Source organism: Phytomonospora sp. NPDC050363, from assembly GCF_040655735.1.
Taxonomy (GTDB): Bacteria; Actinomycetota; Actinomycetes; order Mycobacteriales; family Micromonosporaceae; genus Phytomonospora.
Genome location: NZ_JBFAKK010000003.1, coordinates 115,081 through 171,638 on the forward strand (window position 1 = coordinate 115,081; position 56,558 = coordinate 171,638).

53 protein-coding genes, 2 tRNA genes and 1 riboswitch (1 of these 56 running past the window's edge) are annotated in these 56,558 nt (G+C 70.7%); of the genes, 32 read left to right on the top strand and 23 right to left on the bottom strand.

Annotation, left to right across the window (positions count from 1 at the left end):
• A protein-coding gene (locus AB0I28_RS08610) for a GNAT family N-acetyltransferase (RefSeq protein ID WP_357491051.1) crosses the window boundary here: on the top strand, nt 1-775 show its 3' portion. Its footprint begins 221 nt before the window's first position; 775 of the gene's 996 nt are visible here — the last part of the coding sequence; its start codon lies beyond the left edge, outside the window; its stop codon occupies nt 773-775.
• 2,035 nt (nt 776-2,810) lie between these two features.
• On the opposite strand, the gene AB0I28_RS08615 is transcribed toward AB0I28_RS08610, so the two are convergent.
• From AB0I28_RS08615 to AB0I28_RS08630, 4 genes are all read right to left on the bottom strand, one after another.
• Nucleotides 2,811-3,959 (bottom strand): trypsin-like serine protease, encoded by a 1,149-nt coding sequence (locus AB0I28_RS08615; RefSeq protein ID WP_357491053.1) that lies wholly within the window; start codon nt 3,957-3,959, stop codon nt 2,811-2,813.
• 161 nt (nt 3,960-4,120) lie between these two features.
• Complete coding sequence (locus AB0I28_RS08620; protein ID WP_357491055.1) at nt 4,121-4,936, bottom strand: ABC transporter ATP-binding protein; 816 nt, start codon at nt 4,934-4,936, stop codon at nt 4,121-4,123.
• A complete protein-coding gene (locus tag AB0I28_RS08625) occupies nt 4,933-5,988 on the bottom strand; it encodes an iron ABC transporter permease (RefSeq protein ID WP_357491057.1) in 1,056 nt (351 codons plus the stop codon). The genes AB0I28_RS08620 and AB0I28_RS08625 overlap by 4 nt, the downstream gene beginning before the upstream one ends.
• Nucleotides 5,985-6,947, bottom strand: a complete 963-nt coding sequence (locus tag AB0I28_RS08630; RefSeq protein WP_357491058.1) for an iron ABC transporter permease — start codon at nt 6,945-6,947, stop codon at nt 5,985-5,987. Before AB0I28_RS08630 ends, AB0I28_RS08625 begins: the two co-directional genes overlap by 4 nt.
• 172 nt (nt 6,948-7,119) lie before the next feature.
• On the opposite strand from AB0I28_RS08630, the gene AB0I28_RS08635 reads away from it, so the two are divergent.
• From AB0I28_RS08635 to AB0I28_RS08675, 9 genes are all read left to right on the top strand, one after another.
• Complete coding sequence (locus AB0I28_RS08635) at nt 7,120-8,070, top strand: iron-siderophore ABC transporter substrate-binding protein (RefSeq protein ID WP_357491060.1); 951 nt, start codon at nt 7,120-7,122, stop codon at nt 8,068-8,070.
• 29 nt (nt 8,071-8,099) lie between these two features.
• Nucleotides 8,100-8,384 carry a DUF2218 domain-containing protein gene (locus tag AB0I28_RS08640; protein ID WP_357491062.1) on the top strand — a complete coding sequence of 95 codons (285 nt, stop codon included), beginning with the start codon at nt 8,100-8,102 and terminating at the stop codon, nt 8,382-8,384.
• A 128-nt stretch (nt 8,385-8,512) separates the two neighbouring features.
• Nucleotides 8,513-10,177, top strand: a complete 1,665-nt coding sequence (locus tag AB0I28_RS08645; RefSeq protein ID WP_357491064.1) for an alkaline phosphatase D family protein — start codon at nt 8,513-8,515, stop codon at nt 10,175-10,177.
• A 366-nt stretch (nt 10,178-10,543) separates the two neighbouring features.
• The gene (locus AB0I28_RS08650) at nt 10,544-12,130 is read left to right on the top strand and encodes a M28 family peptidase (RefSeq protein ID WP_357491066.1); all 1,587 of its coding nucleotides are present in this window, start codon (nt 10,544-10,546) and stop codon (nt 12,128-12,130) included.
• A gap of 469 nt (nt 12,131-12,599) precedes the next feature.
• Complete coding sequence (locus AB0I28_RS08655) at nt 12,600-14,189, top strand: S8/S53 family peptidase (protein ID WP_357491068.1); 1,590 nt, start codon at nt 12,600-12,602, stop codon at nt 14,187-14,189.
• A gap of 10 nt (nt 14,190-14,199) precedes the next feature.
• A complete protein-coding gene (locus tag AB0I28_RS08660) occupies nt 14,200-14,817 on the top strand; it encodes a sigma-70 family RNA polymerase sigma factor (protein WP_357491070.1) in 618 nt (205 codons plus the stop codon).
• 16 nt (nt 14,818-14,833) lie between these two features.
• Complete coding sequence (locus tag AB0I28_RS08665) at nt 14,834-15,322, top strand: hypothetical protein (RefSeq protein WP_357491072.1); 489 nt, start codon at nt 14,834-14,836, stop codon at nt 15,320-15,322.
• A 67-nt stretch (nt 15,323-15,389) separates the two neighbouring features.
• Nucleotides 15,390-17,930 (top strand): CHAT domain-containing protein, encoded by a 2,541-nt coding sequence (locus AB0I28_RS08670; RefSeq protein ID WP_357491074.1) that lies wholly within the window; start codon nt 15,390-15,392, stop codon nt 17,928-17,930.
• 42 nt (nt 17,931-17,972) lie between these two features.
• Nucleotides 17,973-18,311 carry a hypothetical protein gene (locus AB0I28_RS08675; protein WP_357491076.1) on the top strand — a complete coding sequence of 113 codons (339 nt, stop codon included), beginning with the start codon at nt 17,973-17,975 and terminating at the stop codon, nt 18,309-18,311.
• A 46-nt stretch (nt 18,312-18,357) separates the two neighbouring features.
• Here the strand turns inward: AB0I28_RS08675 and AB0I28_RS08680 are convergent, their stop codons facing one another.
• Nucleotides 18,358-19,980 (bottom strand): peptide-N4-asparagine amidase, encoded by a 1,623-nt coding sequence (locus AB0I28_RS08680; RefSeq protein ID WP_357491078.1) that lies wholly within the window; start codon nt 19,978-19,980, stop codon nt 18,358-18,360.
• Between the two features lie 211 nt (nt 19,981-20,191).
• On the opposite strand from AB0I28_RS08680, the gene AB0I28_RS08685 reads away from it, so the two are divergent.
• Together AB0I28_RS08685 and AB0I28_RS08690 are read left to right on the top strand one after the other, a co-directional pair.
• A complete protein-coding gene (locus AB0I28_RS08685) occupies nt 20,192-21,511 on the top strand; it encodes a hypothetical protein (protein ID WP_357491080.1) in 1,320 nt (439 codons plus the stop codon).
• A 45-nt stretch (nt 21,512-21,556) separates the two neighbouring features.
• On the top strand, nt 21,557-22,489 hold the full coding sequence (locus AB0I28_RS08690) for an SDR family oxidoreductase (RefSeq protein WP_357491082.1): 933 nt from the start codon (nt 21,557-21,559) through the stop codon (nt 22,487-22,489).
• Nucleotides 22,490-22,522: 33 nt separating this feature from the next.
• Here AB0I28_RS08690 and AB0I28_RS08695 read toward each other — a convergent pair whose 3' ends face one another.
• Nucleotides 22,523-23,491, bottom strand: coding sequence for a YafY family protein (locus AB0I28_RS08695; protein WP_357491084.1), 969 nt, complete (start codon nt 23,489-23,491; stop codon nt 22,523-22,525).
• A gap of 105 nt (nt 23,492-23,596) precedes the next feature.
• Here AB0I28_RS08695 and AB0I28_RS08700 point away from each other — a divergent pair.
• From AB0I28_RS08700 to AB0I28_RS08710, 3 genes are all read left to right on the top strand, one after another.
• Nucleotides 23,597-23,672: transfer RNA gene (locus AB0I28_RS08700), tRNA-Lys, on the top strand.
• 148 nt (nt 23,673-23,820) lie between these two features.
• A complete protein-coding gene (locus AB0I28_RS08705; protein ID WP_357491086.1) occupies nt 23,821-25,134 on the top strand; it encodes an alpha/beta hydrolase-fold protein in 1,314 nt (437 codons plus the stop codon).
• A 53-nt stretch (nt 25,135-25,187) separates the two neighbouring features.
• Nucleotides 25,188-25,661, top strand: a complete 474-nt coding sequence (locus tag AB0I28_RS08710) for a nucleoside 2-deoxyribosyltransferase domain-containing protein (protein ID WP_357491088.1) — start codon at nt 25,188-25,190, stop codon at nt 25,659-25,661.
• A 136-nt stretch (nt 25,662-25,797) separates the two neighbouring features.
• Here the strand turns inward: AB0I28_RS08710 and AB0I28_RS08715 are convergent, their stop codons facing one another.
• The gene (locus AB0I28_RS08715; RefSeq protein WP_357491090.1) at nt 25,798-26,742 is read right to left on the bottom strand and encodes a sigma-70 family RNA polymerase sigma factor; all 945 of its coding nucleotides are present in this window, start codon (nt 26,740-26,742) and stop codon (nt 25,798-25,800) included.
• 317 nt (nt 26,743-27,059) lie between these two features.
• A complete protein-coding gene (locus tag AB0I28_RS08720) occupies nt 27,060-27,923 on the bottom strand; it encodes a MurR/RpiR family transcriptional regulator (RefSeq protein ID WP_357491092.1) in 864 nt (287 codons plus the stop codon).
• 125 nt (nt 27,924-28,048) lie between these two features.
• On the opposite strand from AB0I28_RS08720, the gene orn reads away from it, so the two are divergent.
• The 6 genes from orn (at nt 28,049) to AB0I28_RS08750 (ending at nt 31,828) form a co-directional block, all read left to right on the top strand.
• The gene (gene orn, locus AB0I28_RS08725; protein WP_357491094.1) at nt 28,049-28,648 is read left to right on the top strand and encodes an oligoribonuclease; all 600 of its coding nucleotides are present in this window, start codon (nt 28,049-28,051) and stop codon (nt 28,646-28,648) included.
• A gap of 72 nt (nt 28,649-28,720) precedes the next feature.
• Nucleotides 28,721-29,086 (top strand): DUF6458 family protein, encoded by a 366-nt coding sequence (locus tag AB0I28_RS08730; RefSeq protein ID WP_357491096.1) that lies wholly within the window; start codon nt 28,721-28,723, stop codon nt 29,084-29,086.
• A gap of 6 nt (nt 29,087-29,092) precedes the next feature.
• Nucleotides 29,093-29,320 (top strand): hypothetical protein, encoded by a 228-nt coding sequence (locus tag AB0I28_RS08735; RefSeq protein WP_357491098.1) that lies wholly within the window; start codon nt 29,093-29,095, stop codon nt 29,318-29,320.
• A gap of 313 nt (nt 29,321-29,633) precedes the next feature.
• Entirely contained in the window at nt 29,634-30,824 is a 1,191-nt protein-coding gene (locus AB0I28_RS08740) for a hypothetical protein (RefSeq protein ID WP_357491100.1), read from the top strand.
• A 44-nt stretch (nt 30,825-30,868) separates the two neighbouring features.
• Nucleotides 30,869-30,941, top strand: a tRNA-His gene (locus AB0I28_RS08745).
• 470 nt (nt 30,942-31,411) lie between these two features.
• Complete coding sequence (locus tag AB0I28_RS08750; RefSeq protein ID WP_357491102.1) at nt 31,412-31,828, top strand: hypothetical protein; 417 nt, start codon at nt 31,412-31,414, stop codon at nt 31,826-31,828.
• A 645-nt stretch (nt 31,829-32,473) separates the two neighbouring features.
• On the opposite strand, the gene AB0I28_RS08755 is transcribed toward AB0I28_RS08750, so the two are convergent.
• Nucleotides 32,474-33,241: a hypothetical protein gene (locus tag AB0I28_RS08755; RefSeq protein ID WP_357491104.1), complete on the bottom strand. Its 768-nt coding sequence runs from the start codon at nt 33,239-33,241 to the stop codon at nt 32,474-32,476.
• Between the two features lie 57 nt (nt 33,242-33,298).
• Here AB0I28_RS08755 and AB0I28_RS08760 point away from each other — a divergent pair, with 57 nt between their 5' ends.
• From AB0I28_RS08760 to AB0I28_RS08775, 4 genes are all read left to right on the top strand, one after another.
• Nucleotides 33,299-34,540, top strand: coding sequence for a hypothetical protein (locus AB0I28_RS08760; RefSeq protein WP_357491106.1), 1,242 nt, complete (start codon nt 33,299-33,301; stop codon nt 34,538-34,540).
• 190 nt (nt 34,541-34,730) lie between these two features.
• Nucleotides 34,731-36,137 (top strand): aldehyde dehydrogenase family protein, encoded by a 1,407-nt coding sequence (locus AB0I28_RS08765; protein WP_357491108.1) that lies wholly within the window; start codon nt 34,731-34,733, stop codon nt 36,135-36,137.
• A gap of 98 nt (nt 36,138-36,235) precedes the next feature.
• Nucleotides 36,236-36,580: a YciI family protein gene (locus AB0I28_RS08770; protein WP_357491110.1), complete on the top strand. Its 345-nt coding sequence runs from the start codon at nt 36,236-36,238 to the stop codon at nt 36,578-36,580.
• On the top strand, nt 36,577-37,806 hold the full coding sequence (locus AB0I28_RS08775; RefSeq protein WP_357491112.1) for an RNA polymerase sigma factor: 1,230 nt from the start codon (nt 36,577-36,579) through the stop codon (nt 37,804-37,806). Before AB0I28_RS08770 ends, AB0I28_RS08775 begins: the two co-directional genes overlap by 4 nt.
• Nucleotides 37,807-37,947: 141 nt before the next feature.
• Here AB0I28_RS08775 and AB0I28_RS08780 read toward each other — a convergent pair whose 3' ends face one another.
• Nucleotides 37,948-38,841: a C40 family peptidase gene (locus tag AB0I28_RS08780; protein WP_357491114.1), complete on the bottom strand. Its 894-nt coding sequence runs from the start codon at nt 38,839-38,841 to the stop codon at nt 37,948-37,950.
• A gap of 30 nt (nt 38,842-38,871) precedes the next feature.
• A riboswitch (cyclic di-AMP (ydaO/yuaA leader) is annotated at nt 38,872-39,011 on the bottom strand.
• Nucleotides 39,012-39,116: 105 nt separating this feature from the next.
• Between AB0I28_RS08780 and mscL the strand changes: the two genes are divergently transcribed.
• Nucleotides 39,117-39,542, top strand: a complete 426-nt coding sequence (gene mscL / locus AB0I28_RS08785) for a large conductance mechanosensitive channel protein MscL (RefSeq protein WP_357491116.1) — start codon at nt 39,117-39,119, stop codon at nt 39,540-39,542.
• Here mscL and AB0I28_RS08790 read toward each other — a convergent pair.
• The 3 genes from AB0I28_RS08790 to AB0I28_RS08800 form a co-directional block, all read right to left on the bottom strand.
• Nucleotides 39,505-40,353: a fused MFS/spermidine synthase gene (locus AB0I28_RS08790; protein WP_357491118.1), complete on the bottom strand. Its 849-nt coding sequence runs from the start codon at nt 40,351-40,353 to the stop codon at nt 39,505-39,507. The two genes, mscL and AB0I28_RS08790, sit on opposite strands and share 38 nt — an antisense overlap.
• 2 nt (nt 40,354-40,355) lie before the next feature.
• A complete protein-coding gene (locus AB0I28_RS08795; protein WP_357491120.1) occupies nt 40,356-42,464 on the bottom strand; it encodes an Hsp70 family protein in 2,109 nt (702 codons plus the stop codon).
• A gap of 120 nt (nt 42,465-42,584) precedes the next feature.
• Complete coding sequence (locus tag AB0I28_RS08800) at nt 42,585-43,253, bottom strand: MerR family transcriptional regulator (RefSeq protein ID WP_357491122.1); 669 nt, start codon at nt 43,251-43,253, stop codon at nt 42,585-42,587.
• Between the two features lie 48 nt (nt 43,254-43,301).
• On the opposite strand from AB0I28_RS08800, the gene AB0I28_RS08805 reads away from it, so the two are divergent.
• A complete protein-coding gene (locus AB0I28_RS08805) occupies nt 43,302-44,282 on the top strand; it encodes a hypothetical protein (protein ID WP_357491124.1) in 981 nt (326 codons plus the stop codon).
• 59 nt (nt 44,283-44,341) lie between these two features.
• Here the strand turns inward: AB0I28_RS08805 and AB0I28_RS08810 are convergent, their stop codons facing one another.
• Nucleotides 44,342-45,094, bottom strand: coding sequence for a DUF2470 domain-containing protein (locus AB0I28_RS08810; RefSeq protein WP_357491125.1), 753 nt, complete (start codon nt 45,092-45,094; stop codon nt 44,342-44,344).
• 53 nt (nt 45,095-45,147) lie between these two features.
• On the opposite strand from AB0I28_RS08810, the gene rpsD reads away from it, so the two are divergent.
• Nucleotides 45,148-45,756, top strand: a complete 609-nt coding sequence (gene rpsD, locus AB0I28_RS08815; RefSeq protein WP_357491128.1) for a 30S ribosomal protein S4 — start codon at nt 45,148-45,150, stop codon at nt 45,754-45,756.
• A gap of 46 nt (nt 45,757-45,802) precedes the next feature.
• On the opposite strand, the gene AB0I28_RS08820 is transcribed toward rpsD, so the two are convergent.
• The gene (locus AB0I28_RS08820) at nt 45,803-46,543 is read right to left on the bottom strand and encodes an SDR family oxidoreductase (RefSeq protein ID WP_357491129.1); all 741 of its coding nucleotides are present in this window, start codon (nt 46,541-46,543) and stop codon (nt 45,803-45,805) included.
• A 288-nt stretch (nt 46,544-46,831) separates the two neighbouring features.
• On the opposite strand from AB0I28_RS08820, the gene AB0I28_RS08825 reads away from it, so the two are divergent.
• On the top strand, nt 46,832-47,383 hold the full coding sequence (locus AB0I28_RS08825; protein ID WP_357491131.1) for a hypothetical protein: 552 nt from the start codon (nt 46,832-46,834) through the stop codon (nt 47,381-47,383).
• Between the two features lie 103 nt (nt 47,384-47,486).
• Here the strand turns inward: AB0I28_RS08825 and AB0I28_RS08830 are convergent, their stop codons facing one another.
• The 4 genes from AB0I28_RS08830 to AB0I28_RS08845 form a co-directional block, all read right to left on the bottom strand.
• Entirely contained in the window at nt 47,487-48,116 is a 630-nt protein-coding gene (locus tag AB0I28_RS08830; protein ID WP_357491133.1) for an MBL fold metallo-hydrolase, read from the bottom strand.
• Nucleotides 48,113-49,198, bottom strand: a complete 1,086-nt coding sequence (locus tag AB0I28_RS08835) for an S-(hydroxymethyl)mycothiol dehydrogenase (protein WP_357491134.1) — start codon at nt 49,196-49,198, stop codon at nt 48,113-48,115. The genes AB0I28_RS08830 and AB0I28_RS08835 overlap by 4 nt, the downstream gene beginning before the upstream one ends.
• A gap of 260 nt (nt 49,199-49,458) precedes the next feature.
• Nucleotides 49,459-49,692: a hypothetical protein gene (locus AB0I28_RS08840; protein WP_357491136.1), complete on the bottom strand. Its 234-nt coding sequence runs from the start codon at nt 49,690-49,692 to the stop codon at nt 49,459-49,461.
• Nucleotides 49,693-49,748: 56 nt separating this feature from the next.
• On the bottom strand, nt 49,749-50,099 hold the full coding sequence (locus tag AB0I28_RS08845) for a helix-turn-helix domain-containing protein (protein WP_357491138.1): 351 nt from the start codon (nt 50,097-50,099) through the stop codon (nt 49,749-49,751).
• Between the two features lie 83 nt (nt 50,100-50,182).
• Here AB0I28_RS08845 and AB0I28_RS08850 point away from each other — a divergent pair, with 83 nt between their 5' ends.
• Nucleotides 50,183-50,842 carry an NAD(P)H-binding protein gene (locus tag AB0I28_RS08850; protein ID WP_357491140.1) on the top strand — a complete coding sequence of 220 codons (660 nt, stop codon included), beginning with the start codon at nt 50,183-50,185 and terminating at the stop codon, nt 50,840-50,842.
• On the opposite strand, the gene AB0I28_RS08855 is transcribed toward AB0I28_RS08850, so the two are convergent.
• Nucleotides 50,829-51,773: an MBL fold metallo-hydrolase gene (locus AB0I28_RS08855; protein WP_357491142.1), complete on the bottom strand. Its 945-nt coding sequence runs from the start codon at nt 51,771-51,773 to the stop codon at nt 50,829-50,831. The two genes, AB0I28_RS08850 and AB0I28_RS08855, sit on opposite strands and share 14 nt — an antisense overlap.
• A gap of 84 nt (nt 51,774-51,857) precedes the next feature.
• Here AB0I28_RS08855 and AB0I28_RS08860 point away from each other — a divergent pair, with 84 nt between their 5' ends.
• Nucleotides 51,858-52,805 carry a LysR substrate-binding domain-containing protein gene (locus tag AB0I28_RS08860; RefSeq protein ID WP_357491143.1) on the top strand — a complete coding sequence of 316 codons (948 nt, stop codon included), beginning with the start codon at nt 51,858-51,860 and terminating at the stop codon, nt 52,803-52,805.
• Here AB0I28_RS08860 and AB0I28_RS08865 read toward each other — a convergent pair.
• The 3 genes from AB0I28_RS08865 to AB0I28_RS08875 form a co-directional block, all read right to left on the bottom strand.
• Nucleotides 52,799-53,701, bottom strand: a complete 903-nt coding sequence (locus tag AB0I28_RS08865; RefSeq protein ID WP_357491145.1) for a serine hydrolase — start codon at nt 53,699-53,701, stop codon at nt 52,799-52,801. The genes AB0I28_RS08860 and AB0I28_RS08865 overlap by 7 nt on opposite strands.
• A 791-nt stretch (nt 53,702-54,492) precedes the next feature.
• The gene (locus AB0I28_RS08870; protein ID WP_357491147.1) at nt 54,493-55,056 is read right to left on the bottom strand and encodes a YdeI/OmpD-associated family protein; all 564 of its coding nucleotides are present in this window, start codon (nt 55,054-55,056) and stop codon (nt 54,493-54,495) included.
• On the bottom strand, nt 55,053-55,478 hold the full coding sequence (locus tag AB0I28_RS08875) for a VOC family protein (protein WP_357491149.1): 426 nt from the start codon (nt 55,476-55,478) through the stop codon (nt 55,053-55,055). Before AB0I28_RS08875 ends, AB0I28_RS08870 begins: the two co-directional genes overlap by 4 nt.
• Before the next feature lie 86 nt (nt 55,479-55,564).
• On the opposite strand from AB0I28_RS08875, the gene AB0I28_RS08880 reads away from it, so the two are divergent.
• Nucleotides 55,565-56,548, top strand: coding sequence for a YafY family protein (locus tag AB0I28_RS08880; protein WP_357491151.1), 984 nt, complete (start codon nt 55,565-55,567; stop codon nt 56,546-56,548).
• The last annotated feature ends 10 nt before the right edge of the window (nt 56,549-56,558 follow it).

The following is a 56,558-nucleotide window of genomic DNA, read 5'->3' on the forward strand; positions in this document are numbered from 1 at the left end:
GCACGACAACCGGACGCTGGCCGACATCGAGGTCGCCGTGGTGCCCGCCCACCGTCGCCGGGGCATCGGTTCCGCCCTCTTCGAGCACGTCGCCGAGCGTGTCGCGGAGCTGGGCCGGACCAGCATTCTCGGTGTGGTCAACCAGCCCATAGGCGCCGACGAGGTGCCGGGTTACGCGTTCGCGAGCAAGTTCGGGCTGACGCGCCGCAACGTCGAGATGCGGCGGATCCTGCCGTTGCCGCTGCCCGAGGGGCTGCTGGACAGGCTGGAGGCGAAGGCGGCGGCGAAGGTCGGCGGGTATCGGTTGCACGCCTGGTCGGGCGCGTGTCCGGAGGAGTACGCCGAGCAGTACGCGAACCTGAAGTCGCTGCTGATGTCGGAGGCGCCGAACGGTGAGATGGATTATGAGCCGGAGGTGTGGGATGTGGCCCGCCTGCGTGCGGACGAGAAGAAGACGGAGGCGCAGGGGCGTGATCTGTTGACGGTCATCGCGGTCGCGCCTGGTGGGGAGATCGCGGGGCATACGCAGCTGGCGTTGACGCGGGAGGGGGAGAGCCGGGTGTATCAGTGGGACACGTTGGTGTTGCCGGAGCATCGGGGGCATCGTCTGGGGCTGGCGCTGAAGGTGGCGAACCTGCGGGCGCTGGTGGCGGGGTATCCGGGGCGGTCGGGTGTGGAGACGTGGAACGCGGTGCAGAACGGGCCGATGGTCTCGGTGAACCTGGAGCTGGGGTTCCGCGAGGTCGAGCGGTATGAGGAGTGGCAGCGGGGGTGAGCCGGTGGGGGTGGCGGGCGGGCGGCCGGGGACGGGGCCGGCCGCCGGGGCGGGCCGCTTTGCGCCGGGCGCCGGGTGCCAGCCAGTGCAGGCGCGATCCCGGGCCGGGGGACCCTGCCGCAGCGTCCCGCCCCGCCGCCACTGCCACCGGGTGTTCCGGCGTCACTCCACCCGGGCCACCACCGGCGGGTGTCACCGCACGCCGGGTCCGGAAGACTCAGGCGGGGTACTCGTCAGTTCGGGCGTCACCCCGGGCTGGGTCCGGAAGACTCAGGCGGGGTACCCGTCAGTTCAGGCGTCACCTCCGGCCGGGGCCGGCAGCTTCGCGCCGGGTACCCGCCAGTTCAGGCGTAACCAAAGCCCGGGGACCCGGCACCGGAGGAGGTGCCGCAGCCCGATCCCATGCCTGTCAGGAGGTTTCGTTAGCCTCCGACCAAGCAAGCACAGGAGTCAGGCGTCACCAGAGCCCGGGGACCCTGCCGCAGCGTCCCGCCCGGCCGTCACTGCCTCCGGGTGATCAGGCGTCACCCCACCCGGGCCACCACCGGCGGGTGTCACCGCACGCCGGGGCCGGCGGCTTTGCGCCGGGTACCCGGCAGACCACGCGGGGGACCCGTCAGTTCAGGCGTCACCCCGGCCGGGGACCCGGCACCGGAGGAGGTGCCGCAGCCCGATCCCATGCCTGTCAGGAGGTTTCGTCAGCCTCCGACCAAGCAAGCACAGAAGTCAGGCGTCACCCCAGCCCGGGGACCCTGCCGCAGCGTCCCGCCCCTCCGTCACTGCCACCGGGTGAGCAGGCCTCACCCCACCCGGTCCACCACCAGCAGGCGTAACCCCAGCCCGGGGACCCTGCCGCAGCGTCCCACCCTCCGCCACTGCCACCGGGCGTCCAGGCGTCACCCCACCCTGGTTCACCACCAGCAGGCGTTATCCCACCCTGGGGACTCTGCCGCAGTATGCCCCCGGCCGCAGTCACTCCCGCTCTGAGTTCTCGCCTCGCCCTCAGCTGCGCACACGGCCGGGGCTGCCAGTTCAGGCGTCACCCTTCCCGATCCATCCCGGCGGGCGTCACCTCAGGCCGGGGCCCTGCCTCAGCGTCCCGCCCGGCCGTCACTTTCCCGGGTGAACAGGTCTCACCCCACCCGGGCCACCCCGGCAGGCGTCATCCCGCTGGTACTCCTGCCGCAGCATCCCCTGGTCGCAGCCATTCCCGCTCTGAGCCCTCGCCCCGGCCACTGGCGCGCACACCGGCCGGGACCGCCAGCTCAGGCGGCACCCCAGCCCGGGCCTCCGCCCTTCAGGCGTCACCAACCGCCGGGCCGGCAGCTTCGCGCCGGGCACCCGTCAGCTCAGGCGTCACCCAGCCCGGGGACTTTGCCGCAGCCGGCTTGCTCACCAAGCCACTCTTGCCCTGCCCCGGCCCCGGCCCCGGCCCGCCCCGGTCCCAAGCCCAACCGCAACCCCCAACCGCAAGGTCAACCTCAGCCCTCAGCCCCCACCCCTCAGCCCTCAAGGTCAAGCCCCGGCCGGGGGCTTCGCCCCCCGCACCCCCACCGGAGCTCCGCCCCGGACCCCGCTGGGACTCCGTCCCAGACCCTGCTGGGAGGCTTCGCCCCCAGACCCCCACCAGGAACTCCGTCCCTGGACCCGGTCCTGCGCAGAAGGCTGCGGGCCGTTGACCTTCGGTCCTTGAGCGGCCGGCTTCGCCTCGGCCGCAAGTCGCTGACCGCCGGCCGCCGGCCGCCGGCCCGCCAGTCCTCCGGGCACCCGCCAGTTCCCGCCCACTGCAAGCCCTTCCACCCCCAGCCGCACCGGACCGCGTTTCCACCCCCTGCCCTCACCCGAAACCGCGGCTCCCCATCCCACCCCCTCCGAACCCTCGCCACACCCGCCCCCACCCAACACAACCGCCCCCGTCGGAGGCGGGGGCGGTTGCGTTGGGCGCGTTGGACGGTGTCCAACGCTTGTCCGGTGTGGGCTCTGCGTTCAGACCGTCGGTCTCTTCAGGTCTTCAGCGCCACTGGACCCTGGTCCTTTAGACCGTCAGCGTCCACGTGTTGATGTATCCCGTGTCGGCGGAGGCGGCGTCGCGGACCTGGAGTTTCCAGGTGCCGTTGGCGCCTTCGCCGGCGAGGTTGACGGTGTAGGTCTGGTTGATGTTGTCGGCGCTGCCGCCAGCCCTGTTGTGCAGGACGTAGGCGGTGCCGTCGGGGGCGATGAGGCTGACGACGAGGTCACCGATGTAGGTGTGCACGATGTTGACGGCGACCTTGGAGGTGCTGGACGGGGCGACGGTGCAGCCGGAGATGGCGACGGAGCTGGTGACCGTGGTGTTGTCCGGCACGGTGACGTCGGTGCCGTTGGTGGCGGACTTGCCGCAGCCGGGCTGGGGCGTGCCGACGAGGGAGTCGAGGCCGGCCTTGATGTTGGTGTACATGCCGGAGACCTGGCTGTAGACGCCGGGCTTACCGGGGCGGGCGCAGCCCTCGCCCCAGCTGACGATGCCGATCTGGACGGGGGTGCCGTTGACGTTCTTCGTCATCGGGCCGCCGGAGTCGCCCTGACAGGTGTCGACGCCGCCCTGCTGGAGGCCGGCGCAGATCTCTTCGGCGTCGATGAGGCCGGAGTAGCTGCCGCCGGCGGCCTTGCAGGTCGCGTCGCTGATGAAGGGGACCTGGGCCTTGAGGAGGTAGCGCTGCTGTCCGCCGCCTTCGGTGGCCGCGCCCCAGCCCATGATGTCGAAGGTGCCGTTGTCGTTGGCGCCGGTGGTCGCCAGGCCGAGCAGCGGGATGCCGGTGATGGGCGTGTTGAGCTTGATGAGCGCCCAGTCCTTGCCGTTGCCGTTGTAGCCGGGGGCCGAGTAGACGTAGGTCGACTGGCGGGTGACGCGGGCGGGGTCTTGGAGGTCCACGACACCGGCGGTCACGCCGATCGAGGTGTCGTTGCCGGTGCCGTCGACGCAGTGCGCGGCGGTCAGGACGACCTGGGGGTGGACGAGCGAGCCGCCGCATCCCATGGAAAGGCGGACCACCCAGGGGAATTCACCCTGCGCGGCCCGTGTGCCACCCACGACGTTGGTGCCGGGATCCGACGCCTGAGAGGGAGCGGAGGCGAAGCCAACCGCCAGCACACCGGTCAATGCGACCAGGGCGAGCCGCATTGCGGTCCGTAATGTCTTCCTCACGGAGAACTCCTTCGAGACACCGTTCGTGTCGCATCCATCGGTGGACGTGACCGTGACGGACTGCAAGGAACATAGCGGCAGTGAACAGGCTCGTCAATATCGAGAAACCTCAATGTCACCGTTGTTTTTGCGGGTATTCCCTTGTCTCACAGGAAGATTCGCTAAGCCCCTTTGTCGCATAGGGACGATGTCGGCGACGCGGAGTCGGCCCGCGCGACGACGACCGGAGCGCCGTCGCCGGGGGCGGCCAGGATGTCGGCCTCGACCCCGTAGAGGCTCTTGACCAGCCCGCTCGTGAGGACTTCGGCGGGGGCGCCCTCGGCGACCACGCGCCCGTCGCGCATCGCGATCAGCCGGTCGGCGTAGCGTGCCGCGGCGGCGAGATCGTGGACGACCATCAGCACCGTGCGGTTCCGTTTTCCGGCGATCTTCCGAATCAGTGAAAGAACCTCCACCTGGTGTCCGAGGTCGAGCGCGGAGGTCGGTTCGTCGAGGAGGACCACGGGGGTGTCCTGGGCGAGGATCATGGCCAGCCAGCAGCGTTGCCGCTGGCCGCCGGACAGGCGGTCGACGCGGCGGCCGGCGAGTTCGGCGACTCCGGTGGCGGCGAGAGCCTCGCGTGCGGCGGCCTCGTCCTGGCGCGACCACTGCCGGAAGAGTCCCTGGTGCGGGTGGCGGCCGTGCGAGACGAGTCCGGCGACGGTGATCGCCTCGGGTGCGACGGGGGACTGGGGCAGCAGCGCCAGATCCCTTGCCACGCGGCGGGGTGAGCGTGCCCAGACGTCGGCGCCGTCGACGGTGACCCGCCCGCCGCTCGGCTTGTGCAGGCGCGCGACGCAGCGCAGGAGGGTGGACTTGCCGCAGCCGTTCGGGCCGACGATCGCGGTCACCGTCCCCGGTGCGGCGACGAAGTCCACTTCGGACACGACCTCGCGCTTGCCGTAAGCCGCGCGCAGTCCTTCGACGGTCAGTTTCACCGGGCGCCCCCATTTCCATCGGCGGAACGTTCGGACAGTAGTACCCACAACAGAAAGGGCCCGCCGAGCAGGCTGGCCAGCACTCCGACCGGTACCTCGACCGGACCGAAGGCGCGGCCGAGGGTGTCGGCGCAGACGACCAGCAGCGCGCCGGTGAGCGCGGCGGTGACGACGGGAACCCGTGCGGCCCCGGCGAGGCGGCTCGCGACGATCGGCGCGGCCATCGCCACGAAGGCGACCGGGCCGCCGATCCCGACCGCCAGCCCGGCGAGGCCGACGGCGACGGCGAGCGCGTAGAGCCGCCAGCGGCCGGGGACGACGCCGAGGGTGGCGGCGGTGTCGTCGCCGAAGCGCAGCATGTTGAGTTTGCGAGATGCCAGCAGTGCCAGGGGAACGAGCACCGCGAGCCCGGCCAGCACGGGCAGGGCGACGTCGTAGCCGCGCGAGTTGAGATTTCCGATGGTCCAGCCCCATACGCCCCGGGCGACGTCGACCTGCTGCCGGGCGAGGATCAGCTCGGTGAACGCCTCGATGGTCACCGACAGCGCCAGGCCGACGACGAGGACCCGGTACCCCGCGGTGCCCATGCCTCCGGCGATGGCCACGACCAGGACCGCCGCGGCGATCGCGCCCAGCGGTCCGGCCCACCAGGCGCCGATCGAGGCGGTCGTGGAGCCCAGCACGGTGATGAGGACGCCGACGGTGGCGCCGTCGTTGACACCGACCAGGTCGGGTGTGGCGAGCCGGTTGCGCGCCAGCGTCTGGGTGAGGCAGCCGGCGAGCCCGAGGGCGGCTCCGGCGACCGCTCCGGCGATGACGCGGGGGAGCCGGAAGTCGAAGACCGTGCGGCGGGCGAAGGAGTTCTGTCCGCCGAAGAAGGCCTCGACGGCTCGCCAGCCGACGGTCCGGCCGTTGCCCACGGCGATCGAGGCGACCACGGCGAGCGCCAGCAGGACCACAATGGACAGCGCCACGACGGTGGCGCGTTTGGGGAGCAGCACCGAGCGCCCGCCGAGGCGCAGGGCGAGGGAGTCGGGCGGCAGCGTGCTCACGGCGCCGTCCGCAGGGTCATGGTGCGGTTGGAGCGGACCAGCCAGATCAGCACCGGGCCGCCGGCCACGGCGAGCAGGATGCTCACCGGCGCCTCGTAGGGCCGCACGACGAGGCGCGCGCCGAGGTCGGCGAGGATCATCACCAGGCCGCCCCCCACTGTGGACAGCCACAGCAGCACGGCCATCCGCGGACCGGCGACGGCGCGGGCGATGTAGGGCGCGAGCAGGCCGAGGAAGGCCACCGGACCGGCCAGGGCGACGGCGGCGCCGGTCAGCAGCGTCACGGCGACGGCCGCGCCGACCCGAACGCGGGTCGGGCGGTGGCCGAGTCCGGCGGCGACGTCGTCGCCGAGCGACAGCGCCGACATCGGCCGGACCAGCACGGCGGTGATGACCAGCGCGAGCGCCACGATCGGCAGCACCTGCAGGACCATGCGCGTCGTGACGCCCGACAGCGAACCCAGAACCCAGAAGCGGTAACGGTCGTAGCCCGCCGAGTCGCGGGTCAGCAGGAAGGCCGTGGCGCCCCGGAAGGTCGCCGAGAGGGCCGCGCCGGCCAGCACGAGCCGAAGAGGGGACGTGCCGCCGCGAAAGGCCGCGATGACCAGGACCAGCGTGCTCGCCGCCAGTGCGCCGAGCAGCGCGAGCGCGAGCAGCGCCGGGGCGCCGTCGGCCGACAGCAGGCTGATCCCGGCGACCACGGCGAGCGCGGCCCCGGCGTTCACGCCGAGCAGTCCGGTCTCGGCGAGCGGGTTTCCAGTCACTGATTGCAACAGCGCGCCGGCCAGTCCCAGCCCGCCGCCGACCACGAGCGCGGCGAGCGTCCTGGGCACGCGCAGGGTGTCGACGACCATGGCCACGTGTTCGTCGTTCACCCCGCCCAGCAGGTGTTTCAGGGCCGTGGCGGGCCCGACGTCACCGCCGCCGACCAGCAGGGAGGCGAGACATCCGGTGATCAACAGGAGTACGGGAAGTGCTGTGAGCACCCATATCCGAGCCTGTGGACGCGGTGGGTGACCACCTCGCGAGGGAAACATGAAGTGAGGCTAACCTAAGTTCGAGTCGAGAGTGCGGCCCGGCCGCACGACCCGACCACCCCCGTGTGTCCCCAGATCCGATGCGGAGAGCCAGATGCGAACGACCCGAACCCGGCGCGCCGCCGCCGTCACATTCGTCGCGGCCGCGATGCTCGCGCTCGCCGCGTGCGGCGGCTCCGGCGACGGTGAAGGCGGTGACGCCGCCGAGACCCGCAGTGTCACCGACGCCACCGGCGCCGAGGTGAAAGTCCCGGTCGAGCCGAAGAAGATCGTGGCCCTGTCCGAACAGGACCTCGACGGCCTCCTCGCTCTCGGCGTCAAGCCCGCCGGCACCGTCAACGGCCGCGGTCAGCAGACCCCGCCGGCTTACCTCGGTGACCTCACCGCCGGTATCGCGATCGTCGGCACCGTCGCCGAGCCGGCCCTCGACGCCGTCAACGACCTCGAACCCGACCTGATCCTGGCCGGCGGCGTCGCCGACGAGCAGCGCCTCGCCGCCCTTCGCGACATCGCGCCCACCGTGGTCACCTACAAGCCCGAGACCGACTGGAAGACGGCCTTCAAGAAGACCGCCGAGGCCGTCAACAAGTCCACCGCAGCCGACACCTGGCTGGCCGACTACGACACCGAGGCCGGCGACGCGAAGACCGCGATCGCCGCCCACGCCGGTGAGAGCGTCAGCATCATCCGCTGGAACCCCGACGGCCCGGTCGTCATGCTCAAGGACTCCTTCGCCAGCCTCGTCGTGCAGGACGCCGGGCTCGTGCGCCCCGACACCCAGCAGGACCCCGGATTCGCGCACACCGACGTGCTCGGCCTGGAGAACCTCGACAAGGCCGACGGTGACTGGATCTTCGCGGCCACCCTCCAGCCCGGCAGCGCCGAGGCGCTCACCGAAGCAAAGGAGACGCCCGCCTTCGCCGCTCTCGGCGCGGTGAAGGCCGAGCGCTTCGTCGAGGTCGACGGGACACTGTGGACCTCGCGCGGCGGACCGCTGGGCGCGCTGAAGGTCCTGGAGGACCTCAAGAGCAACCTGAGCGCCTGACCCCTACGGCACCGACAGAAGGGAAAGCCATGCCCGCCTCCCAGGCCAGGGTCCCCACCGACCGCGCCGCCCGCTACATCAAGCAGCTGTGCTCGCACTTCGACAAGAAGGCAAGCTCCGAGTGGGACGACCACAAGGGGCGGACCGTCTTCGAGTTCGGCACCTGTGACTACGTCGCCGAGGCCGATGCGCTGCTGCTCAAGGTCGAGGCCGCCGACGCCGAACTGCTCGGGCGCACCGAGTACGTCGTCGGCGACCATCTGACCAGGTTCGGAACACGCGACGAACTCTCCGTTTCCTGGCAGAGAATCTAGGGGCCGGCCGACAGACTGTTCACGCCGGCGTCGGTTGACGGCCCGACGCCTGCCACGCCGTGTACGGGCCTCCTCGCGACGGTAAGGGCGGCACCCGCCCCGTCCCATCCGCGAGGAGGCCCACCCTCATGTCCATCCACATCGGCCCCGGCGTGCGCAGGCGCGTCGTACTGGCCGCCGCCGGCGCAGGCGCGATCACGGTCGCCGGCGCGATCCCGGCATTCGCCGCCGCCGGCTACGAGATCCCGTCCAACCCCTTCACCCTCGGCGTCGCCTCCGGAGACCCCGACCACCAGGGCGTCGTCCTGTGGACCCGCCTCGCGCCCAACCCCCTCGCCGAGGACGGCATGGGCGGTATGGCCGACCGTTCGGTGAGCGTCTCCTGGGAGGTGGCCACCGACAGCCGCTTCCGGCGGGTCCTGCGCCGCGGCACGGTCCAGGCGACACCCGCCTGGGGCCACAGCGTCCACATCGAGGCCGACGGGCTCCCGCCCGGTCACGAGTACTGGTACCGCTTCAAGACCGGCAAGTGGGTCTCACCGGCGGGCCGGACCCGCACCGCGCCCCCTCCCGGGTCGATGCCCAAGTCGCTGAACATGGCCTTCGTCTCCTGCTCGCAGTACGAGCACGGCTACTTCACCGCCTACCGGCGGATGGCCGAGGACCACCCGGAGCTGGTGCTGCACCTCGGCGACTACCAGTACGAGTACAAGAAGGACAGTTACACCATCCCCGGCGGCAACATCCGCGACCACGAGGGCCCCGAGACCGAGACGCTGGCCAACTACCGGCAGCGCCACGCGCAGTACAAGACCGACCCGGACCTGCAGGCCGCGCACGCCGTCGCGCCCTGGGTCGTCGTCTTCGACGACCACGAGGTCGACAACAACTGGGCCGACGAGGTGCCCGAGAAGCCCGAGATCCCGCAGCCGAACTTCCTTGAGCGCCGCAAGGCCGCCTTCCGCGCCTACTACGAGAACATGCCCCTGCGCCGCACCTCGGTCCCCAACGGCATCGACATGCAGATCTACCGCCGCGTCCAGTGGGGACGGCTGGCGAACTTCCACATGCTCGACACCCGTCAGTTCCGCGACGACCAGGCCTGCGGCGACGGCTACCAGTCCTGTGCGGCCGCCGACGACCCCACTCGCTCGATCACCGGCGGCGAGCAGGAGGCCTGGCTCCTCGACGGCTTCCAGCGCTCCCGCTCGCGCTGGGACGTGCTGGGCCAGCAGGTCTTCTTCGGTCAACGCGACAACACCGCCGGGCCGGTGAAGAAGACCAGCATGGACGGCTGGGACGGCTACACCGCCTCGCGCCGCCGCATCACCGAGGGCTGGATCGACGCCGGAGTCCGCAATCCCGTCGTGCTGACCGGCGACGTGCACGCCCACTGGGTGAGCGACCTCAAACTCGACTACGACGACCCGACCGGGCCGACCGTCGGCTCCGAACTGGTGTGCTCCTCGATCACCTCGGGCGGCGACGGCGCCGACTCCGACCCTGCCGCGCACCCGATGATGCCCATCAACCCGCACCTGAAGTTCTACAGCGGCCAGCGCGGCTACGTCCGCACCCACATCACGCCGGACGAGATGAGCGCCGACTTCCGTGTCGTGCCGACGGTCTCGGCCGTCGGGAGTCCGGCGCACACCAAGGCCTCATTCGTCATCGAGGACGGAGTGCCCGGGGCGCGGCAGACCTACCTGCGCCCGGTGTCGGCCGAGGACGCGCGCACGCTCCAGTCGCCGCCGCTGGACGGCTTCTACGGCGACGGTGCCGACTACCTATAGCCACCGTCCGCACACCGCCGGGGCGCCGCGACTCCCACCGTCGCGGCGCCCCGGTCCTATTCGGACGGTTCAGATACTCACGACTCCCGGTTCGCCCCTGTCTCCAGGAGTGCGGGCAGGAAATCGCCGTGCACGCTGAACAACCGGGTGGCGGGCAAGTCGGCGACGGGTACCCATGTCGGCGCCACCGTGGCCGTAGACGGCGAAGCGCTGCACTTTCCTTCTGCCCCATCGCATCCGGCCAGCCTGCCAGGCCGCGGGTCATTCGCTTACTGGTGCTTCTGGTGCCGTAACACTCCCGTCACTATCCTGGCCAGACGAGTCGGCCGAAATGCGCCCGATTCCACCGCTAAGGAGCCCGTCCCCATGACTCCACGCAGATTCCGGGCGGTCGCGGCCCTCGCCGCCACCCTCCTCACCGCCGCGGTCTTAACCCACGCGCCGGCGCAGGCCGCCGAGCCGGCCGGCACCCCGGCGACGAACCCGGCGGCGCTGCTCGCGCCCGATGTCAACGTCGAGAACACCAAGGCCCACCTCCAGCAGTTCCAGAACATCGCAGCCGCCAACGGCGGCAACCGGGCCAGCGGCACCACCGGCTACGACGCCTCGGTCAGCTACGTCCAGCAGAAGCTCCAGGCGGCCGGCTACTCCGTCACCCTCCAGCCCTGCACCAGTTGCAACGGCAGCGATCCCAACGTGATCGCCGACTGGCCGGGCGGCGCGACCAACAACACCGTGATGCTCGGCGCGCACCTCGACAGCGTCCGCGCCGGTGCCGGCATCAACGACAACGCATCGGGCTCGGCGGCGCTCCTCGAAGCCGCGCTCACCCTGGCGGCCAACAGTCCGGGCCTGACGCGGCACGTCCGCTTCGCCTGGTGGGCCGACGAGGAGTCGGGTCTGCGCGGCTCGCAGTTCTACGTCTCGCGCTCCGGCACCGCCGGGATCACCGCCTACCTGAACTTCGACATGGTCGGCTCGACCAACGCCGGCTACTTCCTGACCAACCTCACCAGCACGCTCACCGCCTCGCTGAAGGGCCACTTCGACGCGATCGGCGTGCCGACCGAGGCGATGACCGAGTGCTGTAGCGACGACGGCCCGTTCCGCAACGCCGGTGTGCCCACGACGTTCCTGTCGACGGGCGCCTCGCGTGCCAAGACCACCGCGCAGGTCCAGAAGTGGGGCGGCACCGCCGGGGTCGCCTACGACTCCTGCTACCACTCCGCCTGCGACCGCTATCCGGCCAACATCAACGTCACCGCCATCGACCGCGCCGGCGACGCGATCGCCCGCGCGATCTGGACCCTCGCGGTCGGCGACGCTCCGCCGACGTTCACGATGGCGCTCAACCCGACGTCAGGGCAGGGCTCGGCGGGGCAGACGGTGACCACGACGGTGAGCACGCAGACCGGGTCGGGCGGCGCGCAGACGGTGACCTTCTCGTCCTCGGGTCTGCCCGCCAACGCCACGGCCCAGTTCACCCCGCCCTCGGTGACATCCGGTGGCAGCTCACAGTTGCAGATCACGCTGGGGAGCACACCGAGCGGCACGTATCCGATCACCGTCACCGGTACCTCGTCGACGGCCACGCGTACCGCCACCTACACGCTGACCGTCGGCACGGTCGGCGGCTGCACGGCCTTCACGCACCGCTTCAACGACAGCCTCACCGGCACCGGCAACACCGACTACATGCCGACGCCGAGCGGGTCCTTCCAGACGACGACCTCCGGCGCGCACTCGGCGTGCCTCGACGGGCCGACGGGCGTCGACTTCGACCTGTACCTGCAGAAGCTCAGTGGATCAACCTGGTCCAATGTGGCCCAGTCGACGGGATCCGGTCCCGATGAGAGCCTGAGCTACAACGGAACCGCGGGCACCTACCGCTACCGCGTCTATTCCTACAGCGGATCGGGCGCTTACACGATCGGCTTCAACCGGCCGGCCTGACCGAAGTACGCCTGACCGGCGCCGTGTCCCCCTGGGGCACGGCGCCGGTCGCCGTGTCCGCCCCCGTGTCCGCCCGATCGGACCTCCCCGAAAGGCGCGTCCACCTGCGATGCTGCGGTCTTCGGGCATCCCATCGAAACGACGTTTCCCTCGGCTCCGAGATTTTCGCATAATGTGACCCAGGTCACGTATCTGTGGCCCTCGCTGGTCCCTCTTTATAGGTGGAACGGCCATCCGGCCCACCAGGAAGCGACACGATCCTCACCGGGTCGCTGACGGGTGCTCCACATGGGGACTGCCGTGAGAGGGAAGACCACGGCGATATCGGGGGCTGGGGATGAGATGTGACGCTGTTGGCACGTGCTGGGGGACGTACACGCCACAGCGTCACATCTCATCCCGGGGATCTTGCTGACCTACCCTTCGATGGCCGCTCGCATGACCGATCTCAGGATGGAGCACCGAGGACATGAAGGTCCACTTCACCGGACGAACCCCTCGTCTCGGCGACCCCGACTCACGTCGGGACCGCTCCGCCGGAATCCCACCCATTCCGGCTCAGATACTCGACCGGCACCGGGCGCGCGTTCTCCGCCCGGGCGAAGCCGTGCTCGCACCGGGTGAGTCGACCCCGGGCAGCACGATCTACCGCTACGACCGCGTGATGCTCTGCCACAAGCTGCTCGGCAGCAGCGAACGACTGGCCGAGCTCGACGCCGCCATCGCCCTCCAGGGCGTGCGCGTCGAGCGCGACGACCACAACAACGGCGACCGGGTGCCCCGACGCTTCCAGCGCGCCCGGCTGACCATCGGCGACCGCGCGACGCCCGTCAGCGTCGACGCGTGGAAGACCGTCCAGAACCTTCGCGCGTCCGTCCACGGTGGGAGGTGCGACGCCGATCTCGCGGGCAGGGTTCGGCTGGAGCACATCCTCGTGGGCAGCGCGATCGGCGGGCCGGGGAGTTTGATCGGGCAGGGGGATGAATTCTGGCCTCGAGGAACCGGACCGTACAGCGGCCCGTTGTCCTACCCGGGGCGCGTGCCGGTCGATCTTATGGTTCCGATGCCACCCCGCAGGCCCGTTGACGCCCTTCCAGGCAAGCGGCGTCCGGTTGTCGCCGTTCTCGACACCGGCATTGCGCACGAGCACCCTGATCTCGACGTCTCCGAGGAGCAAGAGGGCGAGGACACCTTCGTCGTCGTCAACAGCGGCCTCCAGAAGCTTCTCACCGACAACGCCGACAATGACAGTCCGGTTCTCAAGGGCGCGTGGGATCAGCCGCACACCGAAGGCTCGCTGCTTGGGGACCTCACCTCCCACTTCGGGCATGGAACCTTCATGACCGGCATCCTCCGCCAGCTCGCGCCCGACTGCCAGGTGCGTTCTTACCGGGTCACTCACAACGACGGCCTCACCTACGAGAACGAGCTCCTGATCGCTCTCGACCACATCGCCGACGAGGCCGAGCGTGCCTGGGACGGCGACGACACCGTGAACCCCGTCGACATCGTGGTGCTTGCCATGGGCTACCCCGACGAGCACCCTGAGGACAGTCCGAAGGGGGGCCTGGCCAGCATGGTCAACCGCCTGGCGAACCTCGGTATCGCCGTGGTGGCCGCAGCCGGAAACTACTCGACGACCCGCCCGTTCTACCCCGCCGCCATGGCCGCCGTTGATCGCGAGCCGACCGCCGCGCCGGTTCTGAGCGTCGGCGCGCTCAACCCCAACGGTTCGGTGGCGATGTTCTCCAACGATGGTCCGTGGGTCACCTGTTTCGCTCTCGGTGCATCGATGGTGAGCACCTTCCCGGTATTCGAGGGTTCTTTGAATCCCGACCGCGAGAGCCGTGCACGCCGCCGCTTCCGCGAGAGCCTGGACCCCGACGACTTCAGCTCGGGCTACGCGATCTGGAGCGGCACTTCCTTCGCCGCCCCGGTGGTCGCCGCCAAACTGGCCGCGGCATTGACCACAGAGGACGTCACGGCCGGTGTCTCGGTCACTGACGCTCGATCGAGTGCCTACCGCCTGCAGGCGGCCGTGAAGGCAATCGGCGGATAGCGTCTCGGTCATGCAGCATGTATCGAATCCGGTCGATGTGGTCGCCCTGCGGAGAGCCGAAGCCCTCCGCAGGGCCCGCGACGGTGACCGGGAAGCTCTGAACGAGCTCGTCGTTGAGCTGACTCCCTTGTTGTGGAACGTGGTCCGCCGTCAAGGCGTCGACCGCGTCGCCGCCGAGGACGTCGTCCAGGACACCTGGCTGCGCTTGTGGAGCAGTCTTCACAGTATTCAGACGCCCGAGGCGCTGGTCGGCTGGTTGGTGACGGTCGCGAAGCGTGAAGCGATCCGCCTGTGGAAGGCCGGCTGCCGCGAGGAACCGGTCGAGCCCGAGTGGGACTCCATGATGTCCGAGGGTCCTGACGTGGACGAACATGTCACCGATCAGATCCGGGTACAAGGACAGTACCGAGTGTTGTGGGGCTTGGTCACGACGTTGAACGATCGCTGTCAGGAGCTGATCCGGATCATCGCGTTCACCGAGCGGCCCAACTACGAGACCGTGGCTTCGGCGTTGAAGATTCCGCGCGGAAGTATCGGCCCGACACGGGGGCGGTGTCTGGCGAAGTTGCGACAGCTGTTGCGCGCCGATCCGGCGTGGAATGACCGAGTGGAGTTATCCGATGAGTGAGCTTGGTGGACCTGAGATGAGCGCCGAGGCCCCTATCGACGAGGCCGATCTGGCGGCGTTGCGGGCTGTCAGGGAGCTGTACGAGATGACCGACCCGGTTCCGGCCGGATTGATCGAGCGCATCCAGTTCGCCGTGGACTTGGAGGATCTGGATGCGCAGGTGGCCCGGGTTTGCGAGGAGAGCAGGCTTGTGGGTGTGCGTAGTACCGAGGCGACGGAGACGAGGACGATCACCTTCGACTGTTCGGTTCTGACCGTCATGATCAGCATTCGCCCGATCACCGACGAGACCGTGCGGATCGACGGTTGGCTCGCGCCGGCCGGTGAACACAGGGTCGAGTGCCGATCGCCTGACGGTAAGCGTGAGACCACAGCCGATCCGCAAGGCCGGTTCGTGGTCGAGGACGTGCCTCATGGCCTGTTGCAGATGGTCATCAGGCTTTCTTGGCAGGAAGTTCACGGTGGAACTCCTCCGGTGGTGGTAACCCCGTCGATCATGGTCTGAGCAAAGTGCGAGGCCGGGATGGCGGCGGGGGCGGTCGGTCCCGAAGGGCGTGGGTAAGAATGGCGGGATGCGCCCCACCGACCCCGCTGTGCTCGCCGAGGCCCGCCGTCTGCACACTGCCGGGCGAGAGGCGGCCAACGCCGGCCGGCTCATCGACTCGGTGGTCCATCTCCGGCATGGCCTGGAGCTTCTCGGCTGGGCTGAGGGCAAGCTGTTCGAGGGCGGAGGCGAATCGGCCGCGACCGTTGGGCGCCTTCTCATGACCTTGGCTTTCGTCGAAGCCGACCAGGGGGATACCGAGCACGGGCTGTACCTGCTCAATGAGGCTGAGTCGTACACGATCAACGAGGACAAGGGGATCTATCTCCAACAACGTGCCCAGCTCCTGCGCATGTGTGGACGGCTTCCCGAGGCCCTTGAAGCTTTTGATCTTGCAGAACCCCTGCTGGTGGAGCACGGCCACACTGAGACTCTCCTCGCGCTCTATCTCAACCGGGGCGCCTTGCACGGTGCGGAGGGTCGATTTTCGGCGGCTCTCCAGGATTGGACTCGCTGTCAGCTGATTGCTGAAGAGGACAGCCAACCCATCTGGTCGGCAAAGGCTGCGCACGCCCGTGGAATCGTGGCGAAACTGCTCGGTGACGTACCGGCGGCGCTCACGTCACTCCGGGCGGCCCAGGTCGCGTATTGGCGTCATGCGCCCAAGATGGCCGCAGAACTCATGGCGACTCACGCCCATGTGCTGCACGCGGCCGGCCTGATCCATGAGGCATACCTTCGCCTGAATACGGCGATGGAGGAGTTTCGCGACCAGAACCAGAACTACATAGGCGCGATAGCGGAGGTTCTCCGGGCGCAACTCGCCCTTGAGATGGGTAATCCGGAACTAGCTGCCCAGCAGGCGACCGTGGGCGAGGAACGTGCCCGCCGTCAGGGGGACCTCGGGCTCGCCGCCGGTGCCGAGTTGGTGTTTCGGTTTGCCGAGTTCGAGTTCGCGCCACGCAGTTCTCGGATGGCGGAGGATTGCGAGCGGCTTGCCATACGACACCGGGAGCTGGGGCGTATTGCCGACGCTGATCTGGCGACGTTGCTGGCCACGCGGATCTGGACGGCCGTGGGCGACGTCTCGGCGGCCGAGCGGACGTTCCGGCCGGTAGCGCGGGCGAGGGCAAGTGAGCAGATCTCCGTTCGGCTGTCACGGGCGCAGGCGCGTGCGGAACTGATCGCCGCCCAAGCCGGACCGGTGAAGGCGCTCAGCAGCATCCGATCTGGTCTGGGACTGCTGCAGGACTTTCGAAGCCGTCTCGGAAGTGTCGAGCTTCAGGTCGGCGCTACATACTTGGGACGAAAGCTCGCCGGAACCGGCCTTAGTTACGCACTGCAATCCGCTAAGGCCCAGACGATGTTCACCTGGTCGGAACGCTCCCGGGCCCAGGCATTCCGCCTTCCGCCGATCCGTCCCGCCGAGGATCCGGAGACGGCCGACCTTCTGGCCCAGGTCCGGCAGCTGCGGGACCGCATTCGCCGGGACGAGCTGGCGGGAAAGACCAGTCGCGAGGACAAGGCCCGCTGTGCCGCGCTCGAACGCACCCTCCGCGAGCGCTCCTGGCTGGCCACCGGCCCCGGCGAGTCCATTCCCGAGTACTCCGCCTCGCGGATCAGGGCTGAGCTGAAGCGCCGAGAATCCTGCCTTGTCTCCTTCCTCGCCCACGAAGGCCGCATGCACGTCTTGGTCCTCGACGGCAAGCTCCGCCACGTGGAACTGGGCTCCAGCACTGAGGTCGAGGAAGCCGCCCGCCGTCTGGTCGCCGACCTCGACGCCCTCACAGGCCGCCGTCTCCCTCCCCGTATGGCCGACTCCATCCGGGCGTCCATCCACCACCAGACGGACTGGCTCGCCAAGGAACTCTTCGGCCGGATCCTCCCCTTCATCGGGGACCGGGACCTGGTCGTCGTTCCCACCCAACTGTTGTCGTCGCTGCCGTGGGGACTGCTCCCGCCTCTGCGCGGACGCCCGGTGACGGTGGCCCCCTCGGCCGCCGTGTGGATGGCGGCCGCCACCCGCGAGTGGACGCACGGCGGCACACCGCTCCTCTCCGCAGGCCCGGACCTTGCCAACGTGGAAGCCGAACTCGCCGGCATCGCCCAGCACTACCCACAGGGGACGGTCCTCCGGGCCGAGACCGCCACGGCCGCCGCGACGCTCGCCGCCCTCGATGGCGCCCCGATCGCCCACCTCGCCGCCCATGGTCACCACGAACCGGACAACGTTCTCTTCTCGCGCCTCGACTTCGCCGACGGCCCGCTCATGGCCTACGACATCGCCCGCCTGGCCGCCCCGCCCCGGCACGTCACGCTCTCGGCCTGCGACGTGGGCCGCTCGGTCGTGGCGGTCGGCGACGAGACGCTCGGGTTCACCGCCGCGCTCCTGTACGCGGGCACGTCCACTGTGGTCTCGTCGGTCGCCCGGGTCGCCCACGACGTGGCCGCCGATGTGATGGTCGAGTACCACCGCCGGATCGCCGACGGCGTCGCCCCCGCCCGAGCCCTTGCCGAGGCCAACGCGAAGCATGACCTCGCCCCCTTCGTGCTCTTCGGGGCGGGTTAGAGGGGTCTGGCGCGGCTTGCGCACATCCAGCACGATGTGGGCATGGACAACCTCGACTCCCTGTTCTCCGGCGCCAGTCTCCTTTCCCTGCAAGGGGCCGCGGCCGCCGCCCTGCTCGTGCCCAACGTGCTCGGCAACCTTCTCGGCGCGCGTTTCGACAAGTGGCGCAAGTGGACCTCGCTGGGCATCGCCCTGGTCCTGTCCTACCTCGCCGCATACCTGGCCAAGGACGCCAACGCGATCAAGTGGGTCGTCGCGTTCTTCAACGGCTTCCTGGTCTTCGCCTCCGCCATGGGCCTCAACCAGCTCCCGCGCAAGAACCGGCCGAACGGGCACAGCGCCGACGCGCCCGAGCCGAAGTTCCTCAAGTCGTGGACCTAGACGACAACGGCCCGGCCGCGATGCGGCCGGGCCGAGGACAGAGGTGTCAGCAGCCGTACTCGTCGGCCGTGACGTACCCGTTCCTCGTCGCGATCCGGCGGTCGTAGCAGCCCTCGGTGCCCGACAGCGCGTAGTGGTGCTCCGAGACGCCCATGGCGTGCCGCTCGGGCCTGGGCGCGCTGATGTTCCAGCCGGCCTCACCGGTGTGCACATCGGACATGTTCGTCGCGGTCAGGCCTTCGGTCGAGAACGACCTGAACTCCTCGGCGTCGCCGATGGTCAGCGTGGTAGTGAGACGGTCGGTGGAGTCGACGGCGATGACGCCGTCCATGGTGAAGGTCTTCCTGCTCGACTCCAGGACCGGGAAGCCGCCGCCGACCTGGGTCAGCGAGGTCTCGTCGGTCCAGGTCGCGGTCACGCCGTCGGGGTTCTCGCCGGCGCCCCAGGAGTGCACGCCCTCGTTGGCCACCCGGCGGTCCACAGTGGTCACGACTGTCCCGTGCGAGGTCTTCAGCGAGCCGATCGTGGTCAGGCGGTGCGAGCCCTTCGTGTTCACGCGGTGGTCGTCGCCGTCAGCGGTGTGGGTGCTGGTGTTGGCCAGATCCGTCGCGCGACTGGTGATCAGGCGTCCGCGCACGACCGTGCTGTCCTCGTCCTGCCAGGAGCGCAGGCCCACCGGCGTGTCCCAGCCGGACTGCCCCGGCTGGACGCCGACGACCTGGACGGTCACCTGGTGCGTGCGCCCGTCGTTGAGCAGTCCCAGGAAGGGCGTCAGGTCGTAGGAGATCGGGCGGACGTCGAAGGCGCGCGGTGCCGGCAGTGTGTACCAGAGGTAAGGGTTCGACCAGCCGCCCGTGTAGACGTGCGGGAAGGGCGCGGCGATCCCGGCCAGTTCGCCGTCGACGAGGACCTGCACCTCGCGGTAGGGGCCTTCGGGGTTGGGGCAGGAGTAGCCCTCGGCGGGGGCGGTGAAGTACCAGAACTCCTCGCAGCCGCCGCCGGAGCCGGTGGCGTAGACGTCGGCGATCAGCTTCTCGGAGTTGCGCGGCAGGGTCACGTCCCCGACGGTGACGCCGTCCTCTTTGTGCACATTGGACAGCGGCGTGACGGTATCGGCGGCCGGGGGAGCGGGGTGGTGCCGGTCGGCGGTGTAGAAGGTGAGGTAGACCTGCACGTCGAGGACGCCGGTGTAGGTGTCGTTGACGACGTTGCCGATCAGCATCCACGTCGGCTGCGGCGACCTCAGCAGCGCCGAGTACTCGGTGAGGTCGCTCTCGACAGTCCACGCGATGCCGTCGACGGAGGGTTCGGGGGTGGAGGTCTTGAAGACCGGCACCTCGCCGATGGTCAGGGCGCCGAGCCGGTCGTACTGGCGGCCGGCGACGGCGCCTTCGAGGCGCAGCACCACTTTCGACCAGTCGCCGGCGCAGTCGGCCGGTGGCGTGTAGGTGCCCTCGAAAGGCGTGAAGTCGCGGAACTCGTAGTCGACGAGCTGGATCTCGCATGACGGCGTGTCCGGCTTCTCGATGGGCGCGACCGCCGTTCGCGGATCGTCCCAGTCGGAACCGAACTCCGCCGGCGGCTCGGCGGCGAGCGCCGGCGATGCCGCCGCCGCGACCGTGAGCACGGCGACGCCGGCGATCGTCAGTGCCCTCTGCGTCAGTCTCATGTGCGGCCTCCGTGGTGCGAGTGGTGAACCGCAGGGAGTAAGCCAGATGACGGCGGTTTGAGTCAAGACCTCGATCAGGGTCACCGCGAGTGCGGATGGGGCCGTTCGGGGGCGTTTCGACGGGACAGCGGGAAACGGCGCGGGCAAATAGCATGACCGGCAGCGGCCCCGCACCGCTTCACCATGCCCTGATCCCCGGAGGTGATGGCCCGTGAGCGCGACACCGCAGGATTCCGGCGCATCCGACCCGAGCGGCGCCGGTGGCGCCGGGGGAGCACCGGTCGAGCCTTTCGCGTCCCTGACCGACACCCGCCGCGCGAAGTCGCGGCGAGGCGCGCCGGCCAGACGCTCGGTGAAGGCGGGCGGGGGAGGTCCGCCCGATCCCCCGCCGGTTCCGGATCCGGCGCCGGCGGCCTCGCCGGCCGAGGCGAAGGGCGTTGCCGCGGTCGGGCTGCCGCAGTGGACCCGGGACGACACCCAGGAGCTTCCGATCGTAAGGGGGACGGTCCCGGTCGCCGCTACACCGCCTGCGGCGCGATCGTCCACTCTCGACCTCGGCCCACCACCATCGACCGGGGAGCCGACCGCGGCCGAAGCCGTGTTCGGTCCCCGGCCCGCCACGACCGGCACCTCCGTTCCGGAACCCACCGCTCCCACCGCGCGCCCGAAGAGCCCGAAACCTCCCCGGCCCGCCAAGCCTCCCAAGCCCTCGCGCGCTCCTCGGCCTCCCAAGGCCCGCAAGCCCCGCCGCGACCGCCTTGCGGCGAAACTCATCCCGGCCTGGTTTCGACCCGGCGGACGAGTCCGTGCCCTGCGTCTCGACGCCATCCCCGTGCGTGTGTTCGCCACGGCCCTCGTCGTCGCGCTCGCGCTGTTCGCCATCGGCACCCTCCGCGACGGCGGCCAGGACCGGCCCACCGATACCGGCGCCGAGCAGGTCGACCCGGTCCTCCAGCCGCTTCCCGCGGGCGAATCGGCCACGCCGTCGGCGTCCCCGGTGCCGTCCGCCGAACCTTCCACGTCGCCCAAGCCGAAACCCGGTTCCACCGGCGACGACGAGCCCGCGAAGCCCGACGACCCGCCCGACGGCAACGACGGCGGCGACGACGACAACGGGGGCGGGAAGGCTCCCGGCACCGGCTCCTTCCGGATCAAGTCGGTCTCCTCGGGCCTGTGCCTCGACGAGAGCGACCGCGGCGACTCGACGGTCGTGCAGAAGAACTGCTCGTCGGCACCGCTGTCGGCCGAAGGACTCCAGAGTCTCGGCGGCGGTGAGTACTACCTGACGACCTACCACCCCGACCACGGCGAGGGCTGCATCTCCTCGGCGGACAACGGGGTCGGCAACGGCTTCATCGGCGACGCCTGCACCGGCGACCCCTCGCAGGTGTTCACGCTCGACCGGGTCGCCGACGGCGTCTACCGCATCCGCCTCGTCGACAACGGCACCTGCCTCGCCGTCAGCGGCGGCGGGGCGCCGGTCTCCGCCGGTTGCGGCAAGGGCGAGAACCAGCGTTTCGAGTTCGTCTGACCATTCCTGCCCGTAGGTGTCAAGGATTGGCGAGACGATGGACCCATGAGCGAAAACGGAGTGGGGAACAGGCCGCTGACCGGGAAGATCGTGCTGGTCGCGGGGGCGACGCGTGGTGCCGGCCGGGCGATCGCGGTCGAGTTCGGGCGGGCCGGCGCGACCGTGTACGCCACCGGGCGCTCGACCCGGTCGAAGCGCTCGGAGATCGACCGCGCCGAGACGATCGAGGAGACCGCCGAACTGGTCGACGCCGCCGGCGGGAAGGGCATCGCCGTCCCGACCGACCACCTCGACGTCGCACAGGTCCGCGAACTCGTCGCGCGCATCGACAAGGAAGCCGGGCGCCTCGACGTCCTCGTCAACGACATCTGGGGCGGCGAGCACCTCACCGAGTGGGGCAAGCCGCTGTGGGAGCTCGACCTCGACAAGGGCCTGCGGATGCTGCGCCTGGCGATCGACACGCACATCATCACCAGCCATGAGGCGCTTCCCCTGCTGATCCGCAACCCCGGCGGCCTCGTCATCGAGATCACCGACGGGGACGAGGAGTTCAACCGCGAGTACCGGCAGCAGTTCTTCTACGACCTGGCCAAGATCACGCCCCAGCGCATGGCGCTGGCGCTGGCCAAGGAGCTCGAACCCCACGGTGGCACCGCGGTGTCGGTCACGCCGGGTTTCCTGCGCTCGGAGCAGATGCTGGCGCACTTCGGGGTCACCGAGGACAACTGGCGCGACGCGATCGTCCAGAGCGTCCACTTCGGAATGTCGGAGACGCCGTACTTCGTCGCGCGCTGCATCACCGCGCTCGCCGCCGACCCCGACCGCGCGCGCTGGGCCGGCCGGGGCGTCGCCAGCTGGGAGCTCGCGCCCGTCTACGGGATCCGCGACCTCGACGGCACCCAGCCGCACTTCGCCGACTACTACCGCGCGACCGAGGCCGGCGCCGACGTCAACGACTACTCGCCCTACCGACGCTGACAGCGATCCCGGCCGCTCATGCGGCCGGGACCCCTACGCGTTGCGGGCCGCCATGGCCGCGCCCACCGCCGCGAGCCCGGCCCGCACCTCCGGCGGCGCCAGCACCTCGACCTCGCCGCCAAGGCAGGTGAGCTGGTGCACGGCGATCGCGACGCTCTCCAGCCCCACCTCGACCTCCACCCAGCCCTCGCCGTCGGGCGGCCCGCACTCGGCGAGCGCCCGGCGGGCGGTGAGCGGGCCGACCGCCGCGTCGAAACGGCTCACCGCGCGAGGGCTGAGCCGCACCCGCACCGGCTGCGGCTGCATGACCTCGTCGAACTGTGCCTGTGACGTCGCCCACCAGGCGGCCAGGTCGAAGCCCCCGGGCCGTTCGAAGCGCTCGCCCGTGTCGGCGACGTCGGTCACCCTCGACGCCCGGTAGGTCAGCACGCGGCCCTTCTCCGAACGCATCGCCAGGTACCAGACGCCCGCCTTGAGGACCAGGCCCAGCGGGTCGAGGACGCGCCGGATGACGTCCTCGCCGCGCCGGTAGCCCACGTCGAGTCGCCGCTGCTCCCACACCGCGTCGGCGACCGCGGCCAGGTGCGGGGCCTCGTCGGGCGCGGCGAACCACGCCGGGGCGTCGAGGTGGAAGCGTTCGCGCAGGCGTCCGGCCCGGTCGCGCAGCTCCGGCGGCAGCGTCGCCAGGACCTTCGCCTGCGCGGCCACCGCCACCGTCCCCAGCCCGAGCCCGTCGAGCACCGCCGGGGCCGTCCCCGCGAACAGGCTCGCCGCCTCGTCGGCGGTGAGACCGTCGAGGCGGGTGCGCCAGCCGTCGAGGAGCCTGATCCCGCCCGTCGGTCCCGGCTCGGTCCACAGCGGCACCCCGGCGCTCTGGAGGGCCGTCACGTCCCGGTAGATCGTGCGCACCGAGACCTCCAGCGCCTCGGCCAGGCGCGCGGCCGTCGCGCCGCGCTCGGTCTGCAAAGTGAGGAGGAGGGCGACGAGCCGGCCTGCCTTCATGCGGGATGAACCTCCAGGTCACAGGGTCGGGGATATCCCCTCGAAGGGGTCGCCGGTGGTCTGCTAAAGTTTCCCCTCGGTGCGGCAAGTACGGCACCGAGACACGCGCCGTTAGCTCAATTGGCAGAGCAGCTGGCTCTTAACCAGCGGGTTCGGGGTTCGAGTCCCTGACGGCGCACCACACGGTAAACCCCCGATCGGCCACCGCGCCGGTCGGGGGTTTTCGTTTACCGGTCCTCCATATGGGACACATACATGCGAGTGCCGCTTCGCCTTCCAGGCTCGCCCGCGGCCCGCATAATGGCCGCAGCCGAGGGGGAGGCAACACGATGTGGGACTGGTCGCTGATCACCGGATCGGTCGTGTCCAACATCGTCATCGCCGGTCTCGTCGCGGCGGCGTTCCTCGTCTTCGACGCCCGCCGAGTGTGGTGGACCGGCTGGGGATGGTTCCCCATCGCCTTCGTCTCCGGCGTCGGCACCGCGGCGCTGGTCAAGTTCGTCGTCGACGTCCTCTGGCAACCCTTCCCCGACCCGCTCCCGCTGCTCGTGTGCGCCTACATCGGAGGCGTGGTCGCCGCCGGCGTCCTCGCGGCGGGGAAGATCCTCTACTACGGGCCCGGCATGCGCACCCTGTCGGTCATCGCCGTGATCTGCGTGCTCGCCGCCTCGGCGATCCAGGTCAACCGCCACTACGGCTGGTACCCCTCGGTCGCCGGACTCCTCGGCCACCTCCCCGTCGAACCCGTCGGCCTCGACGAGCTCGACCCCGCCGACGCCACCATCGCCGCCCCCGACGGCAAGTCCCTCGCCCAGGCATGGAAACCGCCCGCCGACCTGCCCGCCCACGGCGCGCTCGCCGAGATGGACGTCCCACCGACCGCGTCGGGCTTCCAGGCCCGCAGCGGCTGGGTCTGGCTGCCGCCCGCCTATCTGGTGACCCCGCGGCCCGTCCTGCCCGTTCTCGTGCTCGTCGCCGGGCAGCCGGGCAGTCCCCGCGACTGGATCGACTCCGGCCAGATCGTGCAGACGATGGACGCCTACGCCGCCCGCCACGAGGGACTGGCGCCCGTGGTCGTCATGCCCGACCAGCTCGGCGGCGCCTGGTCCAACCCGATGTGCCTCGACACCGAACTCGGCCAGTCGCTGACGTATCTCTCGATCGACGTGCCCGCCTGGGTTCACGAGAACCTGTCGGTGGCCACCGACCGCGACTCCTGGGCCTTCGGCGGCTTCTCCCAGGGCGGGACCTGCTCGCTGATCCTCGCGGTCAACTCGCCCTCCACCTACGGCCGCTTCCTCGACCTCAGCGGCGAGGCCGAGCCGAGTCTCGGCAGCCGGCAGGAGACCCTCGACGAGGCCTTCGACGGTGACGCCGCCGCCTTCGCGCGCGTCAACCCCCTCGACGTCATGGCGTCGACGAACTTCGCCGACACCGCCGGCCGCTTCGTGATCGGCGAGAAGGACACCGGCATGGCCGAGGGACTGCGCGCCCTGTACGCGGCGGCGCAGAACGCGGGGATGAACGTCGAGTACCAGACCGTCCCCGGCGGTCACGACATGAACGCCTGGCGGACCGGCATGCTCGAATCCCTGCCCTGGCTGGGCGACGAGCTCGGCCTCACCGCCCCGGCGGGCCTCTAGAGCGCGTCACAACGAGCCCGGAAACGGCCTGAGACGCACGTAGGCTGTCTCGCATGTCTCTCAGGTTGGTCAGGGCACCCGAGCCCTACGAACGGCTCGACGGCGACGGTCCGTCGCTGTTCCTGGCGGGTGGGATCACCGGCATCGAGGACTGGCAGTCGAGGGCCGAGATCCTCGCCGGGCGCGCCGGTTTCCCCGTCACGGTCTTCAACCCGCGCCGCGCCGGCTTCGACATGACCCGCGAGGCCGACAGCGTCGAGCAGATCGCTTGGGAGCACCGGCTTCTGCGCGCCGCCGATCTGGTGCTCTTCTGGTTCGCCGAAGGGCCCTCGACGCAGCCGATCACCCTCTTCGAACTCGGCTCGGCCGCCGAACGACCGGGCAGGATCGCCGTCGGCGTCCACCCCTCGTACTCGCGGGCAATGGATGTGCGGCAGCAGTTGCGGCACGTGCGGCCCGAGGTGGAGGTGCGCTCCACCCTTGAGGAAGTGGTCGCCGAGGCGCTGCGCGCCCTGCGTGACGGCTGAGGCCGCCGGGCGGACGAGTGGCCGGGACGGCGTCGAGGGCACGGCGGTGTCAGGGACACGCGGTTCAAGGAGGACGAACAGAACCGGCGCCCCTTTCCGGGACGCCGGTGATGTCGTTTCCGCTCGTACGGCCTCGTCAGGCCGCTTCGAGTCCCCCGTCGCGAGCCAGGTCCCGCAGACGCGCGAGCGCCTGGATCTCCAGCTGGCGGATGCGTTCGCGAGAAAGCGAGAACCGGTTGGCGACCTCCGTGAGCGAGTGCTCACGGCCGTCCTCCAGCCCGTAGCGGGCCTTCACGATCCCGGCCGAGCGGTCGTCGAGGTGGTTGAGCATCAGGTCGATGCGCTCACGCTCGAGACCGGCGATCACCACGTCCTCCGGCGAAGGCTCGTCGGAGTCGGCGACCAGGTCGCCGAGGTTGGTGTCGCCGTCGTCGCCGATCGGGGTGTCCAGCGAAACGGTGTCCTGGGACCAGCGGATCAACTCGTTGACGCGTTCGACCGTCACACCCAGTGCGTGGGCGATCTGGTCGGGCTCCGGGTCCGCCCCGAGCTCGCGGGTGAGCTGCCTGGCCATGTTGCGCATGCGGTTGACGTCTTCGACCAAGTGCACCGGGAGGCGGACGGTGCGCTCCTGCTGGGCGATGGCCCGCGAGATCGCCTGCCGGATCCACCAGGTCGCATAGGTCGAGAACTTGAACCCGCGCTGGTAGTCGAACTTCTCCACCGCGCGCACCAGACCGGTGTTGCCCTCCTGGATCAGGTCCAGCATGGGCATACCGCTGCGCACGTACCGGCGGGCGATCGAGACCACCAGGCGAAGGTTCGCCTTGATGAACTGCTCCTTGGCTTTTTGGCCATCGAGAACAATGCGGTTAAGCTCGCTGGCGGTAGCCCCATCGGGAATCTGATCGTCAGCAAGGAGTCGTTGCGCGTACAAGCCCGCCTCGACCGCCCTGGCGAGGTCGACCTCTCCGGCCGCGTCGAGCAGCGGGGTCTTCGAGATCTCGTGCAGGTACACGCCGACCAGGTCGCGCTCTTCTGCGACCTCGCCAGTACGGATACTCTTCGTCGCCGTGTCCACGCTCAAGGGTCCTCCAACCTCGTTCGTCCCCCATCACACCGGTGGTGCCATCATCACAACAGATGGGCCGGGGTGTTGATTCCGTCCTCAGGGCGACTGCTGCATGTCCTGCATCACTCGTTACCTGATATTGACGTTCATGAGACGCACCGCGGGCCCGTTCGTGACGACGATGCGGCGCACGTCACTTGGATACCCGTCGTTGATCTCATCTACTTACGACTACACGCGTTATCTCGGGAAAAGGTTGAGTGTCCACCCGATCGAGGTGACGCTCACTGCCTATGACCTCCGCCACTGCCACTCCGCGAACCCCCTCATCTCGACGAACGCCGCCGGTCCTTGACGGCCCCCGCGGTCGCCGCCAAGGCGTCCGCGGTGCGTTGCCGGCCGCGCGCGGCCAGTCCCACGAAGAGGCAGTCGACGACCGTCAACTGGGCGATGCGGCTGGCGGTCGCACCGGATCGGAATGTGGTCTCCCCCGCAGCGGTGGTCAGGACGTGATCGACGACACCTGAAACCGTCGAGCGCGGGAAGTTCGTGAGGGCGACCGTCGTGACGCCCCGGTCGGCGGCCAGCTTGAGCACGTCGACGATGTCGTGGGTCTCGCCGGTGTGGGTGATCCCGAAGGCGACGTCGCCCGGTTTGAGCAGTGCCGCGCCCGTCAGGGCTGCGTGCACGTCGGTCCAGCAGTTCGCGGTGCGGCCGATGCGGTGCAGCTTCTGGTGGAAGTCGGCGGCGACGAAACCGGAGGCGCCGACGCCGAACACGTCCACGCGGCCGGCGTTGGCCAGCGCGTCGACGACCTTCGTGCACACGGCCGGGTCGAGCTGCTCGACGGTGTCGGAGACGGCCCGCGTGTCGTGGAAGCCGATCGTGGCGATGATCCGGGGCATGTCCGCGCCGGCGGGGATGTCGCCACCGACGACCTTCGGGTCCGGCGTCGAAGGCCTGCGCGCGACCGCCTCGGCAGCCCGCAGACGCAGCTGGCGGTGGCCGGAGAGGCCGATCGAGCGGCAGAAGCGGATGACAGTCGCCTCGGACGTGTGCGCGGCGGCGGCGAGGTCGGTGATCGTGTAGGTCGCCAGCGCGGCCGGATCGCCGAGGATCGTGGTGGCGACCCGCTGCTCGGCTTTGGGCAGTGAGGGGAGCACGCCGCGGATCTGCGCTATGAGATCCACGGTGGGAGCGCTCACCCTACTGTCTTGTTTCGCCACACGGAGGACGTTACGGCCATTTGACAACCGTGGTCAACTCGGCCGAAGGTGTCGCGCAGGAGACCGGAACGGGTCGTATTCTCGACGACGTGACGGATCTCTTGGTGTGGATCGACTGTGAAATGACCGGACTCGACCTGGCCGGCGACGCCCTCATCGAGGTCGCCGCGCTGGTCACCGACCCCGACCTGAACGTGCTCGGGGAGGGTGTCGACATCGTCATCCACGCCGGGGACGAGCAGCTGGACAACATGCTCCCCGTCGTGCGGGACATGCACGCCAAGTCGGGGCTCACCGAGGAGGTGCGCGCCTCGAAGGTGACCGTGGCCGAGGCCGAGAGGCTCGTCCTGGACTACATCCGCGAGTGGGTGCCCGACCCGCGCACCGCGCCGCTGTGCGGGAACTCCATCGCCACCGACCGCGGCTTCATCGCCCGCGACATGCCCGCCCTGCACGAGCACCTCCACTACCGGATGATCGACGTGTCCTCGGTGAAGGAACTGACGCGTCGCTGGTATCCCCGCGTGTACTTCTCGCAGCCGCAGAAGGGCCTCGCGCACCGGGCGCTGGCCGACATCCGCGACAGCATCAAGGAACTGGAGTACTACCGCCGCGCGGTCTTCGTCGCGCAGCCGGGACCCGACAGTGAGACCGCCCGCGCGATCGGTGAGGCCATCGGCACCGAATAGCGGTGCGAGATCGGGGGAGAACGCCTGCTCGCGAGAGGTTCGGCGACCGTCCACATGGGGTACTCAGACCGCATGGGTATCGGAGCCGCAATATTTCTCATCGTGCTCGGCGCGATCCTGTCATTCGCCGTGGAGTGGGACATCTCCTGGCTGAACCTGCAGGCCGCCGGGCTCATTCTCATGGCCGCGGGCGTGTTGTGGCTGGTGCTCTTCTTCCGCATCTGGAACAAGCGCCGCGCGGCCCGCGCACGCCGAACGGTCATCGAAGAACGACATGTGCCCCGAACGGTCATCGAAGAGGAGCACGTGCCGCAGACCATCGTCGAGGAACGCCACGTCCAGCGCGGCGACTACGACGACCGACAGCGAACACCCTCGGAGACGGTCGTCGAACAGACGGTCGCCCCCAAGCGTCGTCGCATCATCAGACGGAGGTGATCGGACATGATGGCAGTCGTCGCGGCGATCCTGTTCGGCCTCGCGCTCATCTTCCGGCTGGCGGACTTCAGCCTTGAGATCTTCACCGCCAGTCTCCTGACCACCGCCGGGCTGCTCTTCGCGGCCCTGCACCTCGCCGGCGTCGGATCCGCGGTGCGCCGCGGTGGTGGCGGCGGCGGTCGCTCCTGGAGGGGCCGCAGGCCCTGGCGCGGCCGGCGCTACAGCAGGCGCTGAGCCTTCGACCTTTGACGGGCCCCGTCCGCCCCAATGGGACGGGGCCCGTACCCGTGCGACCGGGCCTGGGGAGCAGAACGCCGGCCTGTCGGAGGGCTGAGACGGACCTTGACCGAGAGCCACCCGCGCGGGTCGAGGAAACTGTGCGCGGCGCCGCCACGATGCCGCCACGTTTGCGCCACAATCTCGCTACGGGCCGGGCCGGACCGTCACTCGTCGGGCCCGCGTGGCCACTTCAGGGGAAACCCGGATGGCGTGCGAGCCTTCCATCGGGAAAGATGCGTGCTGTTCACTATTTCCCCGGGAGTAGAACGTGCTCAAGGAGCAGATCACCAGAGGTCTCGACTGGATCGACTACGCGCGCCGTGGTCCCTCCGATGTGGACCGTCCACGGATGCTGCGCATCGTCTACCGCTGGTGGCTGGTGGCCTTCGCGCTCAAGATCCTCGGTTCGAGCTGGGACGTGTCGTGGCACTTCAAGTGGCTGCGCGACGACCTCGCACCGCCGCACATCCTCAACACCATCGGCACGATCATGGTCCTCGTGCTGGTCGTGTGCCACACCTACACCGGCTTCGGCGTCGACAAGATCTCACTGCGGCTGATGCAGCTGGGCACCGGGGTGTTCCTGGTGTCGATCCCGGTCGACCTCGTCAACCACGCCGTCAACGGCCTCGACATCACCGCCTGGTCGTTCTCCCACGCCGGGCTGTACATCGGGACCGCGATCATGATCGCCGGCGCGCTGCGGGCCTACTGGCTGTTCGGGCCGCGCGAGTGGATGGCCGAGCGCCGTTTCACCATCGCCGCCCTGTGGTTCGCGTTCTTCGAGAACACCCTCTTCCCGAACCAGCACCAGGAGTACGGGGTCCTGTCGATCGCGGCCTACCTGCGCGGTGCCCCCTACGCCGAGCCGGAGCTGCGCGAGTTCGCCGCACAGCAACTCGGGATGCCGCTGGGGGAGCAGTCCTTCATCGCCTTCGCGCTGCCCATCCCCGACTGGGTCTACCTCTCCTGGGCCGTCGGGGTCGGCATGATCGCCCTCGTCATCGCCCGCAAGATGGTCGGACTGCGGTTCACCGCGACCGCCGTCGCCGGTGCCTACGTCGCCTACCGCTGCGTCGCCTGGGGCCTCCTCACGGCGGCGGACTTCCCCCCGTCGGCCGTCCCCTTCATGCTCCTCGGCGGTGCCATCGGCATCGACCTGGTGATGTTGCGCACTCTTCCCTGGTGGGCCGAGGCGATCGGCGGCGGATTCGTCGCGGCGTTCCTCACCGGCCTCACGCTGTACGTGCAGGGTGAGCTGCTGGACGCGCCCCCCGTCGACTTCACCACCTGGTACGGCGGTGCCTCCGTCTGGTACGGCGCCCTCGGCCTGGCGGGCATGTGGCTCGTGGCGAACGCGCTGGTCAGGTCCGGTGCGTGGGCCCGCCACATGCAGCCGAGCACCTTCCGGCCGCCCCGATTCCCGCTTTTGAAAAACCCGGTGGCGGCGGGGCCCTGAGGTACCGCTATCATTGGGCGTCGCCGCTTCTGCGGTGAACGATGGTGGGTGTAGCTCAGCTGGTAGAGCGCCCGGTTGTGGTCCGTGAGGTCGCGGGTTCGAGCCCCGTCACTCACCCCGTCGAGCCCCGTCCGACCTGTGGGAACACAGGGAGGGCGGGGTTTTTCCTGCCCGTTGGGCGGGGCGACGGGTCCCGGCGGTGCCGTCTCGCGACGCCAGGGCACTCGCAGCGCGTGTTCGAGGCTCAGTGCTCGAACGACTCGCGGACGTGGCCCTCGCCGCCGAGCCCGGGGAAGGCGAGTTCGACGGCGGGCCGGCCGGCCACGAGCCCTTGATTCCGTCGTCGAGACACCCGGGCGTGGGGCTCGCGAGCTCTTCGCCCACTGCCGGCTGTCGCCACACTGTTGTCATCGCGAGGGTGGCTTCTCTCCCGACGACCCGTCCACCCGGCGTCCCCGGGCGGACCGCATCCGCCGGCCCGCTGCCAAGCGCACCTCACGCCCTTAGCGCGCCCGCCCTTCCGGCAGAGTGAACCCGCCCCAAGCGCCCCGACACCCCGCCCCTCCTGCCCCCCCCGGAGCACCACCGTGAACCGCATCAGCCTCACCGTTCCGACCGTCCCCGCCGGCGCCCACGCCGCCAGTGCCGTGCGTAAGGTCATCACCGGCGTCGACCGTGCGCGGGTCGGCGTCCACGCCGTCCTCGGCTACTTCGTCGGCCCCGGCGACGTCGTCGAGGTCGACGTCGGCGCTTTGCTCCTCGTCGTCGACAGGGAGGCTCTCGTCCCATCCGCAGGCCGCGCCCGCCACCCGGCGCCGGGCCGACCCGCGCTCGCGGTCCACCTCGCCGACCCGGACGCCACCGACGTGCTCCGGCCGGTGTGGTCCGCGAGCTACGCGACCGCCGAGTCCACCTACGGCGCCGCGACCCTCAACGCCCTCGGCCGCCTGCTCGCGGCGCACCCGCCGGCGGGCGGGGGAGTCCGCACCATCACGGAGGCGTAGCGCCCTGCTCGACGTGCGCCCCAATGCCACCATGGCCCATGAGCGACTGGGAGCGGTTCATCGCCGACGTGCCGTGGTTTCTCCGGCCGGGCGACCTCGCCGTCCCCGGCGAACCGCGACCTTGGCGGCGGGGTGGACGAACTGCCGGAGCCGTCGGCGTTCCTCACTTCGGCGACGGCCACGCCCGTCTCCGTCGGCGACGTCTCCTACGAACTGCCGGCGTGGGTGGCTCTGCTTCCCGCCGTGGCACGGCGGGTCCGTCACGGGGGTCCACGCGCCCTTCCGGCACCTCAGCGAACGGGGGAGCCGGGCGTCCGCCACGCCTGCTGCGACGTGACATGTCGCGGGTGCGGCGTGCGCGCGCCGCACCCGCGAAGGTCCGGCCGGACCGCTCGTGTGCCCGTGCCTCACGGTCCGGCCTCCCACGTGGGGACCCTGGTGCCCACCAGGGGGTAGATCGACGCTACGTCTCGCGGCGAACAGTGACGATGGCCGAACGGTTCGTCACCGGCACTGTCCGTCGTGGACGGTCGTCTGGGCGGCGCGTACCGTCCGCCCGCTCGACTCTTGCGGCCTCCCGGCGAGGTGCGACGAAGCGGCCCGGATCATCGCGATCCGGACCGCCTCGCCCGGCCGTCCGCCCACTCACCCGATCTGGGTGAACCGCTCCAGCGCCAGCACCATCGCATCGGGCCCGATCGCTATCGCCCGCGCGTAGGGATACTCCAGTTCCCACACCGAGAACAGCAGCAGGGCGATCATGCTCGCCGCCGCCGTGATGACCGCCAGGTGCGCCGCCCGCCCGGGGATGCCGAACAGGAACAGCACGCCCATCACCAGCACCGCGCCGGCGATCAGGACCAGCCACATCACGCCCGACAGTCCGTCCTGGGAGGTGGCCAGCCGCTCGGCGCGGGCGTTGTACAGCACGCGGATCTGGTCGCGGCCGTCCTCCTTCACGGCGTTCTCGATGTCGCCCGTGGGCGACCAGCTCGACCACTGGGCGCGGATGGTGTCGGCGATCGTCCAGCCGTCCGGACTCACCTCGACATGGTCGGTCATCTGCTGCCACTCGACGTTGACCACCTGATCGGCGTACCGCACGCAGAGGTCCTGCACCGCGACGCGCTGGGCGTCGGGCAGATTCTGGGCGTCCCAGTAGATCTCGACGACCGCGGCCGACTCGGCATAGCTGGTCCGCTGAGCCTCCGACATCTGCTCCCACACCGCGATGAGCACGAAGGCGAGCACGATCGCGTACAGGACGCTCACGATCTCGAAGACCGAGCCGGCCACCTCGTTGTAGGGCTCGCGCGTCTCCGGAGGTGAAAAGCGTTGCTGGACAAGGGCGAGGGCTCCCGCCAGGATGGCGGCGCCGACGACCACGACCGCCCCGAGAAGCCACACGTTCATCGCTGTACCCCTTATATGTCCGGGCTTTGGGTTATCTTGCACTAACTTGGAGTCATCATGCGAGTATCTGCGGTCGCCTCGGCGCGGCGTGTGCGCCGTATCCCCCTTTTGTTGTCCTGCGCGGGTGTCGTTGCGGGCGCGGCGGTCTTCGGGCTGGCCGTGGCCGGCACGGTCGTGCGCGAGGAGGCCTCCGCCGCGCCCGTGGGCGCGGCCTGCCTGACGTGGCAGGACCCCATGACCGAACAGCACAAACTGTCCAGAGTGGATCACGGTGACGGCGCGCGGGTCACCGTCGCCTCGCTGCCGTACCGCGTCAACGCCGTCGGCTTCGCCGAGAAGCAGGAGGCGCTCTACGGCCTGACCCCGACACGCGGGGACGGCTCGGGGCCGGACCTGATCCGCATCGACCGGGAGGGCCGGACGCGCGACATCGGCCCGGTCAAGGGTGAGTACTTCAAGGGCCTGTCCGGCGCCTATGTCGGCGACGTGGTCGGCGATCGGCTGGTCGTGCTCGCCGACGCGCACATCGTGTCGATCGGGATCGACCCGGCGAACACGGCCGAGTTCGGTTCCATTGTGGATAGTGTTCGCGTCTCCACCCGGCCGCGCTTCGGTGACTGGTCCTACGACGCCTCCGACGGGAAGCTCTACGGCATCTCGTCGACCGCCGGCGGGACCCTGGTCAGTGTCGAACCCGCCAGTGGCCGTGTCGTGCTGCGGCCTGTGCGGGGACTGCCGCGCGGCGGGTTCTACGGCGCGACCTTCCTCGTGCCGGGCCGGACGCTGTACGCCGTGATCGGCGACTCCGACGGCCGTGCGGTGCTCTACCGCGTCGCGCTCGACGGCGGCGAGCCCGCCGTTCCCGTCGTCCGCTGGCCCGCGCTCGACTCCGCCGACGCGGCCTACTGCCCGCGTCCGGTGGTCGATCCGACGCCGACGTCCTCGCCGACGCCGAGTCCCAGTACGCCCTCGCCTTCGCTCTCCCCGTCGCCGTCGCCGACGACTCCACCGCCGTCGCCGAGCGTGTCTCCCTCGGTGTCGCCGCCTCCATCGCCGAGGGCGTCACCGCCTCCGCCGGCGCCGTCCGTACCGGGCCCGGCTCCGCGTCGGCCTCCGCCTCCGCCGGCGCCGCTCATGCCTCCGCCGCTGCCGGTCGAGCTGGTGATCCCGGTGCCTCCTGAGGCGCCGGTGAAGACCAGTTCCCCCGAGGACCCGCACCGCAAGCGAGCCATGGTGCTCGGCGCGGTCCTGATGGCGCTGTCGGGTTCGGCGGGCGCGCGTTCGCTGCGGAGGCGCTGACCAGTCGGGGGGCCGAGCGCCGTCCAGGGGACGTCACGGTGAGCACGGCGACCTCGCCGTGCTCACCCTCCTGATAGGACCGTTCGTGCGCCGACGGCCCGAGAGCCGTCGGGCGCAAACCCGCACGCCTGAAACCCGTCCGAACCCGCACGATTCGCCCTAGGGTGAAACCGAGCGCAGGGAGGACGGCATGACCACGGCACCGACCCTGACCGCAAGCTCCCTGGCGACAGCCCGCGACGTCGCCGCCTGGTGGTGGCGGCTCGGCTTCGGCGCCCGCCGCGACGCCCTCCTGCGCTGGTCGGCGATCCTCGGCCGCCGCGCCCCGGAGATCACCGCCGTCATGCGCGTCGAGGGCGGCAAGGCCGACGCCGACGCGACCATCGAGCTGACCGTCGCCGTCGAGCACCTGCGCTGGGCCGCGCGCAACGCCGAACGCGTCCTGCGCCGCCGCCGGGTCCGCGGCACCTGGCTCTCGCCGGAGCAGCGCGCCGAGCTCGCCTGGCGGCCCTACGGCGTCGTCGGCGTGATCGGTCCATGGAACTTCCCCGTCCTCACCCCGCTGGCCTCGATCGGGTCGGCCGTCGCGGCGGGCAACGCCGTGCTGTTCAAACCCAGCGAGCACGCCCCCATGGTCGGCCGGCTCCTCACCGAGACGGCGACCGAGGCCATGCGCGGCGCACCGCTGGTGACGTTCGTCGAAGGCGGACCCGAGGCCGGCGCCGCCCTGGTCACCTCCGGCGTCGACAAGGTCGCCTTCACCGGCTCGACCGCGACCGCCGCCAAGATCCTGGCCGCCGCCGCGCCGACGCTCACGCCCGTCCTCACCGAGTGCGGCGGGAAGGACCCCGCGATCGTCGCGGCCGACGCCGACCTCGACCGCGCCGCCGCCTCGGTGCTGTGGGGCGCGATGTTCAACGCCGGGCAGGCCTGCGTGGGCATCGAGCGCGTGTACGTCGTCGACGAGGTCCACGACGAGTTCGTCCGCCTCCTCACGGCCAAGGCCGCCAGGCTCACCGCCGGCCGCGACGGCGACCTCGGCGCGATCGCCGTCCCCGCCCAGCTCGACGTGATCACCCACCACATCGCCGACGCCCTCGACCGGGGCGCGCGGGCCCTCACCGGCGGCCTCGGCGCCATCGAACCGCCCTACGTCCAGCCCACGATCCTCGTCGACGTCCCCGACGACGCCCTCGTCGTCACCGAGGAGACCTTCGGGCCCGTCCTGCCGATCCTGCGCGCCGCGGACCTCGACGACGCCGTCGCGCGCGCCGAGTCGGGCCGCTACCACCTCGGCGCCGCCGTCTACGGCGGCCGGCAGGCACGCGCCGCCGCCGACCGCCTCACCTGCGGCATGGTCTCGATCGACTCGGCGCTGTCCTTCGCCGGGCAGCCGTCCCTGCCTTTCGGCGGACGCGGCGCCTCGGGCTTCGGCCGGACCCACGGCGAGGCGGGGCTGCGCGAGTTCGCGGTGGCGCGCTCGACGGTCACCCGCCGCGGCCGCCAGCCCTTCGAACTGACCGGCTACGAGCGCGGACCCCACGCGCTGCCCTTCGCCGAGACGGTCCTGCGCAAGGTCTTCGGCGGCGCGCGATGAGGCCGGCCGGAAAAGTCGGCGAGACTGGGACGCCGGCTGTCGAGAACCGCCCCGCCCGTTCGTATAAGGGGTGAAGCCGACCCGCCCTAGGAGGAACCATGAAGTACCTCATCAGCATGTACCAGCCCGACGGCCCGATCCCCGACAAGGAGGTCCTCGACGTAGTCATGCGCGACCTCAACGCCCTCGGCGAACAGATCCGCGAGGCCGGCGGCTGGGTCTTCGCCGGCGGACTCCACCCGCCGAGCACCGCGACCGTCCTGCGCGCACGCGACGGCGAGGTCGTCATGACCGACGGCCCCTACGTCGAAGGCAAGGAACACCTCGGCGGCTTCACCATCGTCGAGGCGCCCGAACTCGACACGGTCCTCGCCTGGGCCGGGCGCGAGGCCGAGATCACCGGACTGCCCATCGAGGTCCGCCCCTTCAGCTTCGACGAGTGACACCCGAGGACATCGCCGACGTCTTCCGCGCCGAGCACGGCCGCGCGGTCGCCGTCCTGACCGGCTCCTTCGGCGATCTCGACATCGCCGAGGAGGCCGTCCAGGACGCCTTCGCCGAGGCCGTTCGCCGCTGGCCCGAGACCGGCCCGCCGCCCAGCCCCGCCGGCTGGATCATCACCACCGCGCGCAACCGCGCCCTCGACCGCCTCCGCCGCGAGTCCACCCGCGAGGCACGGCAGGCCCAGGCCGCGCTGCTCAGCGCCCCCGACCGGCCAGGAGACGAGGGACCCGTGCACGACGACCGGCTCCGCCTCATCTTCACCTGCTGCCATCCGGCGCTGGCCGCCGAAGCCCGCGTCGCCCTCACCCTGCGCCTGCTCGGCGGCCTGTCCACCACCGAGATCGCCCGCGCCTTCCTCGTCGCCGAGACGACCATGGCCCAGCGCCTCGTCCGCGCCAAGGGCAAGATCCGCGACGCCCGCATCCCCTACCGCGTACCCCGCGACGCCGACCTGCCCGACCGCCTCGCCGCCGTGCTCGCCGTCGTCTACCTGATCTTCACCGAGGGGCACACCGCCACCTCCGGCGCGGACCTCGTCCGCGGTGACCTCTGCGCGGAGGCCGTCCGGCTCGGCCGGCTCCTCCACGAACTCATGCCCGACGAGCCCGAGGTGACCGGACTGCTCGCGCTGATGCTGCTCGTCGACTCCCGCCGGGCCGCGCGGACCGCCCAGGACGGACGGCCGGTCCTGCTCGCCGACCAGGACCGCCGTCGCTGGGACCGGGCGGCGATCGCCGAGGGGCACGCGCTGGTGCGCCGTTGCCTGCGCCGGGGCAGTCCCGGGCCCTACCAGTTCCAGGCGGCGATCAACGCCGTGCACGCCGACGCGGCCACCGCCGCCGACACCGACTGGCGCCAGATCCTCGCCCTCTACGACCAGCTCCTCGCCTTCGCGCCCAACCCGGTCGCGGCGCTGCATCGGGCGGTCGCGGTCGCCGAGATCGACGGTCCGGGCGCGGGGCTGGCACTCGTCGACGCGCTCGACCTCGACGGACACCACGTCTTCCACGCGGTTCGGGCCGACCTGCTGCGCCGGCTCGGTCGCCGGACCGCGGCGGCCGAGGCGTACCGGCGTGCGCTCGCGCTCAGCAGCAACGAGTCGGAGCGGGCCTTCCTGCGCGACAGGCTCACCGAAGTCGGGAACACGCCGACGCCCGGGCCGTAGGAAGGCCCGGGCGTCGGCGCGGTCGATGCCGCCCGGCCGCGCGGGGTCAGCGCGTGCGTGCGGCCGGGCGGGCGCCCAGGGCTTGTCTTGTGGGTGCGATGAAACCGCCGTGTCCCCGCAGGGAGCCCACCGGACGAGCTCTTACACCCGGCGGAAACCGTCGGGGGTCATCATGTCGATGTCGGAGATCTTCACCGACTCGCCCGGCTGGGGCGCGTGGATGACCTTGCCGTCGCCGACGTAGATGCCCACGTGCCCGAGACCGGCGTAGAACACCAGGTCCCCGGCGCGCAGCTCACCGCGCGAGATCGACGTGGTGGCGTTCCACTGGTCGACGGTGTAGTGCGGCAGGGACACGCCCGCGGCCGCCCACGCGGCCATGGTCAGGCCGGAGCAGTCGTAGCCGTCCGGGCCGGTCGCGCCGAAGACGTACGGGATGCCGATGGCGCCGTAGGCGAAGGAGACCGCCTGGCCCGCCTTGCCCGACACCGCCGGGATCTCGCCGTCGTAGGTGCTCGACGAGGTCTCGGCCTGCTCCTCGGCCAGCTTGTTCTCCAGCTCCTCCTTCTCCTCGGCCAGCTTCGACACCGTCTTCTTGGCCGCGACCAGATCGGTGTTGAGCTGATCCTTGGCCGCGTTGGCCTCGGCGATCGCCGTCGCGGCGTCGTCGACGGCCTGCGACTGCTCGCGGGCCAGGTCGGAGAGGTCGGTGAGCTGGCTGAGCAGCGTGCCGCTGTCGTCGAGCGTGGTGGCCGGGGAGCCGATCAGCGCGACGGCGCTGTCGATGGCCCGGTCGGAACCGGCGATGGTGTCCTCAAGGGCCTTGATCCGCTCGACGAGGTCGTCGCGCTTCTCGACGGCCTTCTTGTAATCGGTCGAGGCGGTGTCCAGTTTGTCCTCTGTGCTCGGCGCCGCCTGCGCCATGCCGGGGGCGAGGAGGGTCGCGACGATCGCGCCGGTGAAAACACCGGCACAGGTCGCGGTGCGGATCAGGCCGCGAGTCCGGGTCTTGCTGATTCGTCTGTTTCCAGGCAACTTGCAGTCGTCTGCCGACAAGACGGCAACCCTTCTTCCATCAAGCCGCTTACCGGGTTAGCTGACGGGTTCGGGCCGGAAGATCGCCCTACCGCGCTCGGCGCGGATTCACCCCAGTACTCGGTGGGTCCCCGATTCGCCTCGGTGCGGCGACTCAGCGGCACTCGCACGGTCACTCCCTTGCTGGGAGTGAGGAGTACCGTACGAGCCCGGTGACGCTAACCGAGAGTGTTCGCGATTGCCTATGGTGCAGTGGAATAGCCCACACGCAATACGTGGCGATCACGGAGCAATCGGACCGCCTCTGGCAGGATGTGCTGATGCTCAAGGGTTTCAAGGAATTCCTCTTTCGCGGCAACGTCGTCGACCTGGCCGTCGCCGTCGTCATGGGCGCCGCCCTCACGGCCATGGTCACCGCATTCACCGGTGCGTTCCTCACGCCCCTGATCACACTGGTCACGGGTGGTTCGGAGAACGGTGGCAAATTCACCGTCAACGGTGTGGACTTCCCCTATGGGACGTTCATCGACGCCGTCATCACCTTCGTCTTGACCGCGGTGGTCATCTACTTCATAGTCGTTTTGCCCGTCCGCAAGGTGATGGAACGGATGAGGCGCCAGGAGGAGGCCGAAAAGGACGAGCAGCTCGAACTGCTCCGGGAGATCAGGGACGAGCTGCGCCGCGGGAACTCCGCTTCCTGACCCCTCGCCCGGTTTGCGGCCACAATCCCGGGGGCGCCGGGGACGCCACGGCACCGCCGTCGGTGTTCACCGGTGCTCCTTTTCCGAACCTGGCGAATTCGTCGCCGTCGAGAAAGCCGGTGGGAAACACGTCGCCGGCTGCGCGACGGGCGATGGCGGCGTCGTCGAAGGGCCGGTCGGATCCGCACAGCACGATGTTGCCGAAACGGCGTCCCCGCAGGACGGTCGTCCCGCCGAGGAGGCGGCCCTGGCCGAAGACCGAGCCGATCGTCGCCGCCAGCGAACGGGTGTACTTCAGCGGTCCGCCGTCGCCGGCGTTCATCAGCAGGCTGCCGCCGGTCCTCAGCACGCGGGACACGTCGGCGAAGAACTCGGCCGTGGTCAGGTGCGGCGGGGTGACGTTGTCGGCGAACACGTCGAGGACGATCACGTCGTAGCAGTCGTCGGGCGCGGCGGCCAGCTGCTCGCGGGCGTCGCCGATGCGCACCTTCACCTTGCCGCGCTTGGGAAGCGGCGCCTTCTCCCGGACCAGCGCGACCAGTTCGGCGTCGATGTCGACGGCCTGCTGGTACGAGCCGGGCCTCTTCGCCGCGACGTACCGTGGCAGCGTGAGCGCCCCGGCCCCCAGGTGCAGCACCCGCAGCGGCTCGCCCGAGGGGGCGAGGGAGTCGACCACATAGGACAGATAGCGGATGTAGTCGAACTCGAGGTGCAGCGGGTCGTCGAGGTCCACATGGGACTGTTCCGAGTCGCCGACGTACAGGTAGAAGCGGTTCGGGCGCTCGGGGTCGGGTTCCATGCGGGCGGTCATCGTCAGATGGAGTATTCCTGGAAGAGCTTGTCGAGGTCGGTGACCTTGGCGTCGGATCCCCAGCCGGCGATGGCCACGCCGACGTCGGGGTAGTAGGAGTAGCTGCCGTCGATGGCCACGTAGGGGATCGAGTACTCGTCGGTGCCGGACTTGCCCGACCCGTTGAAGGTGTCCTTCAGGCCGAACGACGAGGCGACGTCCTTCTCGAAGTCCTCGCCGCCGCTGTCGACGAACAGGATGCTGCCGGCCTTGTACTCGTCCTCGACGTCGGTGTCGAAGCTGCAGTAGACGCGGGCGGGCTCCTCGCCGATCTTGTCGAGGGCGCGCGTGAAGCCGCCGCTCTCCGGGCCCTGCCAGGCCTCACCGGAGTCGGAGACCCAGCACTCGTTGAGCGCCTTCTTCCACGGTTCGAAGAAGGAGCTGAGCGCCGAGGGCACCGAGGCGCTGCCGTTCATGACCGGGCCGTCGTCGCTGAGGTCGGTGAAGAAGTCGCCGAAGATCCCCGACGTGACGCTCGGCTTGATGAACGTGCCGTAGCAGCAGAAGCCGAGCAGGGCCACGATGACCAGTGCGATGATGGGGCCGCGCTTGCGGTTCCTGCGCGGCACGAACACCGGCTGCTGCTGCTGGTGCACCGGTACCGCGTAGGGAACCTGGATGATCTGCGGCTGCGGCGGAGGCTGCGGCGCGCGCTGCACCGGCGGCAGGATCGGCGGTCGCGGCGGCGGGGGAGTGTAGGCCTGCTGCTGGGGCGGTGGCGTGTACGCGTTGGGCGCGTGCTGCTGCTGCTGTTGCTGCGGACGGTACGGCGGCGGCGAGGGCGTCATCATCGGCGAGGACGGCGCGCCGGAGACGGGCGGGCCCGAGACCGGGGGAGCCGACATCGGCGAGTTCGACGGCGCCGGGTTGTGCGCGTGCTGCGACGGCGAGCGGTAGCCCTGGTTGGACTGCTGCGGCGCGGGCGGACCCGAGCGCGGCGCCGAGGGCGGGGCCGACATGGGCGAGTTCGACATCGGGGAGTTCGACGGCGACTGGCCGGGGTTGGGTTTGGCCGCGCCGAGCTTCGCGGCGCCTTCGGCGACGGCGACCTCGGGCTGTTCGAGGACGGTCGGCGGAATTCCAAGTCCACTGTGGAGCATGCGGGCGACCAGCGGGACGCGGCTCGAACCACCGACCAGGAACAGCCCGGCCAGCTGCGCCGGTTCGCAGCGCGCCTCGCGGATCACCCGCTGGGTCTCGTTGATGGCCCGCTGGAGGAGCGGCGTGGTGAGCCGCTCGAACTCGTCGCGGGTCAGGTGCAGGTCGGTGTCGGTCTCGGGGACGTTGACCGGCGCGCTCGTCGTGCGCGACAGGGACTCCTTCGCCCCGCGGACGTCGTCCCACAGCAGCTGGCGCGACCGGCGGTCGGCCGAGCCCTCCGGATTGGAAAGACGGCGCCACAGCGCCGGATCGCGCTGCGCGATGAGCTCGCCGAGGTGGTCGACGAGCGCCGAGTCGAGGTCGACGCCGCCGAGGTCGGGGAGACCGCCGGTCGACAGGACGGTGAAGGTGTTGCCGTCGCGGCGGACGACGGCCACGTCGAGCGTGCCGCCGCCGAAGTCGAACACGCCGAGGGGCCGGCCGTCGTTGACCTGGTGGCCGAGAACGGTGGTGAAGTAGACGGCCGCGCCGACCGGCTCGGGGATGAGCCGCACGTTGTGCAGCCCGGCGGTGGCCGCCGCGCCGGTGAGGATCTCCCGGCGGCGCGCGCCCCAGGCGGCCGGGAAGGTCATCACGACGTCCTGCGGGATGGTCCCGGCGACCCGGCGGACCTCGCTGACGACGCGCTTGAGGACGGCGGCGAACAGGTCGGGGACGCGGTGCTCGCTGTCGCCGAGAAGGACGGTCTGTTCGTCGATGCGCTGCTTCGGGTTCGGTTCGTACCTGGTGGGGTCGAGGCCGGCACGGCGGACGGCGTCGCGGCCGACCTGTATCTGCCCGTCGGAGTCGGCGTAGACGGCCGAGCGCAGCAGCGGCGTCCCGTCGTCGAACAGCATTGATTTGGTCCGGCCGTCCGGGTAGGCCAGCACCGCGACGGTATGCGACGTACCGAAGTCCACGCCAAGACGCACCGCGATCTCCATTCTCAGGGGGCCGACACAGCATAGAGCCGAGCCGCATCCCGCATCCCCCCGCGCGTGGCCCCGGTCACCGGGCCCGGCGCGCGGGCTCGGTGAGCAGGTCGGGGGCCGTCAGGGGGTCGGTCGGTCGTCGCAGCCCTCGCCATCGTCGCGGCCGGTCTGGTTGAGGCGGTCGGAGTAGTGCTCCTGGGCGAGGTGGCGCAGACCGGCCCAGATCTGCTCGCCGATGACCGTGCCGATCACCGCGCCCTCGACGGCGCTGTCGATGTCCGGGCGGGCGCTGACGAGGCCGACCTCGATCTCGGCGACCGAGGCGGCGGAGTCGGCGTAGGCCGGGAGCAGCGCGGCGAGGTCGTCGTCGCCGAGGTCGTACAGCGTGGCCAGCGAGTTGACGATCATCTGGCGCGCGCGGACGTTGTCGGAGTTCCAGCCGCGGGCTGCTGCGAGCGCGTCGAGTTGGGCGCGGGCGCGTTCCTGGCCGGGTGTCGGCGGGCCCTCGTCGGCGACGGTGAGGGTGGCGTGGGTGGCGGTGCCGAGGGCGCGGTGGAGGTTCTCGCCCTTGGCGTCGATGGAGTCGAGCAGCTCGCGGACGCCGGCGACGGGGACGCCGCCGATGTCGATGAGGGCGCGGATCAGGCGGAGCCTGCGCAGGTGGCGGGCGTCGTACTGGGCCTGGTTGGGGCTGGTCCGCTCACCGGCGGGCAGCAGCCCTTCGCGCAGGTAGTACTTGATGGTCGGGATCGGTACCCGGCTCTCTCGGCTCAACTCGGCGATTCTCATGCGCATCTCCCCTTGCGATCTTTCCCGATCGTAGTGGATAGTTCGACTATGGATACCAGACAGCAGCACTATCTAAAAGAGGCTCTGCCGACTCCGGCCCGCTACCACCGTCCTCTCCTGTGGCTCGCCGGCCTCATGGCCGTCACCGCCGTCGTCGCCGCGGTGGGGCTCCTCGTCGACGACCGGACCCTCACCAACATGCCGATCTGGGCCAAGCCGCTGAAGTTCGGGCTCTCCATCGGCCTCTACGCCCTCACCATGGCCTACCTGATCCCCTTGCTGCGCAAGGGGAAGAGGACCGGGTGGTGGTTCGGGACGGTCATCGCGCTGATGCTGTTCATCGAGATGGTGGTGATCGTCGGGCAGGTACTGCGCGGCCGCACCAGCCACTTCAACGAGGCGACCGCATTCGACGCGACGCTGTGGATCGTCATGGGTGCCAGCATCACCGTCATGTGGCTGGCCAACATCGGCGTGGCGCTGTTCCTCGCCTGGACGCCCATCGGCGACCGCGCGCTGACCAGGGGGATCCGCTGGGGGATGTCGGTGGGCATCGGCGGGCTGGCGGTCGGATACCTCATGGCCCGGCAGGACACCGGCCACCTGGAGAGCGTCGCCGGAGCCCACTCCGTCGGCCTCGACGACGGCGGTCCCGGCATGCCCCTCCTGGGGTGGAGCACCGTCGGCGGCGACCTGCGCATCGCCCACTTCGTCGGCATTCACGCCATGCAGGTGCTGCCCCTGCTCGCGTTGTGGCTCGGCTGGCGCGCCACCAAGCGGGTCAGGCTGGCAGACGAGGGCCTGCGGGCCCGGATCGTGCTGGTCGCCGGGGTCGTCTACGCCGGGCTGACGGCGCTGGTGCTGTGGCAGGCCCTGCGGGGCGAGTCGCTGATCCACCCCGGCGCGGCCACGTGGACGGCGTTGGGAGCGCTGGCGCTGGTGACGGCGGCGGGCCTGGCGTGGGCGTTCAAGGGCCGGGGGCGACCGGTCGCAGGGGACGTGGAGCGGGAGTCGGCGCGGGTGGGTTGAGAGTGAGGTAGGGCGGCGGCTGTGCTTTCGCACGAAGCCGGCGCCCTGCCGCGAGTTCGTCAGCCGGTGCTCTCCCGAGGGCAGGCGCACCCCATCCCCAGCAGCGGACGCATCCGCGTGATCAGGTCCGACCTCCCCGTCAGCGGCCGGTCGAACCCGAGCCGCACGAAGCGGTTCTCCCCGGCGGTGAACGCCATTCCGTAGCGGTCCAGCCGCACCATCCGGGGCGGCACGTCTCTCGACAGTTCGCCGTGCCCTGCCGCCGACAGCTGTGCCACGGCGAAGGCGGCGACCTCGTCGCGGTGGTGGTCGTCGAGGTCCCCCAGTAGTTCGGCCTCGTCGGCGGCGACGGGATCGGGCTCGGCGGCGGCGTAGGCGTCGAGGTCGACGTCGATCCAGCCGGAGCGCCGTTCGAGTCGCACCTCGGCCACGTCGAGGCGGTAGAGGGTGTACCCCTCCCCGACGGCGAGGAGGTCGCCGGCGGGGTTGACGGCGGCGAAGGCCAGGGCGGCGTCGCGAGCGTCCTCGGCGACCAGCGCGGTCGCCCATCCCGACAGCCAGAGGCGGCCGAGGGTGGGGGAACCGGCCAGCGGCGGGACGTCGTCGACGCAGAGGAGCGCGGCCACGTCGTCGCCGGGCTCGCAGGCCAGCGCGGCGGCCGTCGACCCGCCGTCGCGGACCAGCAGGAGCGGTGTGCCGTCGGAGACGGTCGCGTGGCGCACCCGCAGCGGCCCGCCGAGGCCGGTGCGGACGGTGCCGGTCAGGCGGCCCGTGGCGAGTGTGCGGGTGATCTCGGCGGGGCTGGGATGCATCGCGAACCTCCTGAGGTAAGTTAGGACAGGCTAACCTAAAGAGGAGGTACCTGGTGAACCAGTCCCGGCCGAAGGTCCGGTTGTCCCGCGCGCTCGGCATCCCGCTGACTCCGAAGTGCGTCAAATACTTCGAGAAGCGTCCCTACCCGCCCGGCGACCACGGCCGGGCCAGGCGCAAGCCCTCGGACTATTCGGTGCGGTTGCTGGAGAAGCAGCGCCTGCGCCACCAGTACAACATCGGCGAGCGCCAGCTGCGCCGTACCTATGCCGACGCCCTCAAGCGCCCCGGCAAGAGCGGTGAGAACCTCGTCACCCTCCTGGAGCGCCGCCTCGACGCCGTCGTGCTGCGCGCGGGTCTCGCGCGGACGATCTACCAGGCGCGCCAGCTCGTCGGCCACGGTCACGTCACCGTCGACGGCAAGAAGGTCGACATCCCGTCCTACCGCCTGAGCCCCGGACAGGTCGTCTCCGTCCGCGAGAAGAGCCGGACCATCACGCCCGTCCTGGTCGCCGCGGCCGGCGGACACACCAACGGCACCGCCCCTCCCTACCTCTCGGTCGCCCTCAGCGACCTGCGCGTGACCCTCATGCGCGAACCCGTCCGCTCCGAAGTGCCCGTGCACTGCGAGGAGCAGCTGGTCGTGGAGTTCTACTCCCGCTGACGACGCGAAGAAGCGGTGGCCCTCCCGGGGCCACCGCTTCGGCGTGTCAGGCCGCGTGGCCGCCGTCGACGGTCAGGCACGCGCCGGTCATGTACCGGCCGCCGTCACCGGCGACGAACGCGATCGTCTCGGCGACCTCCTCGACCGTGCCGAAACGCCCCAGCGCCGTCTGGACGCGCTGGCCCTCCGCGAAAGGGCTGTCGGCCGGGTTCATCTCGGTGTCGATCGGGCCCGGCTGGATCAGGTTGGCGGTGACGCCGCGCTCGCCCAGGTCGCGGGCCATGCCCTTGGTCAGGCCGACCAGGGCCGACTTGGTCATCGTGTACAGGGTCAGGCCCGGCCCCGGGGTCTTGGTGCTGGCGGTGCTCCCGACGGTGATGATCCGGCCACCCTCCCCGAGGTGCTTGGCCGCCGCCTGCGAGGTGATCACGATCGAGCGGACGTTCACGGCGAGCAGGTGGTCGAGGTCTTCCAGGGTCGTGTCGTAGAAGGCGCCCATGGCGCCCCGGCCGACGTTGTTGACCAGGATGTCCAGGCCGCCCAGCTCGCTCACCGTGCGCTCGACTGCGGCCGCCGACTCGGCGGCGTCGGCGGCGTCGGCGCGGATGGCCACCGCGCGGCCGCCCTCGGCCGCGACCTCCTTGACGAGCTGCTCGGCCCGGTCGGCGGAGTTGGCGTAGGTGAATGCGACGGAGGCGCCGCGGGCGGCCAGCGCCCGTACGGTGGCGGCGCCCATGCCGCGGCTGCCGCCGGTGACGAGGGCGGTCTTGCCGGTCAGATCGGACATGTCTTCCTCAATCCATAAGGGGAAACGCTTGTGCCCTTATGAACACCGCCGTCCTCCGAACGGTTGCGGTTGCCATGTCAGGGATCCGACAGAGGTCACCCGGCGGAGTGACGGCCGTCGGCTCCGGTCGCCACGAACCACCACAATCCGCCCCCGGACGGACGCATTCCGGTCGATTGTCACCCTGTGTCGGCAGGTGATGCACCCTGTGTCCACGTGGGACTGTTCCCCGGCGTTCGCTATGCTCCGTCGGCCCCGTGTTTCCCGCCAAAGCAAGGATCGAACGACGTGAGCGCTGACGCCATCATCGAGGCGTATCTCAAAGGCACCGAGGACGGTCTGCGCTGCAGACGTGCCGGGACCATGTCCGTCAACAGTGGACAGCTTTACTTCTTCGGGCCCGAAAGCGATGAACTCGACGGCTACTTCGGCGGAACCGAGGGGTCCCTTCCCAAGGGCGACCACCCCGTCTACGTCGTGACCGAGCCCGACGAGACCGCGATCGTGCGCATGGTGCTGGTGCCCCTCGGCGGTGGCCTGCCCGTCCGCTGGGAGTGGCGCCAGTACGGCCCGACCTCCCTCGAAGGGGGTCTGGTCGCGTTCAGCCCGGAGTGGGCCGACTGGGAGCCCGACGTCGACGAGGGTCTCGACGAGGCCGGCGGGATCGACGTCGAGGACGGCCCGGCCTACCGCCCGGTGTTCACCACCGAGTCGGGCGACACCGTGCTGGTCATCAACATGGACGCCAGCATCTGGTACGCCTACGAGTGCTTCGACGCCGAGGGCGAGCTGGTCGCGCTCCTGGTGGACTTCACCGACGGGGACGTTCCCTCGTCCTGACCGGTGGGAAGGCGAGTGGGGCGCGGGGACGCCGACCGCCTCGAACTGCACCTCCACGCGAACGTCGACGGGCGAGGCGGAAGACCGCCTCGCCCGTCCTTCGTCAGTGCCCGCGCGCGATCCACTCCTCCAGGTGCCCGGCCTCGTCGCCGATCGTCGTGTCGTCACCGTGTCCGGTGTAGACGGTCGTCTCCGGCGGCAGCCAGAGCAGCCGCTCGCGGATCGAGGTGATGATCGTCGGGAAGTCGCTGAAGGACCTCCCGGTGGCCCCCGGTCCGCCCTTGAACAGGGTGTCCCCGGTGAACACCGCGCCCATGATCTCGCTGTACAGGCTCACCGCGCCCGGCGCGTGGCCCGGCGTGTGCATCACCCGCAGCACGATGCCGCCGACGGGGATCTCCTGCCCGTCCTCCAGCTCGCCGTCGGGCGGGCGCGAGGGATGGGTCATGTCCCACAGCTCCCGGTCGGCGGGGTGCAGCAGCACCGGCGCGTAGACGAGCTCGGCGAGCTCGGGCGCGGCGTTGACGTGGTCGTCGTGGGCGTGGGTGCACACGATCGCCTTCACCTTGCGCCCGGCGACGGTCGCGGCGATGACCTGCGCGTCGTGGGCGGCGTCGATGACGACGACCTCCTCGTCGTCGCCGACCAGCCACACGTTGTTGTCGACGTCCCAGCTGCCGCCGTCGAGGGTGAACTTCCCCGAGGTGATCAGCCGCTCGGCGCGAACCGTCACAGCAGGACCACCGATCGCAGCACTTCTCCGCGTTCCATCCGCGCGAACGCCTCCTCCACGTCGTCGAGGGTGATCGTCTCCGAGACGAACGCGTCGAGGTCGACGCGGCCCTGGAGGTACAGGTCGATGAGCATCGGGAAGTCCCGCGAGGGCAGGCAGTCGCCGTACCAGGAGGACTTCAGCGCGCCGCCGCGCCCGAACACGTCGAGCAGGGGCAGGTCGAGCCGCATCTCCGGGGTGGGCACGCCGACCAGCACGACCGTCCCGGCCAGGTCGCGCGCGTAGAAGGCCTGCTCGTAGGTCTCCGGACGGCCGACGGCGTCGATGACCACGTCGGCGCCGAAACCCTCGGTCGCCTCACGAATGGCCTTGACGACGTCGTTCTGCCGGGCGTTGACGGTGTGCGTCGCGCCGAGGTTGCGCGCCCAGCCGAGCTTGCGGTCGTCGAGGTCGACGGCGATGATCTTCGCCGCGCCCGCCAGCCGCGCCCCGGCCACCGCGGCGCTGCCGACCCCGCCGCACCCGATCACCGCGACGGTGTCGCCGCGCGTGACGTTGCCGGTGTTGATCGCCGCGCCGAAACCGGCCATGACCCCGCAGCCGAGCAGGCCGGCCACCGCGGCCGAGGCCGTCGAGTCGACCTTCGTGCACTGCCCGGCGGCCACCAGCGTCTTCTCGGCGAAGGCGCCGATCCCAAGGGCGGGGGAGAGCGCGGTGCCGTCGGCGAGGGTCATCTTCTGGGCCGCGTTGTGCGTGTCGAAGCAGTACCAGGGGCGCCCGCGACGGCAGGCACGGCACTTGCCGCACACCGCCCGCCAGTTCAGGATCACGAAGTCGCCCGGCGCCAGATCGCGCACGTCGTCGCCGACCGCCTCGACCACGCCCGCCGCCTCGTGCCCGAGAAGGAACGGGAAGTCGTCGTTGATGCCGCCCTCGCGGTAATGCAGATCGGTGTGACACACGCCGCAGGCCCGGATCCGCACGAGTGCCTCACCGGGACCGGGATCGCCCACCAGGATCGTCTCCAGCCGAACCGCGGCGCCCTTCCCTGGGGCCACCACGCCGCGTACCTTCTGTGACATCGCCGTCTCCCTAAAGGCCGGGTCTTCGACTTTACGGGCATACCGGGCCGCTGCGGAAGGGGTCATGACCACCGGCGGTCCTGACCGCGCACCTCCCGCCGAGCCCGCGCGACCGCGCCGCGGCCCGACGCCCGATCCATCCCGGCCGCCGTCAGTCTGGCACCGAAACGGCCGCGGCGGAGCGCTCCCGGCGCATTGCCCGAAGGCGGCGGGGGAGCCGGATCGGTGTCACCGACGGCGATCCGGCGCCCCCGGAGTCCTCAGGGCGCGCGGAGGTCGACGGTCTCCCCGGCGGCGATGGCCTCGGCCGTGCCGCGCCAGCTCCCGCCGGTCACGCCCGCCGACGCCATACGGCGGTCGAGTTCGGCCTCGATCTCCTCGACCGTGCGCTCGCCGTGCGTCGCGGCGACGTCGTCGATGATCGCGCTGAGCCGGTCGCCTATGCCGCGCCCGAGTTTCTTGGCGGCCTGGCTGTCGATGTTTACCCGGGACATGAGCGACCCCTTTCGCGTGTGGACTCCATGATCTCACCCGCCGGCGAGCGTGGCGCTCAGCGCGTGTTCGCCGCGCGGTTGGCGAGCAGTTCGGGCAGGTGGGCCCGGCTCCACACGCGGGCGGCCTCGACGAGGTCGAGGAGGGTGCGGCCCAGCGGTGTGAGGGCGTACTCGACGCGCGGCGGGTTCTCGTCGTATTCCGCGCGTGTCACGAGCCCGTCGCGGCCCATCGCGCGCAGCGTCTCGGCGAGGACCTTCGCGGTGACGTTGGGCAGGACCGCGCGGATGGCGGTGAAGCGCTTCGGCCCGTCCTCCAGGCACAGCACGACCAGCGCCGTCCACTTGTCGCCGATCTGGAAGGGCAGCGCGGTGACCGGGCAGGCCGGTTCGAAGGGCGGATGAGGCATGGGCCGAGGCTAGCTCCGGTTTCGTTGCGGTAACCGGTTTCTCGCGGATACCGTCCCCGACGTCGCCGAACACTGGAGGAGTCATGAGCAGGATCGTCGTTTTCGGGGCGGGTGGCCGCGCGGGCCGCGCCGTCACGGCCGAAGCGGTCGCGCGCGGGCACGAGATCACCGCCGTCGTGCGGGACCCGGCCCGTCACGCCGAGTTCGCCGATGGAGTCGAGGTCGTCGCCGGAGACGTCGGCGACCCGGCGTCGGTGGCGTCCGTCACCCGGGGACACGACGCGGCCGTCAACGCCGTGTCGCCCGCGTCGGACCCCGAGGCGCTCAAAGCACTGGGAACGCTCGACGCCGAGGTGTTCAGCCGCGCCGCCGACGCCCTGCTGGCGACCGGGGTGTCCCGGCTGATCGCGATCGGCCTGTTCGCCAACCTCCTGGGAGCCGACGGCCGGCCCATCCATGACGACCCGGCCGCCTTCCCCCAGGAGCTGCGCGAGTTCGCCCTCGCCCACACCGCGGGCCTCGAAAGGCTCCGGGCGCAAGGCGAGGACGGCGTCGACTGGCTGATGCTCACCCCGCCGCCCGCGCTCGACGTCGCCGGGCCGCGCACGGGCGCCTACCGGCTCGGCGGCGAGGAGCTCCCGGAAGGGGAGGGCCTGTCCTACGCCGACCTCGCCGTCGCGGTCGTCGACGAGATCGAGTCCCCGCGCCATCACCGGACGCGGGTGTCGGTCACCGGAGCGTGAAACGCTCCAGGTGGTCGATCTTGACGAACTCGCTGCGCGGGGAGGCCTTCGCGACCGCCTCGCGCAGCGCGTCGAGGCCCCCCCAGTCCTCGGCCTCCTCGGTCAGCGGCAGGTCGAAGTCGTCCCAGTGGGTCGGGATGACGTAGCGCGGCTCACCGAGGGCCTCGAACAGGCGCGGCACGTAGGCGGGCGTGCTGCCGCCGCCCGGCTGCACGAGGACCACGTCGGGACGCAGGCCCTCGATCTCGCGGGCGATGTAGTTCGAGGACCCGAAGTTCATGATCTTCACGTCGCCGATGGTGAGCATGTAGGCGAGACTGTCGCCTTCGACGAGGTCGCCGATGACCTTCGGGCGCTTCGGCGGCGAACCCGGGCGGGTCCCCGGGAAGGGGATCTTGCCGCCCCCGGCCGAGTGCGAGGACCGGAACACCTCGATCGTGTAGCCCTCCTCCTGGAAGAACTCGCCGCCGCGCACCAGCGACAGCCGCTTCGTGCGGGCGCCCAGTGCCTTGATCATGTTGAGGTGGCTCTCGCTGCCGATGACCATCGCGCCGGTCTTGTCGGCGATGTAGGGCACGTCGGTGATGTGGTCGTAGTGGCCGTGCGTCACGAGGATGTGGTGCGCGGTCTGGACATAGGGGTCGATGAGCTCGGGCTTCACCTCGATCTTGACGTTCGGCGAGGCGCCTTCCGGCGTGTAGGTCCCGGTCCAGAAGCGGGTGAGCCACGGGTCGATGAGGATCGTCTTGCCGGCTCCGGTGATCTCCCAGGAGTTGTTGCCGAGCCAGCGCATGGTCACCTCCGTCTCGAAGGCGGACTTCGCTTTCGGGGCGGCGGCGTGCGCGGCGGCGGGGACACCGGTCGCGGCGACGGCTCCGGCCGCCGAGGCGGCCAGCATCCGGCGCCGGGTGAGGAACGTGGAATCGGACATGCCCGACACCAAAGCACGGCCGCCGGGCCGCCGTCCAAGATCGGTTGCCGCAAGAGCCGATACCCGGATTGATATGGTCGCCGCGTGGACCTGGTGCGGCACCTGCGCTACTTCGTCGTGGTGAGCGAGGAACGTCACTTCGGGCGCGCCGCCGAACGCCTCGGCATGGCCCAGCCGCCGCTGAGCCAGCGCATCCGCAGGCTGGAGACCGAACTCGGCGTCCGCCTCTTCGACCGCGACTCGCGCGGAGTCGGCCTCACCGACGCCGGGCGCGTCCTGCTCGGCGAGACCGTCGAGATCCTCGCCCGCCTCGACCGGGCCGTCGAGCTGAGCAGGCAGGCCCACCGCGGCGAGATCGGCGCCCTGCGCGCCGGCGTCCCCTCCGACGTGTCGGGCAAGGCCCTCGCCGCGATCGCCGCCGCCTTCGCCGACCGCCGCCCCGGCCTCGACCTGGACCTCCAGGAGCTCACCACCGACGAGCAGCTGCGGCTGCTCGCCGAACGGCAGCTCGACGCCGGCGTGGTCCGGCGGCCCGCCGAACTTGACGGCCTCGCCGTCGCCGCCGAGACCGAGGCCCCCCTCGGCGTGGTCCTCCCCCGCGACTCACCCCTGGCCGCGCGAGCCCGCCTCACGCTCGCCGACCTCGCCGGGCAGGGCCTGGTCACCAGGCCCCGGGCCGCCGCGCCCGGCTTCTACGACGAAGTCCTCGCCGCCTGCCGCGAGCACGGCTTCGAGCCCACGGGCGTCCACCACGCCCAGAACCCCGAATTCGTGCTCGGCCTCGTACTCGCCGGACGCGGAGTCGCCTTCGACACCGGCGACGTCGCCCGCAAGGAGGCCCGCGCGGTCTGGCGCCCCCTCGCCGACGACGTCCTCGTCGCGCGCACGGCCGTCGTGTGCCCTCCCCGCCACGCGCACCCGGCCGCCGCCGACTTCGCCGCCGCCGTCGTCACCGTCCTCGGGACTCAAGAACCCGCCGACGACGGCGCGGCCGCGCCGGTGCGGCCCTGGTCGGCCGTGTTCGGCTACTGACCGCGCAGTTCGTCGATCGCCAGGCGCGCCGCCCGGCCGATGGCCGCGTCGACGTCCGGCCGCCGCCGATACGGCGTGCCGAGGCGCGTGAACACCGCGACGGCGTAACGCGAGCCGTCGGGGAACTCCACCACCGCCGCCTCGTTGCGCAGCCCCGGCAAGGTCCCCGACTTCGCCGACACCAGCACGTCGTCGTCGAAACCCGCCGCGATCCGGTGCCAGTCCGCCTGCCGCGACATCAGCGCGCGGGTCTGCGCGCACGCCGCCGCGCTGCCCGCCCGGTCGCTCCAGATCGCCGACAGCAAGGACGTCACGTCGCGAGGGGTGGAGGTGTTCGTCGAGCCCGGCCGGTACGCGCGCGTGCGCGCCAGATCCTCGGCGCTCGCCTCGGCGAGACGGCCCCCGAGGTCCTCGGCCATCGCCTCGACCACCGTGCGCGGCGAGCCGGTGACGAGCGTGCCGGCGAGGCCCAGTTCGGCGACGAGGGAGCGGACGTTGGCCAGGCCGAGGCGGTCGCAGAGGAGGTCGGCGGCGGTGTTGTCGGAGACCGTCATCATGAAGGCGGCCAGGTCGCGCAGGGAGAGCTCGACGTCGTCGAGGCAGCCCGCCGTGCCCGTGCCCCCGAGCCGGTCGGGGGCGGTGACGCGGACCCGGTCGGCGGGGTCGAGCTGGCCGGCGTCGGCCTGACGCGCGAACTCCAGGGCGAACAGGATCTTCACGACGGAGGCGATGACGACCGGACGGTCGGCGTGCAGGCCGGTCTCGGCGCCGGTGGCGAGGTCGACGGCATGCAGCGCGGCAGAGGTCGTGGCGGGGGCGAGGACGGCGGCCAAGGGGCCGGAGTCGGCGGCGGTGGTCGTGGCGTTGGCGGGGGACGAGTCGGCGGTGGTGGGCATTGGGGGAGGGTAACCGGAAGGGTGGGATGTCCGTGTTGTGGTGGTCGCCGGTGAGTTCCGGCTCGCTCCGGCGACCGGAACGAAGGCCGGCCGGGCCCAGCCCCCTCCCCGCCGCCCGGCGGGGAAAAAGCGGCGAGACCGCACGGAGCCATCTCGCGTGCCGCTGCCGCCCGAACCGTCTCGTGCGCGGCTGCTGGCGGAACCATCTCGTGCGCGGCTGCTGGCCGCACCATCTCGTGTGCCGCTGCCGCCTCCGTCTTCAGTGCCGCATCAGCCGTGCGAAGCACGGCAGAAACCAGACCTGGAGGTGTGTTTCCGTCGGTCGGCCGGTGATTGGACTTACCTGGGGGTTCTGTCGGGGTCAAGGGCGCACTTTCCCTTGACCCCGACAGGTTCCCCAGGTGCCCTTGAACAGGCCGAAAGACGGAAACACCCCACACACCCAACCCAAACCTTCAGCGGATCTAACCGCCAGTGGGGCGCCGGCCAAAAGCGAGAAGCACCCCACCGTTTCCAGAGCGAGGCCCGGGGTCTGGGGCAGCGCCCCAGGAACTCACGCCAGGCACCGCAAGAGCCACACACGACGAAAGCAAGCCGCCCACCAGAAGGGCGAGGCGGGCGTAGGCGAGGCGGGCGTAGCCGAGGCGGCCACCGGACGAGCCAGACACCGGACGAGCCCCCGCCGCGACGAAATGTCAGACCCCGCCCGTATCGTAATCTTCGGGCCCCCGGTACATAAGGAGAGCGCGCGTTCCCCGAAGACGCACGCCCACACTCCCTGCCCCAGCCCCCTACTCCCCCCGCAACCTCCCCAGCGCCCGCCCCAACACCACCCCCCGCCGCTCCGCCGTCCGGGCCTTCGCCAGCTCCAGGATCACCGCGTACCGCTCCGTCTTCCCCAGCGCGCCGAACCCCTCCGCCGCGACCGGGTCGGCCGCCAGCGCCTCCGCCAGGTCCGCCGGCACGGTCGCCTTGGCCTGCGACTCGTACGCCGCCGCCCACCGACCGTCGGCCTTCGCGCGCTCGACTTCGGCGGTCCCCGCCGGCCGCATCCGTCCGGCGGCGGTCAGCTCGGCGACGCGGTCGACGTTGATCCGCGACCAGGATCCGCGCGGGCGCCTCGGTGAGTACTTCTGCAGGTAGTACTCCTCGTCGCAGGACTTGCGGATGCTGTCGATCCACCCGAAGCACAAGGCCGCGTCGAGCGCGTCCGAGAGCGTCACCGAGGTACCGCCCTTCCCCTTCTTCGCGATCTTCAGCCACACCCCCGTGCTGTCCCCGGCGTGCGCCTCCAGCCAGGCCTCCCACGCCGCCGTGTCGCGGGCGAGCAGGACCTCGGTGCCGTCGAGCTTCACGACCGCCGCCCTTCCACGACCTCCATGTAGTGCGGGTTGGCCATCAGACCGAGGACGTTGCCGAAGGGGTCGGCGACCGACGCGGTCCGGAAGCCCAGGTCGCCGCGCGCGACGATCGGCTGATACGGCTCGGCGCCCATGGCCACGGCCCGCTCGACGGCGCCCTCCAGGTCGTCGACGGCCCAGTAGGTCACCGCCCCCGAGGGCTTGCCGGTCGTCCCGGGCGGGGCGTAGCGGCTGTCGCAGATCCCCAGTTCGGCCTGGTGGTCGCCGATGCGGAACTCGACGTAGGCCGGCGTCCCGTCGGGGTTGTCGCGCCGGAAGTAGGGTTCGGCGTCCAGGAATCCGGCGTACCAGTCGACGGCCGCGGCGACGTCCTCTGCCCAGTAGGCGATGGTGCACATTCCACGAAGAGTGCTCATTGCTTTCTCCCTCATCGGCTTGTGAACACGACGCTATGCGTCATTGTGGAAGCTGCGGTTCCGCAACGTCTGGCAAACTTCCAAGAATGCTGGACACCTCGGTTCGTCTCCTGCGCCTTCTCTCGTTGTTGCAGGTCAGGCGCGACTGGTCGGGCGCCGAACTCGCCGAGCGCCTCGACGTCACCTCCCGCACGGTCCGCAACGACATCGAGCGGCTGCGGATCCTCGGTTACGAGGTGAACTCCACGACGGGTCCGTACGGCGGCTACCGCCTCAGCGCCGGCACCGCGATGCCGCCGCTGCTCCTCGACGACGACGAGGCCGTCGCCGTCGCGGTCGGACTGCGCGTGGCGGCGGCGAGCACGGTCACCGGCATCGAGGAGACCTCGCTGCGGGCGCTGGCGAAGCTGGAGCAGACGCTCCCCTCACGCCTTCGTCATCGCACCGACGCCCTGCGCACGGCCACGGTGTCGGCGGCCGGGGGCGGCCCGACCGTCGACGCGGACATCCTCACGGCACTGTCGGCGGCGGCGCACAACCACGAGCGCGTCCGCTTCGACTACCTCGACCGCTCCGGCGACTCCACCGCCCGCGACGTGGAGCCCTACCGGCTCGTCCACACCGGCCATCGCTGGTACCTGCTCGCCTGGGACACCGCTCGCGGCGACTGGCGCACCTTCCGCGCCGACCGCATCCGCCCGCGCGTCCCGAACGGCCCCCGCTTCACCCCGCGCGAGATGCCGGAGGGTGGCGCGGCGGCTCATGTCGTGCGAGGCGTGGGCACCAGGGCGTGGCGCTACCAGGCCCGCGTGCGACTGGCGGCTTCGGTCGAGGTCGTCGCCGACCGGGTGATCCCGGCGGCGGGCGTCCTGACACCCGTCGACGCCGAGAACTGCGAGCTGGAGACCGGCTCGGACTCCCTTGTGGACCTGGCCTGGTACATCAGCCGCATCGACGTTCCCTTCACCGTCCTGGAACCGCCGGAGCTGCGGGACACATTGCGGTCGCTGGCATCCCGCTATCTCGAAGCGTCCGAAGTGGACGAATTATCGGCGGGCGGATCGGGGTAGCTTGCGATGG

Coding starts and splice junctions, on each gene's coding strand:
- AB0I28_RS08635 (WP_357491060.1), top strand. CDS start 7,120: ATGCGAACGACCCGAACCCGGCGCGCCGCCGCCGTCACATTCGTCGCG.
- AB0I28_RS08640 (WP_357491062.1), top strand. CDS start 8,100: ATGCCCGCCTCCCAGGCCAGGGTCCCCACCGACCGCGCCGCCCGCTAC.
- AB0I28_RS08645 (WP_357491064.1), top strand. CDS start 8,513: ATGTCCATCCACATCGGCCCCGGCGTGCGCAGGCGCGTCGTACTGGCC.
- AB0I28_RS08650 (WP_357491066.1), top strand. CDS start 10,544: ATGACTCCACGCAGATTCCGGGCGGTCGCGGCCCTCGCCGCCACCCTC.
- AB0I28_RS08655 (WP_357491068.1), top strand. CDS start 12,600: ATGAAGGTCCACTTCACCGGACGAACCCCTCGTCTCGGCGACCCCGAC.
- AB0I28_RS08660 (WP_357491070.1), top strand. CDS start 14,200: ATGCAGCATGTATCGAATCCGGTCGATGTGGTCGCCCTGCGGAGAGCC.
- AB0I28_RS08665 (WP_357491072.1), top strand. CDS start 14,834: ATGAGCGCCGAGGCCCCTATCGACGAGGCCGATCTGGCGGCGTTGCGG.
- AB0I28_RS08670 (WP_357491074.1), top strand. CDS start 15,390: ATGCGCCCCACCGACCCCGCTGTGCTCGCCGAGGCCCGCCGTCTGCAC.
- AB0I28_RS08675 (WP_357491076.1), top strand. CDS start 17,973: ATGGACAACCTCGACTCCCTGTTCTCCGGCGCCAGTCTCCTTTCCCTG.
- AB0I28_RS08680 (WP_357491078.1), bottom strand. CDS start 19,980: ATGAGACTGACGCAGAGGGCACTGACGATCGCCGGCGTCGCCGTGCTC.
- AB0I28_RS08690 (WP_357491082.1), top strand. CDS start 21,557: ATGAGCGAAAACGGAGTGGGGAACAGGCCGCTGACCGGGAAGATCGTG.
- AB0I28_RS08695 (WP_357491084.1), bottom strand. CDS start 23,491: ATGAAGGCAGGCCGGCTCGTCGCCCTCCTCCTCACTTTGCAGACCGAG.
- AB0I28_RS08705 (WP_357491086.1), top strand. CDS start 23,821: ATGTGGGACTGGTCGCTGATCACCGGATCGGTCGTGTCCAACATCGTC.
- AB0I28_RS08710 (WP_357491088.1), top strand. CDS start 25,188: ATGTCTCTCAGGTTGGTCAGGGCACCCGAGCCCTACGAACGGCTCGAC.
- AB0I28_RS08730 (WP_357491096.1), top strand. CDS start 28,721: ATGGGTATCGGAGCCGCAATATTTCTCATCGTGCTCGGCGCGATCCTG.
- AB0I28_RS08735 (WP_357491098.1), top strand. CDS start 29,093: ATGATGGCAGTCGTCGCGGCGATCCTGTTCGGCCTCGCGCTCATCTTC.
- AB0I28_RS08755 (WP_357491104.1), bottom strand. CDS start 33,241: ATGAACGTGTGGCTTCTCGGGGCGGTCGTGGTCGTCGGCGCCGCCATC.
- AB0I28_RS08760 (WP_357491106.1), top strand. CDS start 33,299: ATGCGAGTATCTGCGGTCGCCTCGGCGCGGCGTGTGCGCCGTATCCCC.
- AB0I28_RS08765 (WP_357491108.1), top strand. CDS start 34,731: ATGACCACGGCACCGACCCTGACCGCAAGCTCCCTGGCGACAGCCCGC.
- AB0I28_RS08770 (WP_357491110.1), top strand. CDS start 36,236: ATGAAGTACCTCATCAGCATGTACCAGCCCGACGGCCCGATCCCCGAC.
- AB0I28_RS08790 (WP_357491118.1), bottom strand. CDS start 40,353: ATGACCGCCCGCATGGAACCCGACCCCGAGCGCCCGAACCGCTTCTAC.
- AB0I28_RS08800 (WP_357491122.1), bottom strand. CDS start 43,253: ATGAGAATCGCCGAGTTGAGCCGAGAGAGCCGGGTACCGATCCCGACC.
- AB0I28_RS08805 (WP_357491124.1), top strand. CDS start 43,302: ATGGATACCAGACAGCAGCACTATCTAAAAGAGGCTCTGCCGACTCCG.
- AB0I28_RS08810 (WP_357491125.1), bottom strand. CDS start 45,094: ATGCATCCCAGCCCCGCCGAGATCACCCGCACACTCGCCACGGGCCGC.
- AB0I28_RS08820 (WP_357491129.1), bottom strand. CDS start 46,543: ATGTCCGATCTGACCGGCAAGACCGCCCTCGTCACCGGCGGCAGCCGC.
- AB0I28_RS08835 (WP_357491134.1), bottom strand. CDS start 49,198: ATGTCACAGAAGGTACGCGGCGTGGTGGCCCCAGGGAAGGGCGCCGCG.
- AB0I28_RS08840 (WP_357491136.1), bottom strand. CDS start 49,692: ATGTCCCGGGTAAACATCGACAGCCAGGCCGCCAAGAAACTCGGGCGC.
- AB0I28_RS08845 (WP_357491138.1), bottom strand. CDS start 50,099: ATGCCTCATCCGCCCTTCGAACCGGCCTGCCCGGTCACCGCGCTGCCC.
- AB0I28_RS08850 (WP_357491140.1), top strand. CDS start 50,183: ATGAGCAGGATCGTCGTTTTCGGGGCGGGTGGCCGCGCGGGCCGCGCC.
- AB0I28_RS08855 (WP_357491142.1), bottom strand. CDS start 51,773: ATGTCCGATTCCACGTTCCTCACCCGGCGCCGGATGCTGGCCGCCTCG.
- AB0I28_RS08865 (WP_357491145.1), bottom strand. CDS start 53,701: ATGCCCACCACCGCCGACTCGTCCCCCGCCAACGCCACGACCACCGCC.
- AB0I28_RS08875 (WP_357491149.1), bottom strand. CDS start 55,478: ATGAGCACTCTTCGTGGAATGTGCACCATCGCCTACTGGGCAGAGGAC.
- AB0I28_RS08880 (WP_357491151.1), top strand. CDS start 55,565: ATGCTGGACACCTCGGTTCGTCTCCTGCGCCTTCTCTCGTTGTTGCAG.